A 57,671-nucleotide genomic window follows, 5' to 3' on the forward strand; every position below is an offset into this window, starting at 1 on the left:
CAGTGGCGAAAACCACGGACTAAGGTGCAAAACCTACTTAAACGTGGCGTCAAAATTCAAGTGGCCGTTGGTTGTGGGATCACAAGTAAAGGCCCTTGGCGTAGCTCTAAAACACCAGGGATACAGCAAGCTCTGAGTAATGAGTATCTGAAGAAAGCAGGATTATATTCACTAAGAGATGGATGGATCGCAGTTCATTATTGTAATAAATAGGCTAACCAGAAAGTAAGTTAGGTGTTCTAAATGAACCGCCCTGTGCGGAGCCGCATGCAGGGTGGTGTGGGGGCTGGAGGTTAGATACCTCCGGCTACCCGATTATACAACGTGCTTATTCGCACACTGTTTTTCTATATACCTAATAACTTCTATGCTTTTATCTAAATATTCTCTAACTCGATGAACGGAGATGCTTGTAGCCTTTCCATGGGCAACTAAATGTCGATTAGTCATGATTGAATCAATTGCCTCTTTTTTATCTGGATTATTTTTAAAGTACTCTTCCAGCTCTGTACCCCACTCTTTTTTGAATTGGTTCGCTACATTAACAAACCTTTGAGCTTTGGGGTTTGCAATCCCCTCAAGATGTTTTAATGTATATCGAGAAACATGGGGGGATGAAGCTTTTGATACAAAGTCAATATATACAGCACTGATAGCATTTTCTAAAAAACCCGAAGTTAAAACGCATAAGTATTTCCCCCAATGCCCCTGCAACTCTAAATTTCCTAAAGTCGACTTCTCTGTATCATCGATAAGTTTTGTTAACTTTGCGTACTGCCTCTTAAGCTCAGTGTTATCCATCACTTAACCTCTCAGAAAGATATCTTTCGCAATATCTATTCTTTTGAGAACACCTGCTTTATTACCTGTTGATTGCGATATTGCTTCTAAAAATTCTTCATTTTCAGTTAATTCTTTATATTTATCTGCTACGAATTGAGGACTTGGGGAACCGTCTCGTTTTATTTTTTCTGTTAATCCAACCATAGCTGCTTCGTATAATGCAACATTAATAGCTAAGGTTTTTCTAAATGGTCTTGTTGCAATTGATTCCAAAAATATATCGCAACATTGTATGAAATAGTTGGAATATTCTTCTAATCTTGAATTTTTATCTTCTTTATGGCGTTTTACAAATCGGTTTAAGAAATCTTTCATTGGTGCTTCATATGAAGAATATCCCTCTAACATTGCAAAATAACGAATAATTAACTCTTGATCCTTCATTCTCTCATTCACTTTTCCGTATATTTCTCTCCATGACGGGTGATCATTTAAGTGATTTATAGCATCAATGAAGCAACCGTGGTAAACAGCGGTTCTTATTTCTTGAGGTTGTAACTTTCTCCCGCCAGAATTTAGGCGCTCAAAAATATGATATATACTAGTGTCGTTGTCAGCAGGGGCATCCTGTTTCACTACAGTTGCATGAATAACACAATTCTCTAAATTAATTCGGTCCTTAGAGTCAAGCTCTTCATAGGATTTTCCATCATATTGTGGTTGAACCTTAGAAAGCCTAAAAACTCTCTGCCTTTTTTCACCTTCTATAGGATTAAAAACTCCTTTAAAAAAATACAATAAAGATAACAATCTTTGCTGACCATCGATCACTAACATTTTGCCTGTATCTGGCTCTTGAGCTAAGAAAATACCAGGAACAGGTAAACCCAGTAATAATGATTCAATTAAGCGCGAAGATTCTGGTAATTTCCATACAAAGTTTCTTTGAAATGGAGGGATAAATATATCACCACGGTTAACTCTTTTAACCAACCCTTCTACATCAAAATCAATCCCATAGGAAGTAATGTCATATCTAGTTATAGCCTCTTCTTCCTCTTCAACAGCTTCATCTTCGATATTTAACTCTTCATCCAACTCACATTGAAGTTCTTCTACGTATTTACTCATTTGTATTCCTAAATATAAAGTTATATATCGCCTTGCTCACTGGCGAGTAAAAAGTTGTATAACAGCTTATTCAATAGCAGCACAATAATGTTCCAGGCTGCTCAATTCAAACTTCAAAGGTACCATCGCTAAGTCCTTGTTGTAAATCGAATATTTTCGCGAATACGTAAATAATGCTCAAAATACTGCCGGAAAAAGAATACATCTTTGTTTACGAGGTCTATACAACACTTTAAAAAATTTCGCAGTAGACTGATATGTATGGGTTTTCTAGAATGTTACAAAATTATCGATGCGTAAAAAGCTCATTTTACGCATCCTTTGGCGCCAGAATTATCTCAATTTGGAGAAAATCAGTTATACCTGTATAGGCAACCAGTCATTTGGACGACAAGTAAGGCGGTCATAATCGATTAGAAAAAGTAAGGTTATGCTGATTATCCCATTGCTAGCACCAACTCATTTTGGGGCAAAATGTTTTACGACCACCAACTTTATACTTCATTTATATTGGATCCGTTACGGTAGTCCATTACTTCAATTTAATCCATTGCCTGCCGCAGGTGATGTATAGGATATACAAATGTCGCGATCACATGGTCAATGATGTTCCCGACATCATCATGACATTTCCCAAATCCCTATGGGTCAGATGTGAAAGAGCGACCTTTTGTGCAGATACAACTGCGAGACGCTGCACTCTTTATATAAATCAAAAGGTCCATGTAAGCTCTGCCAAAACAAATAACATCCATGTTAAACGGCCAGTTCGGCATCCTTGCCTCTCGCTCAGAGCGTTTCACACTGTGAAACTTCGCCATGTTTTGGTCAAATTTGTTCCAGACAAATAATGACATTCCCACCATCCTTGGCGGTCAGAAGCTCGCTGCTGCATCTACACCGGGATTATTATCTCTTCGATTTAACTTTATTCGTGGGAATAAAAAAGCTAAAAAGCAGAAAATCTATTTGCCTCCGACTCAATATGAATTGAGGTCATCGAGAAAAGACCGTGAGCTTGGCATGGATGTCAAGCTAGCTTTCGTTAGGCCACGGACGGCCTATCGGAAGCGTGAGGGCTTTTCGACAATGACCGAAGCGGTCTACAAACGAAGTCCAAAGCTGGATCAATCCCCATCGAAAATTATGCGCTTTTCAGCATTTTTCGTTAGGGGCGCTGAGGGATATCCAAAAGGGGAACAAGCGCTTTTCCCCTTTTGGTCTGGTGTGGGCGAAGCACCACGACTTTGATTTTTCACATGCAAAATAAATTGAGGGCAAGCGTGAGTGTGGAAAGACACAATGTTAATCCAAACGGAGTTTGGAAATACACAAAGGAAACTGACGGTTTAAATCTGATCTGGGCGAAGCACCATGACCTTGATTTGTTCAAAATGGCAGTCTAGATTTGGGCATAAAAAAAGAGAGCCTATTGGCTCTCTTGATAATCCTGAAGGGGAGTAACAGGATTATTTCCAGCTTTTCATCTTATGGCCTTTAACGGCATAAAATAAAATGAATAGATAACATGGGATCATCACTAAGTAGCCGCCTTGCATGCCAAGGGAGGTTGCTGAGCTGGTTAAGCCCCAGAATACTGGGCCAAATGCGCCACCAGCAATACCCATGATGAGTAGTGCTGAACCTGTGCTGGTTAGTTTACCCATACCAGATAAGGCTAACGGCCAAACTGCTGGCCAAACAATTGCGTTAGCCAAGCCTAAAAAGGCAATTAACAGTAAGGTATCTGGCAGTTGTGCGCCGCCAAATGGCACCAATACAGTGTCAGAAATAGCCGTTGAGCTGCTATCACCAAATACAATACCAAAGGACAACACCACCCCAAGTATGGCGCTAATAAGTAGCGCATTAGGCTGAGATATAAACCGTGGAATACAAATAATCCCTAAGGTGTAACCCACTACCATGCATATCATGGTGTATGAGGTCATCACCCCATAGTTTTCAACCCCTAAGGTGAGTGCATACGTACCAATAGTATCACCAGCGATTACCTCAACAGCCACATAAACAAACAAGGCCACCACCCCAAGGGCTAAGTTGGGTTTTGCTAGTGCCTGTTTAATTTGACCTTTACTGGTGCCCTCTTCTGCTTCGTCTTGTTCAAGCTCTGGTAGCGGTGATTTCTTAACAGCATAGGCTAAAATACCAATGAAGATTGCCATGCCTAAATACGGCAGAATTAAGCTGTTAGCCATTTCATCAATTTGAACCTGACTTAGGGTGGTGCCGACGCGATCTTTAAAGCTATCAAGGATTAATGCGGTAAACACCATAGGAGCAATAACACCCGCGCCTTTATTCAAAATCCCCATAACACTAACGCGTGCTGCAGCAGACTCTTCAGGGCCTAAGCGAACCACATAAGGGTTAACAGCGGTTTGTAATAATGTTTGTCCGGTGCCCATAACCAGTTGCGCGAGTAAGAACAAAGCAAACACTTGGGTTTTAGCGGCTGGAATAAAGAGTAAACCCGCCACCATCATCACGCCCATACCCAGCGCCATACCGTTTTTATAGCCCACTTTACGGATGACCCAAGCTGAAGGTAGTGCGGTAAAAGTTACTGCAATATAAAAAGAGAATAGAATTAGTGACGCTTGAAAAGGGCTTAACTGAAGGATTTGCTTTAGATATGGCATTAACGAACCATTAAGCCAAGTCGCAAACCCTAATACGAAAAAGAGTATTGCCACAATGGCCATGGGCACTATGCTGCTTTTTTGCTGACTATTATTCATTGTTGTTTCCATAAACCCTGCTTCTTATTATCATTGATATTTCAGCACTGACTTCCTACTAGTGCCCCATATGAGTCTTATTATTATTGAGTTTTTATCAACAATTTGACCTAGCAATGTTGCTGCAGATCATAATCGTTGTGCATTTCATGTTAAAACATAAACACAGCAAAGACAACGCTGTCATTTCATTAGCAACTAAACATCATTGATCACACCACAAGCCCCAAAATAAATCTTGCATGCAGTTCTTAGTGACAGTCCATAGTGACAGTTCTAATAAACAGCTCTCAGAGGCCGCTCTTAGAAACAGCTCAATAAACAATCATTAGATGCGAATAAAAATTTTACGTTGATAAAGCCACAATAAAATTAGCCATTGCACTGTCAGTAAGCTCAGTACAAAGAGTAATGGTTGCCAGTCTGCTGGGGTGGCGCGAATAAAGCCGCCCAATAAACTATTGGCTAAGTATTGCCAATTAACCACACTAGATGCGATATAGATGATGATGGCATTAGTGCCAATCACCACAAAAACAAAGGCCCATTTGTGCCATTTAAGTACATCGATAATGGCGTAAAAAATGGCGAGTAAGATAATACTCCAACCACTGGTTACCAACACAAAACTGCTGGTCCATAAGTCTTTATTGACCGGAATAATCAAGTCTAATAGCCAGCCTAATGACAATAACGCCGCACCAATAATCACCATACTCAAGACTTTTAGCCATTCACCCCTAAGCCCCCATAAGGGCGGCTTGGCTTTAACAATATAGTGACCGACAAACACACCGATTAAGCCATTTACCACCGCAGGCAGTGTGGATAGCACCCCTTCAGGATCTACGGCTCTATTTTGATATGCGCTACCAGGTAGCAGTATTGAATCCACGTAAGCGTTAATACTATTTTCGGCGCTAAAGCGGGCAAAGGTTTGGCTTGTTTGATTAACAGCTGCTTGAGCTAATTCTGGGTTTTGAACTAGCCCAGAATATAGCGTGAGATCGGGATAAGGAAGATATAACTGAATAAGCCCATAGCCAATTAATAGACTAATGGCGACAATAATTTGGGTTCTAAGGCTGGTATGCCACACCAACATCGCGCCTATAAACCATGCAAAACCAATACGTGCCAACACACTGGCATAACGCACACTGTCGGGATCTGCAGGCATACCAACGCCCCAACCATGATTATAAAGTACCCCTAAAAAAATCAGTAAACCAAGGCGCTTTATAGCATGACGATACAAGGGCAGCCGCTGCTGCATTGGTAGTTTATCTAAGCGTTTTGGTGACAGGCCTAAAGCCACACCGGAGAGGAAAATAAACAGCGGGAATATAACATCATAAAAGGTAAATCCATGCCATTGACTGTGATGCATTTGGCCGTCAAACCAATTCCACCCAGCCCAGCCGGTTAATATAAATAATCCAGCAAATAGGCCCTCACCGCCAAGGATCCAAAACATGTCAAAACCGCGCAGGGCGTCCAATGACATTAATCTTGGCTTCAAAGCGGTTTTAGTCGACATACATTAGCCTTTATCGCATCGGCTAAAAACCACATCGCCATTAATATAGGTTTGGTTAACTTGATAACGCGAGTTATCGTTTGCATTAGCAGCTAACAACACTAAGTCTGCGCGCTGACCTACGGCTATGGTGCCAAGCTTAGCTTGCTGTAGATACTGCGCTGGATATAACGATGCCATTCTAAGGGCTTCTTCATAACTGAGGCCAAGCATGCTAACCGTATTGTTAACTGCGCCAACCATATCAAGTACGCAACCTGCTAGCTCACCTGATTTGGCATTGAGCCTATCACCTTGACGTATGACCTCGGTGCCAAACAGTTCAAAGCTGGCATCATCATCCAGTCCCACCGGTGGCATAGCATCGGTTACTAACATGATTTTGCCTTGGGGCTTAGCTTTAAGGGCAACTTTTGCAGTCGCACTGTGAACATGGTGGCCATCGACAATCAATCCGCACCATGCTGCATCACTTTCTAGCGCTGCGCCCACCATGCCCGGCTCACGAGAGCCAAAGCCTGACATGGCATTAAACAAATGTGTAAAACCGTTAGCGCCAGCATTTAACGCCGCCAGCACAGTGTCATAATCGGCATTTGAGTGACCTAAGCACACCTTTACGTCGTTAGCGATTAAGGTTTTTATCACCTCAACTGAGACATTTTCAGGGGCTAAAGTGACCACTTTTATACCAAGATCTTGTCGTGAAAATATCGCCAGTTCTTCATCTGAAATACTGCGAATAAACGATTGTGGATGCACGCCTTTTTTAGGCACACTTAAATGTGGCCCTTCAAAGTGAATCCCTAACACGCCTGCAGATTGCAGCTTAATAGCCTCGGCAACGGCATCAGCGGCTTGCGCCATCACCTCAACTTTATCGGTAATGAGCGTCGGCAGAAAACCGGTCGTACCAAATTGAGCATGTGCTCGACCTATGGTCTCAATACAATCAAGGGTTGGTGCGCTATTAAACAGTGCCCCGCCGCCGCCATTGACTTGAACATCAACAAACCCTGGCACTAACGTGCCTTGTAAACGCACTTCTTTCGCATTCGATACTGAATCTAAGGCGATGATGTGGCCGTCTTCAATAGAGATCACCGCGTCTTGATGAAATTGCTGTCCATCAAAAAAACCGTCTGCTATTAGGGTTTGTCTCATAATGTTCTCTTTATATTGCGTTAATCTTTAACTGCTTACTTCTTAATGCTCACAGTCGAGTCAAACTTATAGTGTTTGGGTGACTTTTTTCAAACCTTCTGGCTGATCTGGGTCAATACCACGGGCAACAGCGACGGCGGCTACATCGATATAAAAACGTTGTAGCAATGCTAATGGCGCAACACGCGGGTGTATTTCAGATGATGTTTGATTTAAATGCACCAAGTCTGCGCCACGTTGTTTTACGTTTTCTATTTGCTCGATATGGCTGTCATAAGACTCATCATTAATGCAGGCATCGACAATAGCCAGTTTCTTTTCAACTAAAGTCACCGGCCCATGTAAAAACTCAGCGCTACTGAATGACTCGGCATGAATAGAGCAAACCTCTTTCATTTTAAGGGCAATTTCTTTGGTTACCGCATAACCTAAACCACGACCTAAAACCACAAGGTTATTAACCCCTGCTAAAGACTCGGCGGTTAATTGCGGCGCTGCGTCAACGGCTGTTTGTAATGCAGCAGGCATTGAATCAACGGCTGCAGCTAACGACTCACTTTGGGTCCACTCAGCAGTTAACTGCACAATGGCTGATAAAGTCGCTAAGTAGCTTTTGGTCGCTGCGACGGCTTTTTCTTCACCCGCTCTAAGCGGTAATACCACATCGACAATATCTTTAATTGGTGCTGTTTCATCGTTGACTAATGCGACACAAAAAGCGCCTGCTTCTTTAGCCATTCTCGCTTGAGCCAATATATCTGGGCTACGGCCTGATTGTGAAATAACAATCACTAATCCGCCTTCAAGTTGTAAGCTTTTACCATAAACACTGGCAACTGATGGCGCTGCAGCAAAAGTTGGAATGCCCACTTCAATTTCAAATAAGTATTTAGCAAATACCCCTGCGTGATCTGATGAGCCACGACCAACAATCATCACAAACTTTGGCTTAAAACTACGTAGTTTTTCACCAAGCTCTTTGGTTAAGCCAGCATTAGCAGCCAGTTGCTCAGCGATTTTCTGCGGTGCTGAACGCGCTTCACGTTCCATAATTGTATTTGTCATCGAGTTAACCTTAATTTATGTTCAAGTTGATCCATTGAGGTATCAAGTTACTGAGCAGTGCATGGCGATGAATTTATCGTTGACACTGAAAATTTTAAGCGAGTTCAAGATAATTTGGCGAGTTACAGACTCTTGCCGTTATCTGCGGCAAACTGTTGCTGCGCAAACAAGATAGCGCCGATTTCTGGTGGTGATAGCGCTTCAGCCACTTTGCTAGCCACATCAATGTCTAACCAATGTAATAATGGCTCTGCTAGGCCGCCAATCATCGAAAAACGACTAGGATGAATGACAAATAACTTTCTGGCCATTTCACTAATATAACCCGCTCCCTGTTGCACAATATCAATGGCAACCTCATCACCATTGTCGGCGCATAACAGCACAATACGGGCTAATTTGGCGTAGGTGCTTGAAGACTGTCCGGCAAGATGCTCGACAATGCCCATGGCATCATCAACATTAAAGTGTGCTAGTAATAATTGTGTTAGTGCGGTGTCGGCGGCAAAGCCGTCTAAATTCAGTAATACATGCTCAGCGGCTTTTTGGCCTAACCATGCGCCACTGCCTTTGTCACCTAATGCAAAGCCATGGCCGCCAATTAATAAACTTTGCTCGCCTACATGGGCAAAGCCACAAGAGCCAGTACCGGTAATAATCACGGCACCATCATCGCCGTTGTGGGCGCCAATACAGGCAGTATGTAAGTCTGTGGTGAGGTACATTTTGGCAAACGGGTGCTGCCAGTTGTTCACTTGGTCAAACAAACGCGGCACATTCACGCCAGCGAGGCCGACACCGGCGATTAACTGCTGAGCGTAGCTTGGTGCTAAGTTTGCATCTGCCAAGGCAAGCTTGGTTGATTCGATAATTGAATTAAAAGTTTGTTCTAGTCCGTGAAGAGGATTAGCTCTACCTGCTACACCAGTGCCAATTACACCTTTTTGTGGGCAAAATATGCTGGCGCGGCACTTACTGCCACCACCGTCAATTCCGATATAAAGCTGTGATTCATTTTGCTGATTAACGCTCATGACATCCCTCTTGTCTCTATTACCCAAGCCTTTTATAACTGATTTTTATAGGCTCTTTTGTAAGTTAACTTTATGTTACACCACAAATGACAGCGTTGTCATTTACTTTTTGTGGTGTTTATAAAACAAACAGCGAAGTAACTATTAAAGCTCTGATTTATATTGATTTTAGCTAGGTAATTAAATTGAAAGTTTTGGATGTTTTGCTGATTTGCTTTTAAAAAAGGACGTTAACCATTCGATTAACGTCCTTTGTATTTAGTTAACTGCACAGCAATAAAAGCCAGCTATAAAAACAACGAGCGCCCTTTGCGTTTTCCTGATGCGGAAATAGCTCTTATCTCAATATTACCTGATACCTTTACCGGAGCTTGGTATTCAAGCCATGATGCTGTTTCAGCAGCGTTATTGTCACTCTCTTCACTGAGTTGACGATACTCAATCTTAAGCCCTGGAAAGGCAATATTGGCATAAAGCAGTCCAGCTTCAATTTTTGCCCCAACGGTTGGCACCCGATATTCAATGTTAGCCACATCTAACTTAGCCAGCTCTTTATGGCCTAAGGTATTAGCGATGTCATTCCATTGCTGTTGCTGCTGCTTACGCATATCAGCAGTAAAGTAACCTGAGTTTTGATGATAAACCGCGCCTTGATACTGATATGGCACTTCCCACTTTGCTTTATGCCAAGCTTTTTCAGCTAGCATTAGCAGCCGTGGAAACATCATATATTCAGCGACTTCATCACTGCGAATAGTTTCACTCCAGATTTGACCTTGAATACCACTAAAGCCTTTACCTTGTTGTAATGGCGCTGAGGTCACCTTACCTTGCTCATCTTTTTTAACGCTATCGTCGGCGGTAAAGGGGTTATTTTCGATATCATTCCATTGTTCCGCATTCGCAGGTAAGTTATCTGGCATAAAACTAAACAATTTTTGGCTGTTTAGCGCTCGGGTCGCCCAGTAGTAACCATGCTCTTTAGGATCAGCCTCATAGGGGAAATCAAAGTACAACACTTCAGGGTTTGAAAGCACAGTATCCCAACCTAAATTGGCTTGGCTGTGGGCTCTTTGATAACCATGGTGTGAAATCACATCCCAAATGTTGGTTTGTGATTTAGCCGGCATATTGTCTGCATTAGTATGGCTCATACCATCGCTCCAACCTGCAGGTTCAATACCTTTAGCGCTGACCATATTGGCGACGCGCTCAATAAAATAAGCACCTAAATCATCGATCGATTTAACCCCTTTGTCATTGTTAGCAACAAAGTCTACGCATTGTGGTGATTGCTTCCACGCCCCTGCCGTTTCATCAGCGCCAATGTGGTAGCGTTTTAGCGGATGGCCTGCTTGTTGGTGCAATTTAGCAATTTCATCAATGACTTTATCGACAAAGTGATAGGTCGACTCCAAGCACACATTTAGGGTGTTATCGTTATAATACTGCACCGATGAATACACTGTGGTGTCGTTAGCATCTGTCAGTAAGTACTCATTAGCAGCATTATTTTCGCCACTTGCCATAAACTTACGGTAGCGGGCATCCATAGATTTTATCGCAGCACGTGAGTGACCAGGCATATCCATTGACGGGATAACCTCTACTTGGCGGGCGCTGGCATACTGCAAAATGTCTATATAATCGGCTTTGCTATAAAAACCATTTACACTGGCATCAGCAAAAGGGCCACTGCCCAGCTGGGGAATTAAGCAGGTGCTTTCGGTTAAATCATGGCAACGCTTACTACCAATATCAGTAAGCTCAGGTAAGCCATCAATTTCTAAGCGCCATGCTTCATCATCGGCCATATGTAGGTGTAATTTATTGAGCTTATAAGCTGCCATTTGATCGATTAAATCAAATATCAGTTGTTTACTATGAAAGTTACGGGCGACATCAATGTGCATACCACGAAAATCATAACGCGGTGCATCATCAACAACCATAGTATTTATACTGAGTTCTCGAGTATCGATTAACGCTGCAAGTGACGAAAGACCATATGAAAAACCACTGTCGGTGGCGGCGGTAATGGTAATGCCGTCAATGGCCACCTTGAGCTGATAAGCGCCATCAATCCCTTGCTCGTCTGCTGTAACCTTGCTGTTTTTAACAAACGCTAACGACAAGCCTGTATCTGATTGCTTAACCCCAAGTCTCGCTAATCTCGACAAAGCTGCGGCAACTGCTGCTGAGTCAACTTGCTGGTAATTAACCTCAATACCTTGAGACAAATCTACCGGTGTATTACTTGATGTAACGCTAGCACTGAGCGGCGTTGGAATAATGCGATTAATGGCAGCCTCGCGATTAACTACAAGGGCATTATTGGCTTCAAATAACACCTCAGCACGGCTCCACGCTAAGTTATCGGTTGCGGTTCTGCGATATTGCCTTTTTTCATCCGTAAAGGCTTCAACATAGGGTCTAACTTCCATGCCGGTTTCTGCATCAATACTTAATTGAGTGCTAGCTATCACGACAGGCTCTAAACCATCCACCACAATGTAATAGTTTGGCATTGGGTCAGTTTCAGATAATTGCCATAACTCGCCTCTAAAACCAATGCGTTGGGTTACGCCAGCGCTAAAGCCAGTGAATTGCTCGGTGGGGGCAATTTTATGTAAATCACCTTGTACTCGAGTGATACTATACTGCGGATTTAACACCGCTTGTACTGGGCGCATTTGACTGAAATAAATTGCCCAGTCGGCATGGGGAATATTAACTGAACTGGTTAAATCAATTTCAGCGATAAAACATTGCTCATCAGGCTGTGTTGCTGAGCAACTTTCTTCAGGGACATTGGTCACCATGCGATAAGTGACTTTTAGATCTGCGGCAAATTGTTTTAGGCTTGCTTGAGTCCAAGCGCTATCAGCGGCTTGATTAGCCTTATGTTGCAGATCTGAACCATTAGCTGATTGAGCATCATCAGACGTAGAAGGAGCTGAAGAATACTGGCAACCCACTACGCCTATTGATAGTAATAATGCTGATGCAAGGATGGTCTTTTTCATATATTCCTCAATTTATCCCTAAATGATCATCTGATGAGATGCCGCGCGTTGACTGACTACTGACGTTAGCCTATTTTAGCGAAATTACTGCAGCTAATTTTTAGCGGCAACAGTATTTAATTAATTAAATTTATTAGTGTATTTAGCCTGTTCAATATCTATGTCTCGTTAACTGCTAGGTTTTATCCTTACTAAGAAACCGGCAAAAAAATAGCTGGGAACAAAAATTGTACCCAGCTTATACTCGTTTCTGGGGAGAGACTAAAAGTATAAATTAATGCTATTTCGCCCGACCGAAATAGCATTAAGGCATGGATAATAGGGACCTATAAATTATCCATGTCGACCTTAAAACAACGACTCACACACAAGCAATGACAACGCTGTCATTCAATAATCTACCGAATATAGAACGAGATTTCTACATTTTTTTTATGTTTTGACACAGGTTTGCAACAATAGACATTAAAAACAAATAATAACAGTGGCTTAATTGCTTAAATTAAGCTTAATTGGCTTAGTAATAACCAAGAATATTGGCATCTAGTGGTAAAGAAAGGATTGAATGAAGTAAAAAGCTTTAAGCAAAAGAATCTTATGCTAAATATGCTACTAATAAAAAAGGCATTATTTCAATATATGAAATAATGCCTTAATACGCGCGATACAATAAGATTAAGCTTTAGCCATGATCTCAGTGCGTGCTAGACGGTTAACTTGGTTTAACGATGCTAAATGACCATAGATAGGACCTAGTAAGCCGCGCTTTCTAAGTTCTAAGTAATCTTCATCTGACAATTCATTTAATTTAGCTTCATCAATTAAGTATAAGCCATTGATGTTGCGCTTCTCACCCGCTACATCAACCGTTAATGTTTGGGTTGTTAGTAACTCTTTTTCAGCCAAGAAACCAAGAATGTTGCGGCTTGCTTGATCTTGCTCAAAATGCGCGATTAAGGCTTTTTTGCGGTTTTCTAAGTAAGCAGACTCTTGCTCACCTTCAAATAATGCTTGGCCTTCAGTCTTGCTGACTTCAGCAGCAGATTCGCGAATACCAATCCATACTTTGTCTTTTACTTCTGGGTTAAGTACTAATCCAAGTGGATAGTCACGGACAACAGCAGGGATATATAGTCCTTGCCACTTGCCGTCTTTAATACTCAGGTTTTGACCAGGCTTAAGACCTAACATAGCAACAGCTTGGAATTCACCGCTATCAGTGTTTTTAACGAATACAATTGGGTATTCTGTAGCTGCACGAGCAATCTCATGCAAAGTTACTGGAACAATATGTTGATCTGCAACGTGTGCAAAATTAGTTGCGGTAATTTTTAAATCACCGTGCTTTGCGTGTTCAAGTAACGTAATTTGGTTAGACATCTTGGCTCCTTCAGGCGCTTCTAATCAATAATGATATACATAAAAATAGGGATTCAAATCCCTTTTGTTTTAAACTTTTGCTAGTAGATTAAAATAAAAAATCCCAAAATCTTTAGCTGATGACTTATTATAAAGCCCACTATCATTTAATCTGCAGCTTACGTTACCGTATCAAGCAATAAAGTACCACTAGCTATTCGCTGATATTTCACCTAAATCGTGCCAACTTTCATCTATAAGTATAAATTTCACTCAACTGGGTTCTAAGTTTATTAATCCTGTAGCTAAACCTTTTGTAAACCGTAACGGTTAATTTTATCAAGCAGTGCTCGATGCTCTGGTAAGTCTAGCGCCAGCTTGTGGCCTATTTGCTGTATTTTATTGGCCTGCTGCTGGGCACTTTTAAGGTACTGCGCCTCGAGCGACACGTTTTTTGTTTGATAATGCATCCCGTATAAGACATACAGGTAATTATCAATATTAAACACTTCGTAGCGTGAGAATAGATCATCGGTTATCGGGCTAAAGCTCTGCCATAATTGCAATTTTTGTTGCAAGGATTCAGGTATCGTTTCAGGCTTTTGATTATCTAACCAAAAATCACTGTCAGTTCTATCTGAAATGCAATAATGCAACTTAGCAAACTCCACTACTCGCTCCCACGCGTAACCTATAGTGTGATTAAAGCGCTCAGACAATGCTGGCATTTGCGCCAGTGTCTGCGGTAGTCGCTTAGCTAAGTAACCGGCGGCAAAATCAGTTAATAGTATTGAGGTTGCCTCGATTGGCTCTAAAAAGCCTTGTGCTAGGCCTAATGCTACACAGTTTTTTGCCCAAAACTGTTCGCGGTAGCCCACTTTCATGGGGATTTCACGATGGTGTAACTGGTTTAGTTTTCCGCCCAAATAACGGTTAAACTTTTGCTCAGCTTGTGCGCTTGTCATGTGGTTATCAGAATACACAAAACCAGTACCGCGGCGCTCTGGCAAAGCGATATCCCAAATCCAGCCTGCTTGATGCGCTGTGGCAATGGTAAAAGGGGCAATCGCTTCAGTAATGTCTGTCGGCACTTGGGCAACAATGGCTTTATTCACCAATAACTGATGGGATTTATCCACAAAGCCGACGTTAAGCTTTTTGGCTAACAAAATGGACTCAAAGCCACTGCAGTCGATATAAAAATCAAAAGCTAACTCGCCGAGCTTATCAGTTTTTAAGCGGCTGATATTGCCTACATCATCTATTGCGGCATCTAACACATTGGCTTTGATATGCTCAACGGCATATTTACTTGTGGCGTTAGTGGCTAATAATTGGGCAAATTTTGCCGCATTTAAATGATAAGCATAACTCACCGAGCCAGCGTATTCGGGGGTGGTGATGGATTTAGGTGCCTTTAATGCCTCACAAATATAATGCTGAGGTGAAACCATTGCACTATAAGCCATATCCTCAGTGGCGGTTTGGTTCCAAAAGGCGCTTAAGTCATCGCCTAATGGGCTTGGTACATCAAATAAGTGATGGTAGCGATTATCTGCGCCATGTTTGGTTTTATCGAGCCAGTTTCGAAATTGGATAGACTGCTTGAAGCTCACATCACACTGCTGAATAAACTCGGTTTCGCTTATTCCAAAGCTTTGTAATGACTGCCTAATAGCAGGTACAGTGCCTTCACCAACACCAATGGGCGGAATATCAGGAGACTCGATTAACGTAACGGACACATCAGCCAATGATTGCACCGCTTTACCAATATGATTTGCAGCAAGCCAACCAGCTGTGCCACCACCGATAATAACAATCTTCTGCACTTTCATATTACGCCTCTTAACTGTTAACTGTAGATAAGTCGCTAATTGGATTTTAACCGTATTTACCAGTGGAAAGTTAAAATCAAAAAGCCTAGCAAGTGCTAGGCTTTTTATGCTTCTAAATCAGATTAAAAACGTAAGTTTAAACCTAACTTATAACGAGCTTCACCTTCAAAGCTCCATGCTGGGTAACCACCTTTTAGCTCAGGCTTAACGTCAGCATCATCAGGTGCAACACCTAATTGAACACTGTCTTCTTCAAGTAAGTTAACTACTTCAAATGTGATACCTAAGTAATCAGTGATATTGTAGTTAGCACTTAAATCAAGTGTACCGAAGTCTTGATGTTCACGGTTACCGTAGAAACCTGGTAACTCACGCATCATGTATTCACTACGCCAGTTATAAGCAACACGTGCTGAGAAGTCATCCATCTCGTAGTAACCAACTAAGTTAACAGTGTGCTTAGAAGAGTCAGAAAATACGCTAACTTGATCAGGGTAGTTCTCAGCTGCAGCATCAGAATCAGCAAAGGTATAGTTAGCAGAGTAACCAAAGCCGTTGTCAAAACCATCTTGGATTTGCAGCTCTATACCTTGGATTTGACCGCCAGTACCATTTTTCTTCGTTGAAACAGTCCAGTTATCTTCACCTGAATTAGGATCAACAATACCAATACTTTGATCTAGCTTCTGCTCTGAGGTGATAAAAGAGCTGATATCTTTGATAAAGTAAGAAGCACTCATTAACCCGTCAGGACTGAAATACCATTCCACACCTAAATCAGCTTGAGTCGCTTTAAATGGCTCAAGGGCGATATTACCGGTACTAACCACTTGGTTACCTGCAACGTCATCGTTGTAACCTTGCAGTGCCGAAGCTGCAAACATATCAGCATAATTAGGACGTGAAATCACTTGTGATGCTGAAGTACGGATAATGACATCTGGCGCCACATCAAATGCAACGTTGATACTTGGCAATACGTCATTATAACTTGCATCTTTAGTGCTTAAGTTATCGGCATAAGTACCATCAGCTTGCAGCGCGAAATAATCAGATGATGCATCTGTTGATATATAACGTAAGCCGAAGTTACCGCGCATACCGTCTGACTCAAAATTAGCCATTAAATATAACGATAGGTTTTCTTCGTTAATGGTGCCGTAGCCAGCCTTATATACGGTCCCTTCTGTCGAGAAACCATTAATTGCAGCCTTAGCATCACGTAACATGGCATCCATATCTGGCTTAGGTAAGGTATAACCTGCACCCGATGAAATTTGACCACTGTAATATGCTGATGCATCTTTTGCTGCTATATCAGCATTAACGATTGCAGGTAAAGTTAACATGCTAACATCATGATCTGCATAACGAACACCTGTTTTGAATGAGGTAATCGCACCTAAATCAGTCGGGATAGTAAAGTCTAATTGTGCGTAAGTTTCTTCATCTGAGTTTGGCTGCTTTTTAAGTGCCCAACCTGCAGGGGACAATTGACCACCAAAGTCATCTGCGGTGAAGTTTTTATTAGCAACATCTATTTTGATGATTTCACCAGTCGCATCATAAGTACCAGCATAATCAGCAGCGGTACCTAACCAGAAACCATAGTTAGAAGTTAAATCAGTACCACCTTCAGACTTGGTGTTACCCACACGACCTTCTACTTTAAACATGTCATTTTCGTAATCGAAATTGAAATCGTAAGTATTTGAGTCCATGCTAGCTTGGCGCGCCCAAGTTTGTGCCCAACCTGGGTTTTCACCATTACCATCACGGCGATAGAAAGTACAAGTGCCTAAAGAGTTACGCTGTTCACACGCTTCGTCTTTATCATCTGGGAACATCACGAATAATGAGGTATTTGCGTTGTTCGCTTTCATGTCCAGACTCATAATGTCTAAACCGAAATTTAAATTATCTGTTGGACTGTATTGGAATGAACCGTTAATAGCAGTACGTTCACGCTCTTGTTCAAAAGTCGTCGGAACAATATCACCCCAACCAATTAATGACTCAATACCATTGCGTTGATAAGTTGTTTCTGAGCCAGCTGCAGAAATTAAGAAACCAAAGTTCTCATCTTCATTTTTCCAGCTGTATAGGCCTGATAATTCAGGATCTGTTTCTTCAGAAATTGTACCGTAGTCGCCTTTAGCACTAAGGAATACAGTATTGGCATCTAAATCTAATGGCTTGCGGGTTTTAACGATAACGGTACCGCCAACACCACCTTCAGGTAAATCAGCCTGAGACGATTTATATACTTCAATTCCACCGACCATTTCTGATGGTAGTAAACTGTAGTTAAAGCTTCTGTCAATTGACTGTTGATCGTACCAACCGGTAGATGCAACTGAATGGCCGTTTAATAATGTACGAGTCAAGCTGCTAGAAGCACCACGAATCGAAACACCTTGGCCTTGACCAAATTGACGGCTCACAGCCACACCTGGTATACGCCCTAATGACTCACCCACGTCACCATCAGGAAATTTACCGATATCTTCAGCCGTTACCGCATCAACAACAGAGTTAGAAAAACGTTTATCATTAACTGAAGCCTTCATCGAGGCACGCATGCCTTTTACTTCAATTTTTTCGATATTTTCTTCTGTAGTTTCAGCATCTGCTGCAAACGCAGCAACTGAAACCATACTGCCAAGTAGGATAGCAATGTTAGTTGCTAAAACATTTTTCTTAAAATTAATAGGTCGCATCTTCATTTCCCTTCCATAACTTTATTATCGTTTTTGGATACATAACCATTCCAATCGGAATGACAACGCTGTCATGTCTAGAGCAAACATTACACAATATTTAACAGTCTTGCCACAACAAAATAACTTTATTGCAGACAAAATGTGCAAAGCCAGCTTATATAAAACAGATGTAAACACAATTAATAACTAAAAATCAGACGCTTAAATGTTGACGATGTTTGTATCAAATTAAGAACAAATAGACTTTAAAGTGAACTCATCCAACCAGAAAAGTAATTCGAGATTGCCTAATTCGATAAAAATCCGCACTATTAGAGTTAAATCGGCTTAGCTTTTGTTTTTACCTACAATATTGATAACCTTCATTTGGGGATGATTGTTATCAATATAAATACAATGCTAAGTTCATCGCCTGAGTTTAAGAGTTAACAAATAATGAAAGTAACCATAAATGATGTTGCCAAACATGCTGGCGTATCAATTAAAACCGTTTCACGGGTCACCAATAACGAATCGTCAGTCAGACAAACCACGGTCGACAAGGTCAATGCAGCAATTAATGAGCTAAATTATCAACCTAACTTAGCAGCAAGAAATCTAGCAAGCACAAAATCCTATGTTATTGGTTTTATTTATGATAACCCCAATGCTTATTATATTATTGATATGCAGAACGGTATTCTTTCTGCCTGCCAAGATAAAGGCTACGAGTTGTTGATCCACCCTTGTAATGCTACCTCTGACACAATTTGTGATGAACTAACCAAAATGGTCAAACACTCTCGGCTATCGGGTTTAGTGCTCACCCCGCCAATGTCAGAAGACCCGAAGATACTTGCAGCACTTGATGAAATAGATGCTAATTATGTAAGAATTATTGCAGGCGAAAGCACTGATGCAGAAAATGGGCTTACTGTACTTGTCAATGATAAACATGGCGCTTTAGAAATCACCCAACACTTAATTGATATGGGTCATAGTGATATTGGATTTTTAAGTGGCGATCAGCAGCATGAATCAACCAAAGAGCGTTTAGCAGGGTTTAAAGATGCCCTTGAGCACAATAATCTTAACGTGAATAACACCTGGGTTTTGGATGGTAAATACTCTTTCGAATCTGGGGTAGAAGGTGCCAATAAATTGATTAACTTAACCAAACGGCCTACGGCAATCGTCGCCTGTAACGATGAAATAGCTGCAGGGGCTTTATTTGCTGCGCGTTTAGCTGGGCTTGATATACCAAAAGATTTATCCATTGTAGGATTTGAGGATAGCCCCTTCTCCCGACAGACGTGGCCCAAATTAACCACAGTGCATCAACCAAACGTGAAAATTGCCAAAGTCGCCACTGAACTGTTAATCGCCAATAGCAAAGAAACGACTGAGAAAAAATCGATGGTATTTACGCCTGAGCCGGTTATTCGGGACTCATCAAGCAAACCATGATGGCAATAGTGAGCTTATAATTTATCCCCAATAAAAAAGCCTCAATAAATTATTTATTGAGGCTTTTTTAATTTAATCTATTGTAGATTAAACAGCATCTTCGTTTTCTTCGCCAGTACGGATACGAATAACACGTTCAATATCGGTTACAAATATTTTTCCATCGCCGATTTTACCCGTACGAGCAGTATCAACAATAACCTCAATGGCTTGGTCTAATTGCTCATCTTGAATAACAAGCTCGATTTTTACTTTCGGTAAAAAATCGACCATATACTCAGCACCACGATATAATTCAGTGTGACCTTTTTGACGCCCAAAGCCTTTCACTTCAGAAACCGTCATGCCTGTTATACCTATTTCCGCAAGTGACTCTCGCACATCATCAAGTTTAAATGGTTTAATAATGGCTTCTACTTTTTTCATCAACACACTCCTAATCACTTGGGAAAATATAGATTTAAATTTTCATTCTCAAATTTAAATCTATTTATTAATAGTTTGGATACTTGAACTATCTTACTTTAAGCCAGAATAATTTGCTCATTATTTTATAAAGTAGGTATTAATCAGTTTAAAACTAGCAGAGTCAGCAAAAGCTTCTATACTTTTTCGACTACTCAGATAATGAACCTTAAAAATCAAGGATGATTTTTATGAATACCCAGTTAAAGGGATTTAACCTAATTGAAGTTATGGTCGCTGTTTCCATTGCTTCAATTATTTCGACCATGGCAGCTCCATCACTTAATAATCTGATTAACCATGCTCGCAGTAAAAGCAATATCAGATCTATACAACAACTTATCCAGTTGGCCCGTAATCATGCCATTAGCCTAAATGCTCGGGTAACTGTTTGTCCTATCGAAAATAACCAATGTACTAACAACTGGCAACAAGGTTTCACTATATTCATTGATGGAGGAGAGTCAAATATCATCAATACTGGCGACCACATTTTACATATTGCACCAGCCTTTAATCCAAACGATATTGTTTACTACAATAGAAAAGCCATTAGGTTTCAACCTGACGGTCTAGCCTCAGGTACGAATGGTACATTCAGGTATTGCCCAGAAAGTTTTGATAGTCCATATTCAAAAGCTGTCATTGTAAATCAATCCGGTCGGATAAGGTTTTCACGAAAAAATAAGATTGAGTGTAAACAAAACTAGAAAATTCATATGTGTTCCAAGTGAACTTTAGGCTTACAAAAACACTGATTTCAAAGTCATATTGCCTTATACTGAATTAAGTATTGCAGAGGAAAATATGCATGAATCAAATGAAAAACGGATTTGAAAACGGATTCACTTTAGTTGAACTAATGGTCACTCTTGTAGTTGCAGGAGTTTTGATAGGTGTTGCTGTACCTTCATTATCAAGTCTTTATGAAAGTAGCAGAAGCAGCTCAGCCACAAGCTCTATCGAGTCAGCCTTAGTGTTCGCACGAAATCAAGCGGTAAGCTTTGGTAGAAGAGTAACAGTTTGCCCTGGAGATGGCAGTGCTTGCTCAACTGATTGGATTGATGGTATTGCCATCTTTATTGATGACGATCAAAACGGCGTTAAAGATAATAACACAGATGTTTTACGTTATATCGATGGTTTTAATAGCGACGATTTTATAAAGACATCATCATCAGCAATGATAACTTTTAATTCGGATGGCTTGGTAAGCGGTTCTAACGCTCAAACAATTACCTATTGTCCAGGTGCAACAGACAGTGACTATTCAAAACAAGTCTCTTTAAGCGCCTCTGGCAGAGTTCAGATTATTTCAGACAATGTAAACTGTATTTGAATCCTTTTGAGTTAATCAACAGTACGTTAGTTATTGTTATCAAAGGCCGTAAGTAACGCAAAAAACACATAATAAAAAAGAGTTTATGGTTAACCATAAACTCTTTTTTTATTTAATGAAGAATATACTTAATTCCCCCAGCACTCCGTAGGAGTCTTAACGCCGTCTGAAGTTATTTGGATAACAGGACAAGCTGTATCACGTGTTGCTTGAGTGCCTATCGCAGTTGCTTGCAAAGTATATCTAGTAGCATTCCCAACAGAGGCATCAATTTCGTAAAAACCATTATCGACAATATAAGGATCTGCATCCATTCCCAATTGTTTCATATTTTTGGTAAATTTCTTATGATCCAAATAGAATTGCTCCTGTCTGTTAGTTAAATTCATTAAACCAGAAAGAGCATCAGCTCTTGCTCCCTTTGCAGCGAACTTGGTGTAACTCGGATAGGCAATTGAAGCTAAAATTCCAATTATAACTACTGTAATCATGACTTCTATTAGTGTAAAACCTTTATTTTTATTATGTAAGTACATTCTAATTCTCATTCTGATGGTAGTAAATTCGGTTAACACCTAAACCACCGCCGATACATTTATCATCACCTTCAGCGCAGCCATCAGGATCACTTCCATCCACTTTTTCCATAGGCAAATCAGGAGTTATAAAATACGTCGATGAGTCTCCATCTTCGTCTGGGCTAGAAATGAAGATTTGAGGTGTGTCAGGTACTTGTTCACCCATTGAAAAATAATCTTCAGAATGTGAATAAATTCTCGCACCTTTATGCAAATCAAGTCCACGTAGCCTACCTTGCCCAGGAACTAAACAAGCCTCATCTGAGGCCCCTGTAGCTTCTGGAACATAAGAAGTGAAAAAGACTTTACCATAAACAATTGTCGCAGCTGACAATGACTTTTCACCAATATCAGTAAAATTGTAATACCACCCTCTTTTAGCTCCAAAGGCAATTGCTTCACTGTCAGTTGAGGGTGACTGAGTGGTAACGTTATAAAGGTTTGTTAGTTCTAACGCAGTCGGTTCAGTATTGCCACTGGCAAAGCTATAGGATTTTGTTATGATATTTCGGTCTTGTAGGGTAAAGAACCGGTCATTTCTCTCTTTATCAAGTGGATGAGCTCTATGACCACTACCAATCACAACTGCATCATATGGAATGTTTTGATAAGTATTTGTCGTCGTTGAATTACCATTAGCATCTGTGTGAGTATGTTCCGCAATATTACTAAACGAGGTTTGCGCGACTACTGGTGCAGAAAAGAAACGAAGATCTGAAGTTGTTGTATTACCACCTAAATTAGCAAATTTAAAAGCACTCCAAGGAGCTGAAGTATCAGTAGGTAAACCCGGTAAGTCTATCCTCCAAACATTTGCACCAGTATCTGTTGCATAGAATCTGTCAGTGAGCTGATCGCTATTACTATCTAAAATAGCAACTTTGTTTGGGATGCTGTCCTTTAAGCCAGGTATAACAGTATTACTACCCGAACGGCCAAAACTATGGACTTTAGCGCCAGTGTCAGCGTCGATAATATAAATTCCAGCACCAGTCGTATCATCAGAGCCTACACCAGAACCATCCTTTGTAGCAGGAGTGTAACCTGCTCCAACTATAATCACAGGACTAGCAGTATTAGCTGATACAGCCCCTGCTGGCCAACCAGGGACTTTTGTTACGACAGGTTCAGCCCAAGATTGCCCCATGAAAGTAAAAGTATTTGTAGATGAAATCCACTTAAGACTAGGAAAATCAGGCGTTGTGATATCCAGAGCATAATAAGATGACCCACCACGCCTCATACCCACAAATAGCCATGCTTTTGTTACTTTTCCGTCACCATCCCTTTCTATATAGGGCACTGGTGTACTGTCCATTCCATAAATGGAATGGACACCAGTTTTAGGATTATCCCTTAACCCCTTAATATTCGGAAGTAACTCCGTTGGCATAAATGCCCATGACTCTGAAACAGAACTTACGCCACCAGTTTCTTCATCTTTAAACATATGAAGAAAACCATGATTTGTCCCCATTAAAATACGTATATCAGGCGTAGTAGAGTTACCGTAATTTATAACTAGAGGCCTCGAATGTAATGGATCACCGATAATATCTTTTCTTAAGTAAGGTGCTGCGTTACTGCTATTCGTTTCATCATATTTTTCATCATCAACGTTTTCGCCCATTGCCCATTTAAAAGAATCCTCAAGTGCACTTTCCTCAACTCCCATGTATAAAGCTAATTTTGAATCAGTATTTAAATGACTATTTTGCTGTGCATTTGCTTTAGTGAAAGAAATGAGTTCACCAGATGTACCTTTATTAATTAGCACGTTCCGTGTAGTTACATCAGTTTTATGAAGCTCTCTTAAAACTTCGGCCACGCCACCATCAGAAACATCATATCCTTCGTAGTTTGCTCCACTACATACAGCTGCAGTAGTCCAAAGTGGACAGGCACCTTGTGCGATGTAGCCGGTATCATCGAGGGCTGCATTATCGTTTTGGTCTAATAACGCTCCATTACTACTGACTTTAAATTTCTTTAAATTACCTGACCACCTAGGGCCTTCATCAGGTAAGAACATTGCAAAGTAAGCATCATCACCGGTTTGAGTTTTATCTAAGGCAACAGAAGGAGACGAAAAGCTTGCACTGTCTTCTTTAATTGCTGCTAAAGCTTTTAATAATGATGCTTGAAGAGCTGATGCTGTCAACGCTGAATAATATTTACCTTTACCTAATTCAGCTGTTTTCTCTAAAATTTCTTTTGCAGCTGCTGCTCCACTACTGAAACCAATTGTATAAGTCGTCACAGCTTGTAAACCAGGTACATTAGGATTGACATCATTATTTGCCATCCAACCAGCTAATGGCGGCATCAAATTGCCATCTACATGGCCTGTAACAGATGTATTTCCCGTTGCAGTATCTAACCCTAATAAGGTTTTGATAGCACTGTTGGCTGCTGTATCTTTGTTAGGGACGCCATCAGTTACATAAATGATTGATGCATTTGATTGACATTGCTTGTCAATAAAAGGGGATATATATGCAGTACCAGCTGTATTTTCAACGGTACTGTCATATGTTGGATTTTTACCTTCACCGATGGAGTTACCAGTATCGTGACCAAAAGTAACCGATTTACCATACATATAACTATAAGCTTCAAATAGCGTTTCACACAAAGGGGTATGATTAAGATTAATTGAAACTAAATCTTCAATCGTTGAATTCAATGCATTTTTACTCGCAACTGATGATGGACTAATACCCGCAATAATTCGCCCTCCATCTCTTGGGTCACTAGTCGAACCGCCAGTGTTATAATTAAAAATTTCAATACCAAAGTCCACACCAGGAGTATTGGCAATAACTTCTTGTAATACCCTCTTAGCAACATCCATTCGCTTATAAGGTTTAGTATCGGTTTCACCATTTGGCTTACTGCTATTGTGATACCAAGATATATATTCTGCAGTATAAATATTCAGTGGGCTTCCTAATCCAAATTCCGTCAATTTTGCTTTTTCAATATCAACGTCATAAGGAGATGCAAGACCATCGACTGGATAACCTGAACCACTTGCATTATTTGTATTGGAATCCGCTATATCTTCATAACAATCTACAGTAGTAATTGATGAACCATTTTCAGCAGGAAACTCAACCCACTTCCCACTCTGATACTCTCTAAAATACCCAGTATAAACACCGTAATCATCCAGAAATCCAGAAGAAGAGTCACATCCATTGATACCATTTAGAAAATACTGTTCACTACTCGCTGTTGGTACAACTTCTGGGTCTGAAGAAAAGTAGAGTTTTGTAGAATTCCCTAGTGATGACTGCACATGAAACCTTGGTGCGGTAAAATCACTAGAAGTATTACCATCTCCTCCCATGCTACCCGATGTATCAAAAATGATTAGAACTTGTGGATTAGAATTACTCCTAGCTGAAGTTTCTAATACATACAATTCGGTATCATCAGCAAAACTTCCGGCTGCTAATCCAATACTCATAAACCCGATAGCAAAACTGGTTATTTTCTTAATCATGATTAACTCCCCGTAAGCACTTCTTGTTCAACGCCAGTAGTGACGGTGAGCTGTCCAACACCACTGCGGCCGAAAGTAGCAGAGCTAGAAACTTCTAACCTCCTACAACTAATTAAATTCGCAGCACTAGCTTTCTCAGTACGCTGACAATTAACATCAATACCCGGATTATCTTCAGGCATTAATTTTATACTTTGATTGCCATTCATTTCAGTCGCGCTTCCATTTACAGTCATTGTACTAAAACTGTGAACTAAATTATCCTTAATCACTGTGTTTAAGCCGCCCTGTGCTTGAGCAAGAGCAGAGACTCGATCGCTCCCAGCGCCTGCCATTCTTAAAGATTGACTAGAGTTAACAGCTAAAGCGACTCCGATAATTGTCATAACAATCAGGACGATTAATGAAAAAAATAGCACCATCCCATTTTGTTTTTTTATTTTTGTGTTCATATTTAAGCCTTTATATCTAATTTCGAATTAACACCGGGTTATCTAAAACTACAGTTGTAGACATAACCTTCCGGCGATAATGGTCATTCGTAGCAGCAATAGGCTTATCCCCAAGTTGATATACAATTTCGTTTTCATAATTTTTGTCCTCTTGGATAGATCGAACTAGAACATAAATTTTGATAGAAACTAATCTTTGAAAACCTTGGTTATCCCACATAATAGAGCTTACATCTTGAGCGGGCATGAATGAATCAGGAGTTGAATCACCATCATCATCGAAACCATAAAGAAATCTGATATTTTCAATACCTTCAACTAATTGGTCTTCATTACTCATGCCCCCAGTGAGACTGAGTGTACGTCTAGTTAGAATTGGGATGCCTGAATCATCTTTTATAAAATAAACACGATGCTGAAACTCCCAGATTCGACTATTCAATTTATTTGGGGCTGCAGTGGTATTACCATTAAAAAATTCAATTTCATTTGAAGCTACTGATGCATAATATCGATTGTCATCTAAGTCAGCTTCAAGAGTGGCTGGGCCAATTAAGCGTTTGATTTGAATAACATCAGTGCCACTATTCGGAGAAATTGCAGAATTGCAGTTTAATGTATTCAAACTGCTGCCCTGTTCATATCCCCATAAACGTCTAAAATGTGCAGGTACATTAATTGGAAATGTTTCATTATTGAACCCATCTCCAACACAATCACTGGTTGGCCCAGTTGCAGAAACTGATGTATTTACTCCCAGTAATAAATCTGTTCCTGTAATATCACCGAAAAAACCTAATTGACTGATGTCACGCTCCATTATGGCAAGTGCGATGCGTCCATTTTCTTGTAATTGAGTAAATTGGCTGGTTGTAGTGACATTACTGGAAGACATACTGAACATTGAAAACAATCCAGCAGAAATAAATAAACTAATGAGCATAGCGATCATTAGTTCTACCAGTGACATACCTTGTTGTTTATATTGAATAATCATTTAAAAACCTAAAAGATTGCTGTTTCTATTTCAAAGATGCGTTTTTTATTATTTTTATCGCCGCAGTTGATAACATAATCAGAATAACCTGTTTCAGTTCCTGAAGATTTACGTATTCCAGTCCAACTCATTACTACCACGACTTTACTTGGCTCAACATAAATACACCCGTTTGGAGCTGGTAAACCACCAACATTGTTACCACCGTCATTTTCGGCTTCACCAATAAAAGCTGACTGCCATTCATATACATCCCAAAGTTGTAGCTCAGCAGGCGTGCAAATTGCAGCCCCCGTGCATGCTTTGGAGGGCGCTGTTAAAGAATCACCTGTATATGTGACACCAGTTTCAGAGCCATAGGAATTTAATACCGATGGGTTTAGTCGCATTCGGTTTATAATATCGTTTGCATAGTAAGAAGCTTGAGTTTGCTGAAAAGCTTCAAAACTGCCTCGTTTCGATACGATATGCAGGTTGAAAATGCCAATTAACCCTACAGTTAAAATGACTAATGAAACCATGACTTCAATTAAGGAAAATCCATTCCTTTTAGCTGACATATGTGTCAAACCTCCATTATTTGCCAATACATTGACGAATGTTAAATCACTATCTTTTTATAAATCCATCACTTAGCGGTTAATAATATCTGTTTACCTACACTTGAGCAAGATGTAACCGAAAGGTGTCTAGTTGTTTACCAAATATAAGTAAATCGTTAACTTAGACTGTTTCAAGAGTATAGTCTATTAGTTGCAGATATAAAAAAACCGTAAATCTTTACAGACTTACGGTTTTTAATTTTTTAGTGAGTTTGTGCGTTTATTAAGTGCTATCGTAATTCCGCGGGAACAGCGAAGACAGTATCTTCTTTGCGCCCTTCAACCTCAGTTATTACCGATGGTTCGAATTTAGCTATCGCATCAACAACTTGTTGAACCAGCACTTCAGGCGCTGAAGCGCCAGCAGTCACTGCTACTTTTTTTACATCTTTAAACCAAGCTTCATCAACATCGGCAGCGGTATCAACTAAATAGGCTTCTGTACCAGTTTTCTCAGCGAGTTCACGCAGTCGATTGGAGTTAGAGCTATTTTTTGAGCCTACAACAATCATTAAGTCTGCATCTGATGACATATTGCGCACTGCATCTTGACGATTTTGAGTGGCATAACAAATATCATCTTTACGCGGCCCTTCAATGGAAGGAAAACGTTGTTGCAAGGCCGCAATAATATCTAGCGTGTCATCAACTGATAATGTGGTCTGCGTGACGAAACATAGGTTATCTGGGTTATTAACCTTTAAAGACGCTACATCTTCCGGGGATTCAATCAAATAAACCCCACCTTCAGTGTTGTCGTATTGACCCATAGTGCCTTCAACCTCTGGATGGCCTTCATGGCCAATCAGAATACACTCCACGCCTTTACGGCTTGCACGAGTAACTTGAAGATGCACTTTAGTGACCAAAGGACACGTGGCATCAAATACTTTTAAACCACGCACTTTTGCTTCTTTGCGAACAGCCTGAGAAACACCATGAGCACTAAAAATCACAATACTGTTATCAGGCACTTGCTCTAACTCATCAACAAATATAGCGCCGCGGTCTTTTAGGTTTTGTACCACGTAACGGTTATGTACGACTTCATGGCGGACATAAATCGGTGGTTCAAATAACTCTAAAGCACGTTCGACAATGCTAATCGCCCGATCAACACCAGCACAAAAACCGCGCGGATTTGCCAGTAAGATGTTCAGTTCTGGCGATGTAGGATCAACTTTAAGCATTTTAAAGTACCTCTACCACTTCAAGTTCGAAAGTTAATTTCTGACCAGCTAGAGGATGATTCAAGTCTATAGTCACTGAATCACCAGCAACTTCACGAACCATACCTGGGATTTCACTGCCGCCTGGACCACCGAAACTAACAATGACACCAGGTTCTAATGCCATATCAGCAGGGAATTTACTTCTGTCCATATGATGCACAGCATCAGGATTAGACTCACCAAAAGTATCAATCGCATCTAAGGTAAAGCTGTGCTTATCACCTTTATTCAGGCTTGAAATTTCTGATTCAAATGCAGGGCTTAAGCTCTCATCACCAACATTAAAACGCGCTGGTTTTCCTGATGCTTTGGTGCTTTCTGCCGTTGAGCCATCTTCTAAAATGATATTCATATGACACACTATGGAACGTGCAAGTTGTTGCTCAGACAAAATAGACTCCCTAACTTTCTGCCGCTTGGGTTTCGGGTTTAAACGCTTCCCAAATAATCAATGCTGCACCGATAAAAATAGCTGAATCAGCAATATTAAATGCTGGATAGTGGCTGGTTTTCCAATAGAAATCGATAAAGTCCACTACGTAACCATGCATTAAACGATCAACTAAATTACCAATGGCGCCACCAATAATGAGCGTATACGCAAGGTTGGTGCGCCACAGCGACGCTGACTGTTTACGCAGCCATATCGTCAGCAGTGTGCTAAAACCAACGGCTATGATGGTAAAAAACCACCTCTGCCAGCCACCGGCTTCACTTAAAAAGCTAAACGCGGCGCCGTAATTACGCACATAGGTGAAATTAAAAATAGGTAACAGCTGTATTGATTCAGACAGCTCAAAATTGGCTAACACCCATTGCTTAGATAGCTGATCGGCAATAAATACCAATACAGCTACCCAATACCAACGAATGCCGCTTTCTTTCCATGTTAGTGGCATCAAGCAAGTCCTTTATGCAAAGTCGCGATGTTCGCCATCGCCTTCGATGTTAGTTACGCAGCGGCCACATAATGTCGCATGAGACTCGACAGTGCCAACATCTTCGCTGTAGTGCCAGCAACGCTCACACTTCTGGGCTTCACTTGCTGCAACAACAAGCTTTAATGCAGCAAGCTCTGTTTCAATTGCATCAGCTGGCGCATCACTTAATGGGGCAACAATCGCTTTAGATGTTAACAATACAAAACGTAGCTCATCATTCACTTGAGCCAGTTTTGCCGCTAACTCTTCATCAGCATATAAAGTCGCTTCAGCTTGCAGTGAGCCACCAATACGCTTATCACGACGGGCTTGCTCTAATACTTTATTGACTTCGTTACGAACAGCTAAAAGTTGCTGCCAGTATTCATCATTTAAATCGTCAGCTAAGGTCACTGACTCTAGGCCTTGGTACCATTCTTGAGTAAACACGTATTGCTCACGTTCACCAGGAAGTAGCTGCCAGATTTCATCAGCGGTAAAGCTTAAGATTGGTGCAATCCAACGTACCATTGCTTCAGCAATATGGTATAAAGCAGTTTGGCAACTACGACGAGCGTGACCATCTGATTTAGCAGTATACTGGCGATCTTTAATGATATCTAAGTAGAAGCTACCAAGCTCAACAGAACAGAACTGCATTAGTTTTTGGGTCACTAAGTGGAAATTATATTGCTCGTAAGCTTCAATGATTTCTTCTTGTAGTGCTGCAGCGCGGCGTACTGCCCAGCGATCCAGTGACACCATATCTTCAGTAGCAATCATATCCGTTTCTGGATTAAAGCCACTTAAGTTAGCAAGTAAAAAGCGCGCGGTGTTACGAATACGGCGATATGAATCAGCGCTGCGATTTAAGATTTCATCAGAAACCGTCATCTCACCACTGTAATCAGTTGCTGCAACCCATAAGCGTAAGATGTCAGCGCCAAGCTTATTAATAACTTGTAGCGGTGCAATCACGTTACCTACTGATTTAGACATCTTACGGCCTTTACCATCAACGGTGAAACCGTGTGTTAGTACTTGCTTGTAAGGTGCTTTACCATTCATTGCCGTTGAAATCATCAATGAAGACATGAACCAGCCGCGATGCTGATCGCTACCTTCAAGGTATAAGTCAATCTCGTGGCCTTGGAATTCAGGGCGTGATGCAACAACTGATGAGAAAGTAGAACCTGAGTCATACCAAACATCTAAAGTATCAGTCACTTTACGGTATTGATCGGCTTCATCGCCAATCAGTTCACTGATCTCAAGATCCCACCAAGCTTGAATACCTTGTTGCTCGATACGGTGCGCAACGCGCTCCATGATAGAAACGCTATCAGGGTGTAATTCTTCAGTTTCACGGTTAACTAATAACGTGATTGGTACGCCCCAGGTACGTTGGCGTGAAATACACCAGTCAGGACGGTTCTCAACCATTTTTTCAATACGGCTTTGGCCCCAGTCAGGGATCCACTGCGTTTGTTCAATTTCAGATAACGCCTGCTTACGCAAGCCATGGTTATCCATTGAGATAAACCATTGTGGCGTTGCACGGAAGATAATGGGCGTTTTGTGTCTCCAGCAATGTGGGTAGCTGTGACGATATGCCACATGACACAACAGCTGGCCTTTCTCTTCTAATAAATCAACAACACTCTTATTGGCTTTGAATACGTGTTGACCAGCAAAAAACTCAGTGTCAGCTTTATAGACACCATTGTCACCAACAGGGTTTGCGACTTCTAAGCCGTACTTTTGACCAACCACGAAATCGTCTTGACCATGACCTGGTGCAGTATGAACTACGCCAGTACCAGCTTCAGTTGTTACGTGGTCACCAAGAATGGCAGGCACATCAAATGCAGAAAGAGGATGCTTGAAACGCATTAACTCAAGCTCAGCACCTTTGGTTGTGCCGATAACCGTATGTGACTCAGCCTCATAACGAGTTAAACAACTTTCAACTAGCACTTCAGCTAGAATAAGTGTTTTAGTTACGCCTTCTTTTACAAACTCAACTAGGCTGTAATCAAGCTCTGGGCTTAATGATAATGCACGGTTAGCAGGGATAGTCCAAGGCGTCGTGGTCCAAATAACCGCTGAAACCGTGTTTGTGTAACCTTCAACGCCAAATTTCGCTGCAACCGCTGCGCTATCAACGGCATTAAATGCCACATCAATAGCGGGTGAGGTTTTATCTTCGTATTCAACTTCTGCTTCTGCTAACGCTGAACCACAGTCAGTACACCAATGAACAGGTTTAACACCTTTGTGCAGGTGACCGCTTTCAATCACTTTAGATAAAGAACGCACGATGTTAGCTTCAGTGCTGTAATCCATGGTTAAGTAAGGATTATGCCAATCACCAAATACACCTAAACGAATAAAGTCTTCACGTTGACCGTCAACTTGCTTAGCGGCGTATTTACGGCATTCTTCGCGAAAATCAGCAGCTGAAATCTTTTGACCTGGTTTGCCAACTTTTTTCTCTACCATTAATTCAATTGGTAAGCCGTGACAATCCCATCCAGGAATATAAGGCGCATCAAAACCTGCCATTGTTTTAGACTTAACAATGATATCTTTTAATATTTTGTTTACCGAGTGACCAATATGGATATTGCCATTCGCATACGGGGGGCCGTCATGCAAAATAAACGGTTTGCGACCAATTCGACTGTCACGAATTTTTTGATAAAGTTCGTCTTGAGTCCAACGGTCTAACATAGCTGGCTCACGATTAGCCAGATTACCGCGCATCGGAAAATCGGTTTCCGGCAAATTCAAAGTAGATTTATAGTCGGTCATTGATCCTATACCATTATTTGGGCTGATTAATCTCAACCTGCATCATTGCTAAATAAAGCTTTTGCTTCATTTACATCATTCAAAATTTGTTTTTTTAACGCATCCAGTGACTCGAACGGATGTTCATCACGGATTTTTGCCACTAATTCAACTTCCACTCTTTTACCGTATAAGTCACCAGAGTAGTCGAATAAGTGCACTTCTAATTGACAGACTTGCCCTTCAACAGTTGGCCTAAAACCAACATTGGCAACGCCTTCATAAATATCACTACCATCCCAGTACATTTTTACCGCAAAAACACCTCTTACTGGTGACACTTTACGTTTTAATGCAATGTTAGCAGTTGGAAAACCAATGGTTCGCCCAATTTTTTGGCCGTGGGCCACTTTACCTGACAGTAACACTGGGTGCCCGAGTAAACGCCTTGCTTGCTCTAAGTTCCCTAATGCTAACTGCTCACGAACCGCAGTGGAGCTCACTCTGGTCGAACCTAAGATAAAGCTTTGGGTACTGACCACAGTAAAACCGAACTTTTTACCCGCTTCAAGTAACATATCAAAGGTGCCAGTTCTGTTTTTACCAAAACAAAAATCATCACCAACCACTAGATACTTCACCCCTAATTTATTGACTAATAAATCTTCAATAAATTGCTCTGCCGGTTGATTAGCAAAACGAGTATTAAAATTAGCACACAGAAGACGATCAATATTGAGCTCTTCTAGCAAACTAATTTTATCTCTTAATAAGCTAATTCTTGCAGGGGCATCTTGTTGGCGAAATAACTCTTGCGGTTGTGGCTCAAAGGTCATTACTACAGCAGGTAGCTGAAAGTGTTTAGCTTTATTAACTAAATTATTAATCACTTGCGCATGACCACGATGCACACCATCAAAGTTACCAATAGTGAGCACGCATCCATTATGCGAAGGTAAAATATTATGTATACCGCGAATTAGTTCCATTACGCCAAACAACTGCTACTGTAAATCGGCTGATTATATACTAGATAGAATGGATAATCAGCATTCATGATCGACGTTTCATTGTCCAAGGTTTTAGCCCCATTAGCACTAAGCTGAATAAATAGGCTAATGCACCTAATATGATGAGTTTTAACAGGCTGTAAACCTTAACTTGCATTGCCATATCTAACCACATTTGCTGCTCTGGTAATAAGTAAACTAATAGCGCTGCCATCACGAGTGTCGCAATGACCACTTTAGCGAAAAATACCATGGTTGAACGATTGACTTTATAGACACCAGCTAGGTGTAAGCCTCGATATAACAGGCCGGCATTAAGAAAGGCTGACATAGAAGTGGCAATTGCAAGTCCTACGTAGCCAAATGGAATGGCAAAAATGATATTGAACACCATATTGCTTACCATGGCGATAATACCGAATTTAACTGGGGTTTTAGTATCTTGGCGTGAGTAATAGCCCGGCGCCAATACTTTAATCATCATAAAACTCAGTAAGCCACAACCATAAGCCACTAAACTGTACGATGCCATCTCAACATCAGATACTGTAAATGCGCCGCGCATAAAAAGCACCATTAACATCGGCTGAGCAAGAATGATTAATCCCAGCATGGCTGGCATGCCCAATAATAAAATGGCTCTTACTCCCCAGTCCATAGTGTCACTAAAACCACTGCCTTTATCATCAATATGCTTTCTAGATAAAGCTGGCAAAATAACCGTCGCAATGGCAATACCAAACAATCCTAAAGGGAACTCAAGTAAGCGGTCTGAGTAGTAAAGCCAACTAATAGAGCCTGTCATTAAAAAACTGGCAATAAAGGTATCGAACAGTAAATTGATTTGCGAAACAGAAACGCCAAATAATGCAGGGATCATTAAGGTTCTGATTTTCACGACCCCACTGTGGTTCCAGCCCCATGACGGTTTTACTAAGGCATTTTCACGTAGTAAAAACGGAATTTGAAACAAAAACTGCACTAAACCACCAAAAAACACCCCTAAAGCTAAAGCGATTTCAGGTTGTTCCATCTTGGGGGCAAACACTAAAGCGGCAATAATAATGGTAATATTCAAAAATACCGGCGTAAAGGCAGAAACTGCAAACTTACCGCGGGTATTTAATATTGAGCCAGCCAGTGCGGTTAAGGTAATAAACCATAAATAAGGGAAGGTAATTTTGAGCATCATAGAGGCAAGTTCAAACTTTGCCGCATCCGGCCCATCGTTCATCCAATCATAAAACCAGCCACCAGCAAATAATGCAGCAAGTATCGGTGATCCGATAACACCAATTAAGGTTACAACGCTCACTATGCCGCCCAAAGTACCGGCCACTTTACCTATAAGCTCACGGGTTTCAGCTGGGGTTTTGTTTTGTTGGTATTCTGTCAACACCGGCACGAATGCCTGTGCGAAAGCACCTTCAGCAAATAATCGACGTAAAAAATTGGGAATTTTATTGGCAAAGATAAACACATCGGCACTACTACCTGCACCCATTAAGTTGGCAATGACTACATCTCTAACCAAGCCAAGCACCCGAGATATCAAGGTCATAACACTGACGATAGCACCTGATTTTAATAACGATTTACTCAAGCATCACTCCAAAGCCGCACACAAGCGTTTAAATTAAGTCTGATATATCTCAAATTTTCGATTCTAATGCTGTCTATGGGGTATAAGAACTGATAGAATTGCGCCACATCTTACACGAGTTGGGTTGAAGATAACCGAGCCAGGTAGTTTTATTTGTCTTTTCGACGTTATTTCTATCATATTCATTGACAAAATGAATAAAAGCAGGCATATTCCTCGCCCTCAAAGTATTAAACCCAGTTTTAGGAGTTGCACCTTGGCTAATAGCAAGTCTGCAAAGAAGCGCGCGCTTCAGTCTGAAAAACGTCGTCAGCATAACGCTAGTCGTCGTTCAATGTTACGTACATACGTTAAAAGAGTTATCGCTGCTATCCAGAGCGGTGACCACAAAGCGGCTACCGAAGCATTCGCAGCAGCACAACCAATTGTTGACCGTATGGCGACTAAAGGCCTTATTCACAAGAATAAAGCTGCTCGTCAAAAGGCACGTATAAACGCAAAAATCAAAGCACTAGCTGCTTAATTTTAGCGATTTATATTACAAAAACCGACTTAGGTCGGTTTTTTTATACCTGCAATAAAATAACTCACAAAAAATACTCTCTCCACTTGCCCTGCCTTCAAGCTTTTACGGACATTTTTGCGCTAAATATCAAATCCATATTTAAGACATAAAAAAACGCCTTAACTCGATCTTACTGTCATCAGTAGCAAGATATTGTTAAGACGTTATAGGTATCAAAATTATTGCCATTAATGGCAGTATAAATTATCCAATACTTTTATTAGCTCACGAACTTCATCACTTTTAAGTGAATAAAACACAGTTTGCGCTTCTTTACGTGTACAAACGAGATTGTCTTTTCTCAGCCAAGCTAAATGCTGCGATAACGCAGATTGGCTTAGACCTAGTTTTTTATTCATCTCACCGACACACATTTCGCCTTCATTCAGCAAATGGCACAAAATAAATAAACGGCGTTCATTTGCCAGTGCCTTTAGCATTACCACAGCATGATCTGCTCGCTGCTGCATCATTTCTATATTCATCACGCGTTAGCTCTCCTTAATCATCACTGAGACTAATATAGCCTTCCCTAACAAATCGGGCAGCGACATGAAGCACACTTTTTGGTAGATTGTTTTTAAAAATGAGACTTAGCTAATAAAAATGAAGGAAACTCATGAAAAACTATAAGAAATCAATTTTTACAGGGATAGTTTTAGCCGCTATATCAGGCTGTCAAAGCCAGACAAATGATACCCAAGTAACACAATTACCACAGTCTGCTAACGATGTAATTAGCCAGCAACTAGCCACAAAGGCGTTATCTTCTACTTTAGGTTATGACATTGTTGAATCATTGACAGTGGAAGTCGGCCCTCGACTCGCCGGTTCCGAGAAAGATCTCATCGCAGTCGAATGGGCGATGAATAAACTCAAAAGCTTAGGTTTTGATAAGGTCTATAAGGAATCTGTCCAAGTCCCAGCTTGGTCACGAGGCCATGCTCAGGCATCAATCGTCTCACCGTTTGAGCAACCGCTGGTCATTAGCGCTCTAGGTGGCAGCGTGGCAACGCCTGAGTCAGGTTTACAAGCCCAGATAGTGCGCTTTGACACCCTTGCTGCACTACAAGTCGCCGATCCAGCATTAGTCGAAGGCAAAATTGTCTTTATTGATCATAAAACCGAGCGCCATATTAGTGGTAAAGGCTATGGTCAGTCTGTTGGCGGCCGCTCAAGAGGCGCGGTTGCTGCAGCAGAAAAAGGCGCTGTCGCTGTGGTCATTCGCTCAATAGGTACCGATCATGACCGCATGGCCCATACCGGCATGATGCGTTACAAAGATGGAGTGGCAAAAATTCCAGCTGCTGCATTGTCTGCACCAGATGCTGATATGATTAATGCCATGTTAAAAAGAGATAAGAACATCAGCTTATCACTTAACCTATCTTCAAAGAATTTAGGGGTCGCAACATCCTACAATGTTATTGCCGAGGTAACTGGCAGTAGTAAGGCTGAAGAAGTGGTGCTGATTGGCGCTCACCTTGACTCTTGGGATGAAGGCACGGGTGCAATTGATGATGGTGCAGGCGTTGCGATTGTGACTGCAGCGGCGAAATTGATTCAAGATTTACCTCAAAAACCAGCGAGAACCATTCGAGTGGTATTATATGCCGCAGAAGAAGTGGGATTAGTTGGCGGTAAGGCTTATGCAAAGCAACATGCTGACGAGCTGGTTAATCATTATATTGCCGCAGAATCTGATTTTGGCGCAGGCAAGATTTACCAAATTGATTTCAACGTTAATCCACACGTATTTGAGCAAGTTAAAACTGAGCACAGTTCAATGACCATCAACGGGGTTAAGTTAGGGAACAATAACGCTTCTGGTGGCCCTGACGTGTCTATGATGCCCTCTCTAGGTGTCCCTGTGGCGTCCCTTCGACAAGATGGTACTGATTACTTTGATTATCACCACACCCCTAACGACACTTTAGATAAAATCGACCCTACCGCATTAGCGCAAAATGTCGCTGCTTATGCGCAATTTGCTTATATCATGGCGCAATCAGAACTTAACTTACGCCCATTAGCTAAAAAGGCCGATAAGAAATAATCTATCAGCCTTTTATCGCAAAAAAGCAGTTAAGGAGTTCAAACCTTAGCTGCTTTTTTATTAAGTATTTTTTTACCCGTTACATTACACTGAAACTTGTAGTGGTTACTTAATTTGCTCTTCTCTTAAAAACACTGGCGCTGCAGGTGTCGATAAGTCTTCACTGTAATAATAGCCATCTAAGTCAAATTGCTGCAATTGTGCCAATGACGTCACATCGTTTTGGATAATGTAACGCGCCATCAAGCCGCGGGCTCTTTTGGCATAAAAACTGATCACCTTGTATTGACCATTTTTGCAGTCTTTAAATACCGGGGTGATTAAAGTGGCCTTAAGTAGTTTGGGTTTAACCGCTTTAAAATACTCATTTGAGGCTAAATTAATGACGATATCATCGCTTTGATTAGCAACAGCTGCGTTAACTTCATTGGTGATTGTCTCGCCCCAAAATGCATAAAGACTTTTACCTGCGGGGTTTACCAAGCTGGTGCCCATTTCTAAACGGTAGGCTTGCATCAAATCCAGCGGCTTCAGTAAGCCATACAAACCAGATAAAATTCGTAGGTGCTTTTGAGCCTTATCGATTTCCATATCAGACAGTGAGTCAGCATCAAGGCCGGTATATACATCGCCCCTAAAGGCAAACATAGCTTGCTTGGCATTATCTAGAGTAAAACGTGGTTGCCACTGTGCAAATCGAGCCGCATTCAAACCTGCTATTTTATCGCTCACTTTCATTAAAGAGGCAATATCCATGGGCGTCAATTCACGACATACGTCAATCAATTGTTGGCTGTAATCTAGCAAAGTCGGTTGAGTAAACTTCTTGGTTGATGCAGGCGTTTCAAAATCAAGTGTTTTGGCAGGAGAAACTAATACTAGCATTGCTGATAATCCTATTTTATAAAATGGACTCTAATTCATGCTATCTATCATACTGAGCTTCATAAAAAAAACCATGCAATTACTGCATGGTTTTTTAGATTGTGCTAAATGCTTTTTTCAGATTTGATTAATCTGCAATTAACATTCGCGATTAAGTAAAGTGAGTTACTTGGACACTTCAACTTCTTTATTGATCCAAATCCCATCTTCTATCTGACCTTCAAGCTCTGGGAACTTAGTCGTATCAAATACAGGATCTTCACCCTTATTAACTTGTTGGCGGTAATCATTAATAATTCTCACCGCTAAACCTGACAATAACAGCAGGGCAATCATATTAACTAACGCCATCAAGCCCATAGAAACGTCGGCTAAATCCCAAACGATGCCAATCTTAGCCACTGCGCCAAACATAACCATACCTAATACTGCGATACGGAAGATTGGTAGTGCACCTTTTTTATTGCCAGATAGAAACATCACGTTAGTTTCTGCATACGAATAGTTAGCAATAATTGACGTGAAACAGAAAAGTAAAATAGCAAAGGCAATAAATGCCCCACCCCAGTCACCCACATGATGCGTTAATGCATTAATGGTTCTTGCAATACCATCACCAGAGCCGCCACCATCACCAGACAATAAGATAATTGCCGCAGTAGCAGTACAGATAACAATAGTGTCCACAAACACACCCATCATTTGCACAAAACCTTGTGACGCTGGGTGATTAGGATTCGGTGAAGCACTTGCTGCAATATTGGCGGCACTACCCATACCTGCTTCATTAGAGAACAAGCCGCGAGCAATACCCGCCTGCATTGCTTGAGCAACACTGTATGCTACACCACCAGCAGCGGCCTCTTGCCAGCCAAATGCACTGTTAATCACCAACATAAATACGGCAGGCAATTGCTCAACATTCATTAAAACAACAACCAAGGCAATCGCAATGTAGGCTAATGCCATAATCGGAACGATAATTTCTGACACTCTAGCGACCTTTTTAAGACCGCCCATAATCACGAGGCCACTCAATAGCGCAATCCCAAGACCGACATAAATTGGATTTAAATCAAATACGGCAGTCATTGCACCAGAGATAGTATTTGCTTGAACAGCATTAAACACTAAGCCAAAACAAATAATCAGTAGGATTGAAAATAGAATCCCCATCCAGCGTTGGCCAAGGCCTTTTTCCATATAATATGAAGGGCCACCACGATACTGCCCGTCAACGTCTTTAACTTTATAAACTTGCGCTAACGTTGACTCGATCATTGCCGTCGCCATACCGAGCATGGCAATGGCCCACATCCAAAATACTGCCCCAGGACCTGCGGCACCGATTGCAACCGCAACACCAGCCATATTTCCGGCTCCGACACGGGCAGCCATACTGGTACAAAAAACTTGAAATGAAGATAAGCCATGCTTACCAGGGCGGCGGCTAATCGCTAATACTTTAACGCCGTGTACGAAATGAGTAATTTGAATACAGCCAAGACGAACAGTAAAAAAGATACCTGCGCCTACCAGCCCATAAACTAACAATTTACCCCAGAGTAAATTGTTCATGAAACCAACAATTGTTTCTAACATTGCCATTTGCTTAATCTATTCCTTGGAATAACTTTATTTTGTAAAAATATGCTTAAACCGAGCAACACCTTCAGACAAAATAAAATTATCGAATTATTATAATGAGCTCATCAAAATCTAAGTTCGCAGCCTCAGCATGTATTCGTAAATAGCCAAGCTGTTACTGTTTATTAAATTCAGTGAGCGAATATATTAGTTAATTATTATTTAGCATTATTCAAGTTAACTTTACTGACTTTAACCAGTAAAGCCCAGCAAACATTACCACTCTTTACCACTTATCGCTTAGTTATAGGTGTTCTCAAAAAAATGCGAGAAAAAACTAGCATAGAAAAACTTCAAACATAGGTGACAGTGATCACATTTATTTAAATAGCCGCCTAAAGCCCCATCTAGAATAACAATTGCAAATCGCCTAACACCAAGTGACTCAACAATTTCTTAACCTAACATCATTTTATTAATGATTTTTTTTAATACAAAGTTAGATCAATAACACATTATTGGTTCAATTTAGGGAATACAGTGTTCTCATTAAAAGCTAAATCAATCTTATCTTTCATAATGAGGTCACTATGACACAGCAAAATGAAATCACTGCTCTTAAAAAATATGTTAGAGCAACTAACTTCCTCGCTACCTCACAAATCTATCTTAAGCAAAATGTGCTTTTTAAAAGAGAGCTACAACATACAGACATTAAACCTCGACTTTTAGGTCATTGGGGTACCTGTCCAGGTATCAATTTTGTGTATGCAAACGTTAATCGCTTAATCGTTAAGCATGAAAGAGAATTCATTTATTTAGTCGGTCCTGGTCACGGCTTCCCAGCAGTTCAAGCTAACCTGTTTGTTGAAGGTTCTTTAAGCCATTTTTATCCAGAAACCATCCCCTATAACGAATCAGGTATTGAAGATATCTGTAAAAAGTTCTCAGCAGCATATGGCTACCCTTCTCATGCAAACCCTGAAGCCCCCGGCCAAATTTTAGAAGGTGGCGAATTAGGTTATTCATTATCCGTTGCTTGGGGCGCCGTTCTTGATAATCCAAACTTAATCGCAGCTTGTTTAGTTGGTGATGGTGAGTCTGAAACAGGGCCATTAGCTGCATCATGGTATGCCAACCGGTTAGTCGACCCTGCAACCAATGGTGCGGTACTGCCCATTGTGCATATTAATGGCTATAAAATCTCAGGCCCGACTCGTATGGGACGCATGAGTCATGAAGAGTTAGATCTTGAATTTCGTGGTTTAGGTTATCATCCCATTATTGTTGATGATCAACTTGAAGAGGATGTGTTTGTTCAAATGAAAGAGGCTATGGACTTAGCTTACGAGATGATCAATGATATCCAAACTCGTGCCCGTCGCGGCGAAGATGTTTGTAAGCCTCGCTGGCCGGTTATTCTTATGCGAACAGCTAAAGGCTGGACAGGTACATCTGAGTTTGGCGGTAAGAAGCTAGCTGGCAACTGCGAATCTCATCAAGTCATCGTCAATAAGTGTGCAACAGATGCAGGTCACCTAAAAGCGCTTAATGACTGGTTAGCAAGTTACAAATTTGATGAACTGTGCAGTATCAATGCGCAAGGTGAAATTACCTTTGATGAAGAAATTCAATCTTTGATTCCACCTAAGCAGTTATGTTGTGGTCGCCAACACTTAAGTTATGGCGGTGAAGTAGTCCGTGCACTTGCTCAACCAGATCTTAAAAAACTAAGTTATGGTCCAGAAACCCCACGTGGTACTCGCGGCGTATCAATGTACAAAATGGGCGAGTGGATGCGTGACGCATTCAAATTAAATCGAGATCAACGTAACTTACGTATCTTCAGCCCAGATGAAACATACTCAAATCAACTGCAAGCGGTATTTGAAGAAACAGATCGTGCATGGCAATGGCCGATTGAAAGCTGGGATCAAGATATGGCGCGTGATGGCCGTGTTATTGAACTGCTATCGGAAAACTTACTTTTCGGTATGATGCACGGTTACACAGTAACAGGTCGGCATGCCATGTTCCCAACCTATGAAGCCTTCTCTCAAGTAGTTTCATCAATGGCTGATCAGTACTGTAAATATGTGTATGCCAGTCAAGGGGTTCACTTCCGTAAACCTGTACCTTCTTGTAATGTTGTTTTGTCTTCTTTATTAGAGCGTCAAGATCATAATGGTTATTCGCATCAAAACCCTTCATTTCTAGGTGCTATGTTAGAAAAGCATCCAGATATTATTTCTGCATATTTACCTGCTGATGGTAACAGTACACTCACTTATACAGAGCGTGCATATGAAGACCGCGACAAACTCAACATTTTAGTTGCAGGTAAAAAAGAGTTACCTCAATGGCTATCACTAGATGAAGCCCGTAAGCAAACTAAAGATGGCGTGATGGTATGGGATTTTGCATCAGATGATAATCCTGATGTAGTACTTGCAGGTTGTGGTGATTATGTCACTCAAGAATGTATGGCGTCATTAGTACTCATTAGAGAACTACTGCCAAGAGTGCGTATTCGTTATGTCAGTGTAACTGAACTTAATAGTAACGGTTTAGGTAGTCGTAAATTCCAAAATAAGCCTTGGTTAATGGATGAAATATTTACTGAAGATAAAGGCGTGGTATTTAACTACCATGGTTATCCAAATACCATCAAGAAATTGGTATTTGATTATAAAGGCAGTAAACGTTTCCGCATTAAAGGCTATGAAGAAGAAGGTTCAACTACAACACCATTTGATATGGGCGTTCGTAATGGCACATCACGTTATCACCTTGTGATTGATATGGCATACAAACTATTCCAACAAGGTGTTATTGATGAAACTCAGCATGTTCAAATCACAACGGATATGCTCCAAAGATTAGTAGAACACCGTAACTACATTAAGGCCAACGGTGTTGACCCAGTAGACATTGAAAATTGGGTTTGGACTCGGTAATTAGATTAGAGTTCAAAAAACAAACTACAATCGTTTATAACGAGTTAAAGCGCCTTTGGGCGCTTTTTCTTTATACCACGGACAACAAAGCCCATCGTCAATTCATTAGAAAAAACCAACACTGCAACATCTTGCGGGGATTCGTTAGGTATTTGTTGATAATACTTTAAAAATATTCGTAACTACTATGGAAAACCATTGAATTTAAGACGATAATTAGCTTGCCAGCTAAATCATAATAGGAACGCCAAATAAGTGCTGGTGACACTTAAGGTAAACAATCGGTTTACATGTGTTTTGGTGACATAAAATAACAATGGACTATATATGATGAAAAACACCTTAAAAGTAGTATTACTCACCTCAATGTTGCCTTTTGCCGCTGTCGCAGAACAAGAGTTAACGCCATGGTATGTCGGTGGTGGTTTAGGGATTAATAATTACGAACCACATTGCGACCTTAAAACAATGACCCAATGTGAAGATGATGACCCTTATGCTTGGGATGTCTTCGGTGGTTACTTATTTAATGACTATTTTGGTATTGAACTCGGTTATAGAGACTTAGGTCGTATTCAATGGACAGATTTCAGTAATAAACGTAATGATGTCGGCGCTAGAGGCATGGCATTAGGTTTAGTCGGTTTTTATCCTTTCGCTGACAAGTGGAGTTTGTCTGCTGAGGCTGGCGGAATGAACTACCTTTTAAAGAACATAAAAAATTATGGCACTGAGTATTACAGTGACAGCGGTATTGCGCCCTATATCGGTGCTGGTATCGGTTATAATTTTACCGAAAACTTAAAGCTGCAGGCTAAATATCGTCGCTACGAAAACTTAGACGATGATAAATATAATACCCTTGAAATGGAAAGTAACTATTGGGGCTTAGAATTAAGCTACCGCTTTGGTAAAGCTAAAGCAGCAGCCCCTGTTGTTGCAGCTGCTGTTGCACCAATTGATTCCGACAACGATGGCGTAATGGATGATCAAGATAGCTGTCCAGATACACCAGCAACTCACAAAGTTGATGCCAATGGTTGTACTGTCTACGAATTTGTAACAGACAATCATGACTTAGGTGGTATTTTATTTGATAACAACTCTTCTGTTATTAAGTCAGCTTCTTATGCTGACATTGAAAAATTAGCTAATTACTTGAAGAAAAATCCTGAGCATACCGTATCAATCGAAGGTCACGCTTCTAATGTTGGCAAGCCTGCATATAATATGACCCTTTCTGAGAGTCGTGCTAAATCAGTCGCTGAAGCTTTAGCAGCTAAATATGATATTGAAGCAAGTCGTATTCAAGCTATTGGCTATGGTATTACTAAACCTATTATGGAAGGCAATACCGCTGAAGCCCATAAGCAAAATCGTCGTATTGAAGCTATCGTAACCGGCACAGAAAAACGTGCGGTTCTAAAATAATCAACTAATTAAGCTGGTAATAAAAAGTCGCTGCTTGCAGCGACTTTTTTGTTTTTGTAGCCATCAGCTAAAAAATAAAAACCCTTACCAATAAAGAGATGTTATCGGTAACACTTTTATTTCAACGATAAAAACAACTTAAACAACTAATAAATCAGGCATTAAATTACACAATTAGTTGCTTATGAGCTCATTTCACGTTTATTTGCGTTATTTTTTTACAAATGTTGTTGGAAAATACAGTAAGATCGCATTTAATAACTGTATTGAACAAAATAACTTTGTTACTTGAGAGGGAAATTTCCATGGCGAACACGTTAGCTCAACTAAAAGCACTAACCACAATCGTTGCTGATACCGGCGACATTGAAGCAATTAAACGCTACCAACCAGAAGACGCAACCACCAACCCTTCTCTAATTTTAAAAGCGGCGCAAATTCCTGAATATGCCCCATTAATTGATGATGCTATTGCTTGGGCAAAACAGCAGTCAAATGACACAGCTCAGCAAGTTGAAGACGCAGGTGATAAATTAGCCGTCAACATCGGTGTAGAAATTCTTAAGATTGTTCCAGGCCGCATCTCAACAGAAGTCGATGCCAGACTTTCTTTTGATAAAGCAGGCTCTATCGAAAAAGCCCATAAGCTAATTAACCTATATCAAGCAGCCGGTATTGATAAATCTCGCATTCTGATCAAGTTAGCATCTACTTGGGAAGGGATCTGCGCAGCAAAAGAGCTTGAGCAACAAGGCATCAACTGTAACCTAACGCTATTATTTAGCTTTGCTCAAGCCCGAGCTTGTGCTGAAGCAGGTGTTTACCTTATTTCGCCATTTGTTGGTCGTATTTTAGATTGGTATAAGAAAGACACAGGTCTTGATTACACCGCTGAAACCGATCCTGGTGTGGTATCAGTAACCGATATCTATAACTACTATAAGCTTCACGGCTATAACACTGTGGTAATGGGTGCAAGTTTCCGTAACACTGGCGAAATTATCGAGCTTGCGGGCTGTGACCGCCTAACGATAGGCCCTGCGCTATTAGAAGAGTTAGCCAATAGCGATACTGTTATTAGCCAAAAGCTAAAACCTGCAACAACAACGGTTGCCGCGCCAGCACCATTAACCGAAGCACAGTTCCGTTGGGAATATAACCAAGACCCTATGGCTGTTGATAAACTTGCTGAAGGCATTCGCAACTTTGCCATCGACCAAGGTAAACTTGAGGTTATGCTAAACGCAAAACTTAGCTAATCAACGGAGTGATTTGCATGACTAATTTAACTCAGAGTAATACTTGGCAGCAGCTAAAGAAAAATACAGCAGCGCTTCCCCATATGCGGGAGCTATTTGCTAATGACCCTAAACGTTTTGAGAAGATGAGCCTCAAAAGCTGCGGTTTATTATTAGATTATTCTAAAAACCGTATCGATAAGGAAGGCTTAGGATTATTGTTTGCATTAGCTGAAGAAACCCAGTTATCAGCTAAAATTTCTGCCATGTTTAATGGCGATATTATCAATAACACCGAAGGCCGTGCAGTATTACACACAGCGCTGAGGAGTAATCCTGAGCAAGTAATTATGGCTGAAGGGGCGAATATCGTCCCTGAAGTGCAGCAAACACTAGCAAAGATGACTCAGTTTGTGGCGTCTGTATCTCAAGGTGAATGGAAAGGTTACACCGGCAAAACCATTACTGATATTGTCAGTATTGGCATTGGTGGCTCTTTCCTTGGCCCTAAAATTGTCTCTCAAGCATTAAGGCCTTATTGGCAAAAAGGCCTTAATTGCCATTTTGTGGCTAACGTTGACGCAAGCTCTATCTGTGAGAAGCTTAAAAACTTAGATGCTGAAACAACCTTATTTGTCATGTCATCGAAGTCATTTGGTACCCAAGAAACACTGACCAATACCCTAAGCGCTAAAGACTGGTTCCTCGAGCAAGGTGGTAGCCAAGCCGATGTCGCCAAGCACTTTGTCGCAGTAACATCAAACGTTGCTAAAGCGACTGAGTTTGGTATTGATGCTGACAATATTTTCCCGATGTGGGATTGGGTGGGTGGACGTTATTCATTATGGTCAGCCATTGGCTTACCCATAGCGTTATTAGTGGGTATGGATAACTTCAAGCAACTGCTTGATGGTGCCAACCAAATGGATCAACATTTTGCCCAAGCGCCACTTGAACAAAATATGCCTGTGATTATGGGCATGTTGTCAGTGCTTTATAGCAATTTTCATGATGCACAATCCCATGTAGTTTTGACCTATGATCATTATTTACGTGGTTTACCCGCTTACTTCCAGCAACTTGATATGGAAAGTAATGGTAAGTCGGTCATGCTTGATGGAACTCAGGTAGATTTCAATACCGGCCCAGTGATCTGGGGTGGTGAAGGCACCAATGGTCAGCATGCATATCACCAGTTGTTACATCAAGGTACAGCACTTATCCCAGCTGACTTTATTATGCCACTGCAAAGTCACAATCCATTAGGTGAACATCATAACCAGCTTGCTTCAAACTGCTTTGGCCAAACCCAAGCGTTAATGCAAGGTCGCACTTATGAAGAAGCTTTAGCGGAATTGGCAGGCAAAGATACGCCTGATGCTGATAAAGCCCTTATTGCTAAGCACAAGACAATGGCAGGTAATAAGCCAAGTAATACCTTATTAATGGATAAGCTAACTCCAACGACCTTAGGTTCGTTAATTGCCTTATATGAACACCGCACGTTTGTTCAAGGCGCTATTTGGCAAATTAACTCTTTTGATCAATGGGGTGTGGAATTAGGTAAAGTCCTTGGCAACGATGTCCTAGACCGCATCGGCGCCAAAAATGATGCCACAGAGCTTGATAGCTCCAGTAATTCATTAATTAATTTATACCGTCAAGGTCAGATTTAAACACTAAAAAAGCCAGCTAAAGCTGGCTTTTTTATATACACTTTCATTTCCTCATAGCACAAGCCTCTAAATACGCCAGCAAAACACCACTTGAACATCACTTAAACATCACCTCCCATTAACAATATTGAAACATAACTATTGCACTATAGTGACGGAATATGATATTTATTTGAATAGAGACATCATAATAACAAGGGAGGTTTACCATGGATCGTTTAGACTATGGTGGTGCGCTAGACCAAGTTGTTGAAAGACCAACTCGCTCAAAAAGCTCAAATAAAAAACGTAAATGGCGAGAAATAGAAGCGTTAAAGGATAAACAGCGCTTACTTAAGGAACTTCAAGACATTGACACAAGTTTCGATTTTGATTTCGATGCGATGCCATTGTAAGCAAGATAACTAACTGAATAGTTATTCAAAGGTCTATATATAAAAAGAGCGCTTATAGCGCTCTTTTTAATTGCAATGCTTTTAACTGTAACTCGTTATCATTAATCCTTTAGGGGAGATAACACAGAGTCAGCTACTGTGGTTCAACTTCAGCAATATGCTCTTTAAGCTCTTCAAAGATATTATCATCACTATCGTTAAATAACGGATCATCAACTAAACGCTGCTCACATTGTTGCCATATTTTATCCCAATCACTGCCCTGCATGTGCTTAGCAAACAGAGGAAATAGCTCTTTTTCTTCATATTGCATATGAGCCGTTTGGATTTCAACATACGCTTTTAAGTCGGAAACCAACTTTTCTCGGGAAATCACCACATCTGAAAGTATCAAATTCAGACTATACATCAATGCACCAGATGACTCTGCTAGACTGCTATGTTCATCATGAAGCCTGGTCGTACTAGGGCTAGGAAAGTGCTTAATAAAGTAATCAAAAGTAATATCTTCTACCGGATGGTGACTATGCTCAGCATAAACCTGCATATATTCGACGACATCACGAATAAGCGCAAAATTAACTGATTCACCCTGAGAAAGTTTGTGATTTTTCTTGGCTAGAATATTCAATAATATGGCTATGTGTTTGTGATCATTCATTAGCCTTTTAAGTATCATCTTCTCCATTACCACAATTCCTTCATGTCTAAAAAGTTTAAACCTCTAGTATTATTAATCTACACTATGGATTGCGCAGATGTTATGACCGAGATCATAAAATACAAATCTGAAACATTCAGATGAGTTTAAATAACAAAAAAGCACCCTAAGGTGCTTTAGTAAGCTGATATTAAAGCTTTATTATTTAAGAATGTTAAATAAGTGCTCTTTCAGCTTGGTAAAATCAGCGCTCAGTTCTGCAGATAAAATCGGCTTATTCACTACAGCTTCAAGCTCTTGGGGTAATGGTAAATCGATTTGTAATTGCACATCGACCACATCTTTAAATTTCGCTGGATGCGCCGTTCCTAAGAAAATACCGGTTTCACCACTTTTAAGCTCATCAGATAAAGCTTGTGCGGCAATTGCGGCATGAGGCTCAGATTGATAACCCAGCTGATATAACTCTTTTAACGCCGCAGTGGTTTGCGCTTCATTAAGCGCCACCCCTGTAATAGACGATAACGGCCAATTTAACGCCTCACAAATGGCTTCGACTCTTGGCCAGTTTGATGGCTCGGACACATCCATCGCATTAGACATAGTCGCAACGGTAGTATTTGGCGCCCAATCACCTGCAGCAAGGTAACGTGGCACAGTATCGTTTGAGTTAGTCGCCGCAATAAAGCGCTTAATAGGTAAGCCCATCGCCTTGGCAAATAAACCTGCGGTTAAATTACCAAAGTTACCGCTAGGCACTGACAGCACAATCTCGGCATTGCTGGTTTGCTTCATTTGAGCTACCGCTTCAAAGTAGTAACAAATTTGCGCCAATAACCGACTAATATTGATTGAATTAGCCGAGTTTAAGTGCAGCCCATCACGAACATCACTATCATCAAATGCCTGCTTAACCAGTGTTTGGCAAGCATCAAAATCTGACGCAACAGCGACAGTATGAATATTCTTACCTAGAGTCGTGAACATCTTCTCTTGCAGCTCACTGATTTTTCCTTTGGGGTACATCACCACCACTTGTACAGCGTCAAGGCCAAAGAAAGCATCTGCCACCGCCGCGCCAGTATCCCCTGAGGTCGCCGTCAAAATAGTCAGCTTTTCATTACCCGCTAATAAATTAACGCATTGCGCCATAAAGCGCGCGCCAAAGTCTTTAAATGCCAATGTAGGCCCATGAAATAACTCTAAACACGCACGTTTATCATCAGCTTTCACTAAAGGCACATCAAAAGTGAATGCTGCATTAACTAACTCATTAACTTTATCTTGACCAATTTCATCAGCAAGCCAAGCCCCTAAAATACGCTGACTTCTTGCAACAAAAGGTAACGCGAGTAGCTCATCGATATTATCAAGCACAGGAATAGATTTTGGAAAAAAAAGCCCTCTATCTTTACCTAAACCTAATTTTACCGCTTCACTAAAACTGACCACTTGTGATGGGTGCTTTAAATTATATAATTCCATTTCTAAACGCCTTTAAAATTAAAATGTGGTGACTAAACTCGACGCGTACCTTGCTCATCAAGTTGACAGACATGGGCAAACCCACCAGCCTGTGATAAATAATGCTGCTCTAACCATGCTTTAGCAGCTTTAGCAGTTTCTAGATTATCGGTTACAGAAAACAGCGTTGGGCCACTTCCTGATATGCCGGTGGTTAACATGCCTAACGTTTCAAGTTCTGCGCGCGCATGGCTATAACCCGGAATCGCATCGGCTCGATAAGGCTCAGCCATCACATCCTTTAAAACGCTAATAGCAAGCTTTGGATCTTGCTGATAGCTTGCATGCACAAATGCACTTAAATGACGGCCAAAATCGATGGCTACCGCTTTATCGTATTGCTGTGGTAATAAGTCGCGCATCTTGGCCGTTGACAGTGAGATCCCCGGATAGGCCACCACCCAATACCATTGCTTAAACGTAGGAATACCAGCGCACACCTTATTGGGAGTATTTAGCATCAACTGCATGCCGCCTAAATAACAAGGGGCAACATTATCAAAATGAACACTGCCTGAAATCATTCCTTCAAACTCGCCCATTAAAAGCAATAATGCTTGTTCATCAAAAGGCTGCTCAAAATGCTCATTTAATGCATAAAGTGCTGCAACCACAGAGCTTGCACTAGAACCAAGCCCACTGCCAACTGGTAAATTTTTCTCTAAACAAATAGCCACACCTTGTTTAGCATTAAGTTTTTCAAGAAAAAACACAGCACATTGATAGACGATATTCTGTTTACCATCTTCTGGTAACTTATGCACCCATGGACCCGTTTGAGAATAATGAACACCAGCATCAGCCGCTTCAATCATCACTCTGTCACCCAGTAAACTGCCATCAATTGGCGCAAGCGCAGCGCCGAGTAGATCAAATCCAACACCGACATTACCCATTGAAGCAGGAGCATAAACAGTTATCGCTTTATCCGAAGTGACTTGTTTGCTCATAGCCCCACCTCACGAGTCCAGTTTAAAGTTCTTAATACATCCGCAAACGCGCCAGCTGCAGTCACATCAGTACCCGCACCATAACCGCGTAATACAAATGGAATAGGCTGATAATAACGGCTGTAAAATGCCAGTGCATTCTCGCCGCCTTTTACGCTATATAACGGATCTGATGAATCAACCTCTACAATACGTACATGACACTTACCTGCTTCAATCTGACCCACATAACGCAGTACTTTACCTTGCGCTTTTGCCGATTCAACTCGCGCACTGACTTGCGCATCAAGTTGTGGTAAACGATTCATAAAGGTGTCTACATCGCCTGAATCATCAAACGAGCTTGGCAGAACTGATTCAACATTAATATCATCAAGTTCTAATGGCATGCCCACTTCACGAGCAAGAATTAGTACTTTTCGCGCCACATCCAAACCACTTAAATCTTCACGAGGATCCGGCTCTGTAAAACACTTATCACGAGCGATTGAGGTGGCCTCTGATAAGCTCATGCCTTCATCTAACATGCCGAATATATAAGATAATGAACCAGATAAGATCCCATTAAATCGCTGTAACTTATCACCGGCATATAGCAGTTTCTTTAAGTTATCAATCACTGGCAGGCCAGCACCTACGGTTGTTTCATACAAGAATTGTCTGCGCTGCAATAACGCCGTTGTGCGCAATTGTTGGTAGTAAGCATAATCACGAGTGTTGGCTTTCTTATTCGGGGTGACGACATGGTAGCCAGCATTCATCACATCAAGATAACGATCTGAAACCAACTCACTTGAAGTGCAATCAACTAAAACAGGGTTTAGCAGTTGCTGTTCTTTACCCCAGGCCAGCATCTCTGCGAGATCATAGCTTGTATCGCTATCAGCCAATAAAGCCTGCCAATTATTTAAATCTAGCCCAGCACTGCTCAGAAGCATTTTACGAGAATTGGCAATACCACATACTCGCATGGTTATATGCTGCTCTTTAAGCATCGAGGCTTGTTGTTTGATTTGCTCTAATAGCCCTGCCCCCACATTACCACTGCCTACTAAAAACACATCTAAATACTGCTGAACATCAAAGAAGGCTTGATGACAGGCGGCAATGGCATGCTTAGTTTTACGTTGCTCAATTACAGTAGAAATCGAACGTTCTGACGAGCCTTGGGCGATGGCGATAATATTAACGCTGGCTTTAGCCAGGGCGCTGAAAAACTTAGCAGCGGCGCCTTTATGGGTTTTCATGCCATCACCAATAAGCGACACAATCGCTAAATCTTGTCTTAATTCGATAGGCTCGAGTAACTCAGACTGGATTTCTAACTCAAATTCAACTTCTAATGCTTGTTTTGCTTTATAAGCTTCATTAGAGCTAACACAAAAGCTAATACTGTATTCAGACGAGCTTTGAGTGATTAATGAAACTGAAATACCACTGCGAGAAATCGCTTCAAGGGTACGACTGGCCATGCCCACCATGCCTTTCATGCCAGGACCTGAAATGTTAAACATGGTTTGTTCATCAAGGTTAGAAATGGCCTTGACCTGCAAGCCTGTTTTGTCAGGCTGATTAGACACTAATGTGCCAGGCGCTGATGGGTTAAAACTATTTTTGATATAGCAAGGAATGTGATACTGAGCAATCGGTGCAATGGTTTTAGGGTGCAACACCTTAGCACCAAAATAAGAAAGCTCCATAGCTTCTTGATAGCTAAGTTGTTCAAGTAATTTAGCGTCTAATACCACGCGTGGATCCGTGTTATAAACCCCATCGACATCAGTCCAAATTTCACAGCTTGAGGCATCAAGACAAGCTGCTAAAACCGCTGCAGAGTAATCTGAGCCATTTCGCCCTAAAGTCACTGTTTTACCTTGCTCATTAGCAGCAGTAAAACCTGGCATAATCCATACCCGTGCTTCATTTAATGAAAGCGCAGCAAAACGCGGTTTGCTTTCATTGATATCAACAATAGATTCAAGTGGCTTACCATGGGCTAAGAATAATTTTCTTGGGTCAAATTGCGCTGCGGTAAGTGATTTTGCTAGCATCACTTGTTCCATTAAGGCTGCCGATAAACGCTCGCCAGAGACGATAACCTGCGCTTGAACATGATCGGGGCATTCGTTAAGCAGCTTTATTCCAGTGACTTTGTCATTCCAGTCAGTTAATTGCAGCGCCAGCTTTTCATCCAGTAGCGCTTTTTGCTGCGGTGAAATTAACGCTTGTTCAGCGTCACTAAAAAGGCCACTAAAAACCGACTCAATATGGGCTAATACCGCTGCATAGTCTTGATTGGTTTGTGCGAGACTTACTAACTCTAACAAGGCATTGGTAACAGTTGCAGGCGCTGATAACACAGTCGCAATAGCCTCTTCAGCTGCAGCTTGTTCAATAATGTCTGCTGCCATCAAAAAACGTTGCCAATTGGCTAACGAGGTTCCACCAAACTTCATCACTTTCATATTCTTCTCCCTTAACTCGCTAGCACTAAATATTAATTTTAAATCTGAAAACAAAAAGCCCGCTTCTTTGTGGGAAGCGGGCTTTTCGTTATAAATCTTTAGGGTGTAATCAGCCCGCCCCCACAATGTTAATTGTGGTGGTTGTAATAATGGTAACTACAACATGGTTAACGGATTTCATCATTACACTCGATTTAATATGTGTTTGTTTTGAATTGATAACAGAATTGCTTTTTTTAAGGTAGGTTGTCAACCCCTAATTAGTGGTTTATTTTTAAGTACTCTATTGATAACAAGCTAAATCACTGCTGAAATCACAATAATCGCAGCTATCACACTAAAAAACGCCTCCAAAACAAGTTTTTAGTATGTTTACGTAAACGTAATCCAAAAAGATATATAAGAATAAATACTTACAAGTCAGAGGCTTACTATTATTATGATTTTTATATGGTTATTCAAAAGCGCCAAAAGTCATCTTGCATTAAATTTCAGTGCCTAAGCACTAAAATTAGCATTTTCATAAACATGGCAGCGCAAATCACCATGAAAATGATTCATCTAATCTATTTAAAAACAGTGACCTGTGTACTGCGCGTAAATTTAGTCACAGCAACAATGGTAAAAACATCCATTGTCAAAGGATAAGTAACCGGATGCGCCACGATTTAAAGCAAATGTCAGCCAGCGAGATACTTGATTTAAAAACATGTGATTGAATAAGCAAAAGCTGATACAAATTATCGCGACTTTGTAAAAACAATAGTATTATGCCGCCACATTCAGAATTGGAGTCGTTATGAAAATCACAAAACATGCAGCAGTAACTATTCACTACAGTTTAACCGATCAAGAAGGTCGTTTAATCGAAAGCTCATTTGAAGCTGAACCTATGGTTTATCTACACGGAACTGAAGGCTTAATTCCAGGCTTAGAAACTGAGCTAGAAGGTAAAGTTATTGGTGACAAATTTGACGCGAATATTCCAACTGAACAAGCATATGGTGAATACCATGACGGCCTAAAACAAGAAGTCCCTCTTGAAGCATTCGGCGATATCGAAGACATCGTGCCAGGTATGCGTTTTATTGCTGAAACTGAAATGGGTCAACGCCCAGTTCAAGTTACTGAAGTAAAAGATACTGTAGTCGTTGTTGATGGCAACCACCCTTTAGCTGGTCAAGCATTAAACTTCAGCGTTGAAGTGATGGATGTACGTGAAGCAACTGCCGAAGAAATTGCCCATGGTCATATTCATGCTGCTGGTGGTTGTGGCAGCGAGCACGCCCATGAAGCTTGTGGTACTGACAAACCGGGTTGTGATGGCAATGGCGGTTGTGGCTGCCACTAAAGTCTAATAAACAATTTTTGTCCTAGACATTGATTCAATAACTTAGACTGGATTAACTCAGCCTAAAGTTTGAATTATTAAATACGTTAGCCTTTTTTAGGTTGACGTATTTTTTTTACGTTATTATTAATCATAGATAGATTGTCTGTGAAACTTAACCACAAGCATTGCTGGGCACAGGTTTTGTTTCTTTCTCTGTGCTTTGGTAACTAGAAAGCAGCTGGGTTTGAAGGTTATAGAGTTAACCTTTGTTGCTGTTTGAAAATTAATTTAAAGCGAAGGAGTGCTTATGTTAATTAAACCGCTATACGAAATCTTACCTTACGCCTATATGATTGTCGGCGCAGCTAGCGTACCTTTCATTGAACAACCCTATATTGTCGTTGCTTCAATATTAGTCTTTTTTTACGGCGCTCATGTCTGGAACCTACGCTCTAGAAACCGCCGAACGGATAAGAAAAGAAAACGAGTCGAGGGTTACCTACCCGATTCAATATATGGCTTTATGCCATTCATTTACATTATTTCGGCCGTAATCACCTTTCGTTTTTTCCCTCAAGATTCAGCACAGTTACTGTCGATAGGGCTTTTTACATACGGAGGCTATATATTACTGCGCCGTATCAGCTATCGATGCCATAAGCATCCCTCAACGAACATTAAAGCTAAATTTAGATAGCTAGCGCGACATAAGTAACTAGTCCAGTATCAGCTGCTGGACTTTGTCTTTTTGCGCCTGAGGCATATTTTTTAAATAGTTTGAACAGCGAGTAATGGTCGCAATGCTCACTTGATATTCTGCAGATATTTGACGCTGACTTAGCTCACCTTGCAATAAAAGTTGAAAAACCTTTAACCTACCAGCAACTGCACTACGCTCTTCTTCTGTCATTAATAACTGAAATAAAATGCCTAATTCGTCAGAATTTGGATAGCTTAGTACCTTTTCTACAACTGAATCCCAATTAGCTCGCATAACGCTCTCTTTTAGTAATGCCTCGACAGTACAAAGTGTAGCAACAATTCAGCTTTTACAGAAATCATATATGCAAAATATGCCTGATAATTATTGTAAAAATCAAATTTACAATTAAACACAAAACTAGACTCGCACTTGGTTCAAATTTATGCTTAAAATGTGACAAACACCTATAAATCAATAAATAAAAAGAGATCTGTCATGAAAAATAAAATATTGGCCTTAGCTGTCAGCGCATTGCTTATTCCAACTGTCAACGCACATAACTTTGAAGATGCCAATGACGCTATCGATTATCGTAAAGCAGGTTTTAGTTTAATCCGCTACCAATTTGGCGATATGGCTGCAATGATGAAAGGCAAAAAAGAGTTTGAATTAACTGTATTTCAAACTCGCGCTGCTAATTTAGCGGCACTAGCTAAAATCCCTCATGAAGGTTTTATTGCAGGCTCTGATAACGGCGATACAGAAGCTTTAGCAAAGATCTGGTCAAATAAAGCAGACTTTGATACTAAGATGACCGAATTCCAAGAAAATGCGGTTAAGTTAGACTTGGCAGCCCAAACAGGTGATAAAAAGCAAATCAAGCAAGCATTTGGTAATACAGGCAAAAGCTGTAAAGGCTGCCATGACATGTACAAGAAAGACTAACCATAAAACATTGTTAAAAATTCAGCGCCTTAAATATGCTATTCATATTTAAGCTCGCTAATAAAAAGCCCACTGAAGTGGGCTTTTTTCTGACAGTCTCTTGAATTAATTCAATCACATAAACGCAATGATAGGTGCAATAAGCCATACCCAGACACCTGAACCAAGTATCATGACAATCCCAAAAGCAAGTAACGGTGATTTCATTTTAGGCTCAGCGCTCAGTAATTTATGTTCCTCATGGGTTAAGGTTTTTTTACCCGAAATCATCGCACCTACTAACTTGTGTCCTTTAATGGCATAAATCGTAATCGCGCAAAGATGCAATGCGATGCACCCAAGGATAAAATTGAAGTTCATTTTGTGTAACCATGTCATAAATGAAGCAGTATCAGAAGACACCATGGCGTAAAGCGGTCCTTCGGTAAAGATATCATCTGTAGCGAATAGGCCCGTTAGCAACTGCAATGTGAGCACAAATAGCATTAGCATCACCATATAACCACCCATAGGGTTATGGCCAACAACAGGCTCTTTTAACGGCTCACGTAAATAACCAATAACTTTTTTAGGTCCAGCGACAAAGTCTTTGAATTTTGCGGTATCACTACCTACAACCCCCCACAGTAACCTAAAGACAATCAGCACTAAAAAGCTATAAGCACAAACTTGGTGCCACTCCATCTCTCCTGCATCTGCTGTCCACCACAAACAAATCAGCAACGCCACCGTAAACCAGTGGAATAATCGAGTGGGTATATCCCATACCTTAATTTTTTTTTGTTCTATACTCATAGATGTGCCTTAAGCTTAGTTCTTTTAATATGCTTGATTATAAAGAGCAAATTCTTGCACTCATAGACCCTTAAGGTAAAGAAAAGTAATTAAGTATTACAGCGTTTCATCAAACAAGTGCAAACTCTAGCACTT

At 40.8% G+C, this 57,671-nt stretch carries 46 protein-coding genes, 1 pseudogene and 1 other annotated feature; of the genes and pseudogenes, 15 read left to right on the forward strand and 32 right to left on the reverse strand.

The genetic code is table 11. The features are described 5' to 3' along the window. Positions 1-213: pseudogene (locus Q4591_RS00005) on the forward strand (group II intron reverse transcriptase/maturase); the annotation flags it as partial. Between the two features lie 102 nt (positions 214-315). Here the strand turns inward: Q4591_RS00005 and Q4591_RS00010 are convergent. After that, the gene (locus Q4591_RS00010) at positions 316-801 is read right to left on the reverse strand and encodes a HEPN domain-containing protein (protein ID WP_303458758.1); all 486 of its coding nucleotides are present in this window, start codon (positions 799-801) and stop codon (positions 316-318) included. 3 nt (positions 802-804) lie between these two features. Further along, the gene (locus Q4591_RS00015) at positions 805-1,914 is read right to left on the reverse strand and encodes a DUF262 domain-containing protein (RefSeq protein WP_303458761.1); all 1,110 of its coding nucleotides are present in this window, start codon (positions 1,912-1,914) and stop codon (positions 805-807) included. Positions 1,915-2,733: 819 nt separating this feature from the next. Here Q4591_RS00015 and Q4591_RS00020 point away from each other — a divergent pair. Beyond that, positions 2,734-3,165 carry a hypothetical protein gene (locus Q4591_RS00020; RefSeq protein ID WP_303458764.1) on the forward strand — a complete coding sequence of 144 codons (432 nt, stop codon included), beginning with the start codon at positions 2,734-2,736 and terminating at the stop codon, positions 3,163-3,165. A gap of 218 nt (positions 3,166-3,383) precedes the next feature. Here the strand turns inward: Q4591_RS00020 and nagP are convergent, their stop codons facing one another. From nagP to Q4591_RS00065, 9 genes are all read right to left on the reverse strand, one after another. Next, positions 3,384-4,688, reverse strand: coding sequence for an N-acetylglucosamine MFS transporter NagP (gene nagP / locus Q4591_RS00025; RefSeq protein ID WP_102439184.1), 1,305 nt, complete (start codon positions 4,686-4,688; stop codon positions 3,384-3,386). A gap of 316 nt (positions 4,689-5,004) precedes the next feature. Continuing rightward, positions 5,005-6,216, reverse strand: a complete 1,212-nt coding sequence (locus Q4591_RS00030; RefSeq protein ID WP_303458766.1) for an acyltransferase family protein — start codon at positions 6,214-6,216, stop codon at positions 5,005-5,007. Between the two features lie 3 nt (positions 6,217-6,219). Next, positions 6,220-7,380, reverse strand: coding sequence for an N-acetylglucosamine-6-phosphate deacetylase (nagA, locus tag Q4591_RS00035; RefSeq protein WP_102532169.1), 1,161 nt, complete (start codon positions 7,378-7,380; stop codon positions 6,220-6,222). A 66-nt stretch (positions 7,381-7,446) separates the two neighbouring features. Next, the gene (nagB-II, locus tag Q4591_RS00040; RefSeq protein ID WP_303458769.1) at positions 7,447-8,445 is read right to left on the reverse strand and encodes a glucosamine-6-phosphate deaminase NagB-II; all 999 of its coding nucleotides are present in this window, start codon (positions 8,443-8,445) and stop codon (positions 7,447-7,449) included. A 122-nt stretch (positions 8,446-8,567) separates the two neighbouring features. Further along, positions 8,568-9,479, reverse strand: coding sequence for an N-acetylglucosamine kinase (gene nagK, locus Q4591_RS00045; RefSeq protein WP_303458771.1), 912 nt, complete (start codon positions 9,477-9,479; stop codon positions 8,568-8,570). Between the two features lie 287 nt (positions 9,480-9,766). Further along, positions 9,767-12,505, reverse strand: coding sequence for a family 20 glycosylhydrolase (locus Q4591_RS00050; protein WP_303458773.1), 2,739 nt, complete (start codon positions 12,503-12,505; stop codon positions 9,767-9,769). A 675-nt stretch (positions 12,506-13,180) separates the two neighbouring features. Next, entirely contained in the window at positions 13,181-13,885 is a 705-nt protein-coding gene (locus Q4591_RS00055; protein ID WP_102439190.1) for a SapC family protein, read from the reverse strand. A gap of 284 nt (positions 13,886-14,169) precedes the next feature. Next, a complete protein-coding gene (locus Q4591_RS00060; RefSeq protein ID WP_102439191.1) occupies positions 14,170-15,702 on the reverse strand; it encodes a tryptophan halogenase family protein in 1,533 nt (510 codons plus the stop codon). 122 nt (positions 15,703-15,824) lie between these two features. Next, on the reverse strand, positions 15,825-18,422 hold the full coding sequence (locus Q4591_RS00065) for a TonB-dependent receptor (protein ID WP_102439280.1): 2,598 nt from the start codon (positions 18,420-18,422) through the stop codon (positions 15,825-15,827). 438 nt (positions 18,423-18,860) lie between these two features. On the opposite strand from Q4591_RS00065, the gene Q4591_RS00070 reads away from it, so the two are divergent. Continuing rightward, on the forward strand, positions 18,861-19,871 hold the full coding sequence (locus Q4591_RS00070) for a LacI family DNA-binding transcriptional regulator (protein ID WP_102475634.1): 1,011 nt from the start codon (positions 18,861-18,863) through the stop codon (positions 19,869-19,871). A gap of 87 nt (positions 19,872-19,958) precedes the next feature. Here Q4591_RS00070 and Q4591_RS00075 read toward each other — a convergent pair whose 3' ends face one another. Continuing rightward, a complete protein-coding gene (locus tag Q4591_RS00075) occupies positions 19,959-20,297 on the reverse strand; it encodes a P-II family nitrogen regulator (protein WP_102475633.1) in 339 nt (112 codons plus the stop codon). A gap of 230 nt (positions 20,298-20,527) precedes the next feature. Here Q4591_RS00075 and Q4591_RS00080 point away from each other — a divergent pair, with 230 nt between their 5' ends. Both Q4591_RS00080 and Q4591_RS00085 read left to right on the forward strand, forming a co-directional pair. After that, on the forward strand, positions 20,528-21,046 hold the full coding sequence (locus Q4591_RS00080; protein ID WP_303458775.1) for a GspH/FimT family pseudopilin: 519 nt from the start codon (positions 20,528-20,530) through the stop codon (positions 21,044-21,046). Positions 21,047-21,147: 101 nt separating this feature from the next. Next, positions 21,148-21,675: a GspH/FimT family pseudopilin gene (locus tag Q4591_RS00085; RefSeq protein WP_229367725.1), complete on the forward strand. Its 528-nt coding sequence runs from the start codon at positions 21,148-21,150 to the stop codon at positions 21,673-21,675. A gap of 128 nt (positions 21,676-21,803) precedes the next feature. On the opposite strand, the gene Q4591_RS00090 is transcribed toward Q4591_RS00085, so the two are convergent. The 11 genes from Q4591_RS00090 to murJ form a co-directional block, all read right to left on the reverse strand. Beyond that, complete coding sequence (locus Q4591_RS00090) at positions 21,804-22,211, reverse strand: type IV pilin protein (RefSeq protein ID WP_303458779.1); 408 nt, start codon at positions 22,209-22,211, stop codon at positions 21,804-21,806. A 1-nt stretch (position 22,212) separates the two neighbouring features. Beyond that, the gene (locus tag Q4591_RS00095) at positions 22,213-25,761 is read right to left on the reverse strand and encodes a pilus assembly protein (RefSeq protein ID WP_303458782.1); all 3,549 of its coding nucleotides are present in this window, start codon (positions 25,759-25,761) and stop codon (positions 22,213-22,215) included. Between the two features lie 2 nt (positions 25,762-25,763). Then, complete coding sequence (locus Q4591_RS00100; RefSeq protein WP_303458941.1) at positions 25,764-26,201, reverse strand: pilus assembly PilX N-terminal domain-containing protein; 438 nt, start codon at positions 26,199-26,201, stop codon at positions 25,764-25,766. Positions 26,202-26,229: 28 nt separating this feature from the next. Next, positions 26,230-27,210 carry a PilW family protein gene (locus tag Q4591_RS00105; protein ID WP_303458784.1) on the reverse strand — a complete coding sequence of 327 codons (981 nt, stop codon included), beginning with the start codon at positions 27,208-27,210 and terminating at the stop codon, positions 26,230-26,232. A gap of 8 nt (positions 27,211-27,218) precedes the next feature. Beyond that, positions 27,219-27,770, reverse strand: coding sequence for a type IV pilus modification protein PilV (pilV, locus tag Q4591_RS00110; RefSeq protein ID WP_303458787.1), 552 nt, complete (start codon positions 27,768-27,770; stop codon positions 27,219-27,221). A 272-nt stretch (positions 27,771-28,042) separates the two neighbouring features. Then, positions 28,043-28,972 carry a 4-hydroxy-3-methylbut-2-enyl diphosphate reductase gene (gene ispH, locus Q4591_RS00115; RefSeq protein WP_198589266.1) on the reverse strand — a complete coding sequence of 310 codons (930 nt, stop codon included), beginning with the start codon at positions 28,970-28,972 and terminating at the stop codon, positions 28,043-28,045. Between the two features lie 31 nt (positions 28,973-29,003). Next, positions 29,004-29,435: an FKBP-type peptidyl-prolyl cis-trans isomerase gene (fkpB, locus tag Q4591_RS00120; protein ID WP_277869342.1), complete on the reverse strand. Its 432-nt coding sequence runs from the start codon at positions 29,433-29,435 to the stop codon at positions 29,004-29,006. A 10-nt stretch (positions 29,436-29,445) separates the two neighbouring features. After that, a complete protein-coding gene (gene lspA, locus Q4591_RS00125; RefSeq protein ID WP_102439203.1) occupies positions 29,446-29,943 on the reverse strand; it encodes a signal peptidase II in 498 nt (165 codons plus the stop codon). Positions 29,944-29,955: 12 nt separating this feature from the next. After that, on the reverse strand, positions 29,956-32,778 hold the full coding sequence (gene ileS, locus Q4591_RS00130; RefSeq protein ID WP_303458790.1) for an isoleucine--tRNA ligase: 2,823 nt from the start codon (positions 32,776-32,778) through the stop codon (positions 29,956-29,958). Positions 32,779-32,810: 32 nt separating this feature from the next. Beyond that, positions 32,811-33,746, reverse strand: a complete 936-nt coding sequence (gene ribF / locus Q4591_RS00135) for a bifunctional riboflavin kinase/FAD synthetase (protein ID WP_102439205.1) — start codon at positions 33,744-33,746, stop codon at positions 32,811-32,813. Between the two features lie 64 nt (positions 33,747-33,810). Further along, positions 33,811-35,370: a murein biosynthesis integral membrane protein MurJ gene (gene murJ / locus Q4591_RS00140; protein WP_102439206.1), complete on the reverse strand. Its 1,560-nt coding sequence runs from the start codon at positions 35,368-35,370 to the stop codon at positions 33,811-33,813. A gap of 256 nt (positions 35,371-35,626) precedes the next feature. On the opposite strand from murJ, the gene rpsT reads away from it, so the two are divergent. Then, positions 35,627-35,893: a 30S ribosomal protein S20 gene (gene rpsT / locus Q4591_RS00145; RefSeq protein ID WP_076542960.1), complete on the forward strand. Its 267-nt coding sequence runs from the start codon at positions 35,627-35,629 to the stop codon at positions 35,891-35,893. Between the two features lie 230 nt (positions 35,894-36,123). Here the strand turns inward: rpsT and Q4591_RS00150 are convergent, their stop codons facing one another. Beyond that, positions 36,124-36,420 (reverse strand): metalloregulator ArsR/SmtB family transcription factor, encoded by a 297-nt coding sequence (locus Q4591_RS00150; protein WP_076542961.1) that lies wholly within the window; start codon positions 36,418-36,420, stop codon positions 36,124-36,126. A 134-nt stretch (positions 36,421-36,554) separates the two neighbouring features. Between Q4591_RS00150 and Q4591_RS00155 the strand changes: the two genes are divergently transcribed. Beyond that, entirely contained in the window at positions 36,555-37,991 is a 1,437-nt protein-coding gene (locus Q4591_RS00155; RefSeq protein ID WP_102439207.1) for a M20/M25/M40 family metallo-hydrolase, read from the forward strand. Between the two features lie 105 nt (positions 37,992-38,096). Here Q4591_RS00155 and yaaA read toward each other — a convergent pair whose 3' ends face one another. Together yaaA and Q4591_RS00165 are read right to left on the reverse strand one after the other, a co-directional pair. Then, on the reverse strand, positions 38,097-38,876 hold the full coding sequence (yaaA, locus tag Q4591_RS00160; RefSeq protein ID WP_102475624.1) for a peroxide stress protein YaaA: 780 nt from the start codon (positions 38,874-38,876) through the stop codon (positions 38,097-38,099). Between the two features lie 165 nt (positions 38,877-39,041). Beyond that, positions 39,042-40,478: a sodium:alanine symporter family protein gene (locus Q4591_RS00165; protein ID WP_303458794.1), complete on the reverse strand. Its 1,437-nt coding sequence runs from the start codon at positions 40,476-40,478 to the stop codon at positions 39,042-39,044. A 575-nt stretch (positions 40,479-41,053) separates the two neighbouring features. Here Q4591_RS00165 and Q4591_RS00170 point away from each other — a divergent pair. The 5 genes from Q4591_RS00170 to Q4591_RS00190 all read left to right on the forward strand — a co-directional run bounded on the left by Q4591_RS00170 (position 41,054) and on the right by Q4591_RS00190 (position 48,160). After that, positions 41,054-43,420, forward strand: a complete 2,367-nt coding sequence (locus Q4591_RS00170; protein WP_102439209.1) for a phosphoketolase family protein — start codon at positions 41,054-41,056, stop codon at positions 43,418-43,420. A 327-nt stretch (positions 43,421-43,747) separates the two neighbouring features. After that, the gene (locus Q4591_RS00175; RefSeq protein ID WP_102475623.1) at positions 43,748-44,851 is read left to right on the forward strand and encodes an OmpA family protein; all 1,104 of its coding nucleotides are present in this window, start codon (positions 43,748-43,750) and stop codon (positions 44,849-44,851) included. A 305-nt stretch (positions 44,852-45,156) separates the two neighbouring features. Further along, positions 45,157-46,110 (forward strand): transaldolase, encoded by a 954-nt coding sequence (gene tal / locus Q4591_RS00180; RefSeq protein ID WP_102475622.1) that lies wholly within the window; start codon positions 45,157-45,159, stop codon positions 46,108-46,110. Positions 46,111-46,127: 17 nt separating this feature from the next. Continuing rightward, positions 46,128-47,765 (forward strand): glucose-6-phosphate isomerase, encoded by a 1,638-nt coding sequence (gene pgi, locus Q4591_RS00185; RefSeq protein WP_102475621.1) that lies wholly within the window; start codon positions 46,128-46,130, stop codon positions 47,763-47,765. Between the two features lie 209 nt (positions 47,766-47,974). Next, the gene (locus Q4591_RS00190; RefSeq protein WP_076542968.1) at positions 47,975-48,160 is read left to right on the forward strand and encodes a DUF3545 family protein; all 186 of its coding nucleotides are present in this window, start codon (positions 47,975-47,977) and stop codon (positions 48,158-48,160) included. Positions 48,161-48,293: 133 nt separating this feature from the next. Here Q4591_RS00190 and Q4591_RS00195 read toward each other — a convergent pair whose 3' ends face one another. The 4 genes from Q4591_RS00195 to thrA form a co-directional block, all read right to left on the reverse strand. Then, positions 48,294-48,836, reverse strand: a complete 543-nt coding sequence (locus Q4591_RS00195) for a hemerythrin domain-containing protein (RefSeq protein WP_102439282.1) — start codon at positions 48,834-48,836, stop codon at positions 48,294-48,296. Between the two features lie 186 nt (positions 48,837-49,022). Beyond that, complete coding sequence (gene thrC, locus Q4591_RS00200) at positions 49,023-50,306, reverse strand: threonine synthase (protein ID WP_102475620.1); 1,284 nt, start codon at positions 50,304-50,306, stop codon at positions 49,023-49,025. Positions 50,307-50,338: 32 nt separating this feature from the next. Continuing rightward, complete coding sequence (thrB, locus tag Q4591_RS00205) at positions 50,339-51,295, reverse strand: homoserine kinase (protein WP_303458799.1); 957 nt, start codon at positions 51,293-51,295, stop codon at positions 50,339-50,341. Next, a complete protein-coding gene (thrA, locus tag Q4591_RS00210; RefSeq protein ID WP_102439215.1) occupies positions 51,292-53,760 on the reverse strand; it encodes a bifunctional aspartate kinase/homoserine dehydrogenase I in 2,469 nt (822 codons plus the stop codon). Before thrA ends, thrB begins: the two co-directional genes overlap by 4 nt. 48 nt (positions 53,761-53,808) lie before the next feature. Next, positions 53,809-53,928 (reverse strand) — a sequence feature (Thr leader region). Between the two features lie 631 nt (positions 53,929-54,559). On the opposite strand from thrA, the gene Q4591_RS00215 reads away from it, so the two are divergent. After that, entirely contained in the window at positions 54,560-55,111 is a 552-nt protein-coding gene (locus Q4591_RS00215) for a peptidylprolyl isomerase (RefSeq protein ID WP_102475618.1), read from the forward strand. 289 nt (positions 55,112-55,400) lie between these two features. Beyond that, positions 55,401-55,790: a hypothetical protein gene (locus Q4591_RS00220; RefSeq protein ID WP_102439217.1), complete on the forward strand. Its 390-nt coding sequence runs from the start codon at positions 55,401-55,403 to the stop codon at positions 55,788-55,790. An 18-nt stretch (positions 55,791-55,808) separates the two neighbouring features. On the opposite strand, the gene trpR is transcribed toward Q4591_RS00220, so the two are convergent. Next, positions 55,809-56,087 carry a trp operon repressor gene (gene trpR / locus Q4591_RS00225; RefSeq protein WP_102439218.1) on the reverse strand — a complete coding sequence of 93 codons (279 nt, stop codon included), beginning with the start codon at positions 56,085-56,087 and terminating at the stop codon, positions 55,809-55,811. A 204-nt stretch (positions 56,088-56,291) separates the two neighbouring features. On the opposite strand from trpR, the gene Q4591_RS00230 reads away from it, so the two are divergent. Further along, positions 56,292-56,741, forward strand: coding sequence for a cytochrome c (locus Q4591_RS00230; protein WP_102439219.1), 450 nt, complete (start codon positions 56,292-56,294; stop codon positions 56,739-56,741). Positions 56,742-56,855: 114 nt separating this feature from the next. Here the strand turns inward: Q4591_RS00230 and Q4591_RS00235 are convergent, their stop codons facing one another. Continuing rightward, positions 56,856-57,536, reverse strand: a complete 681-nt coding sequence (locus Q4591_RS00235) for a cytochrome b/b6 domain-containing protein (protein WP_102439220.1) — start codon at positions 57,534-57,536, stop codon at positions 56,856-56,858. Between the last annotated feature and the right edge of the window lie 135 nt (positions 57,537-57,671).

The organism is Shewanella sp. 3_MG-2023, from assembly GCF_030548765.1.
Classification (GTDB): Bacteria; Pseudomonadota; Gammaproteobacteria; order Enterobacterales; family Shewanellaceae; genus Shewanella.

Coding starts and splice junctions, on each gene's coding strand:
- Q4591_RS00010 (WP_303458758.1), bottom strand. CDS start 801: ATGGATAACACTGAGCTTAAGAGGCAGTACGCAAAGTTAACAAAACTT.
- Q4591_RS00015 (WP_303458761.1), bottom strand. CDS start 1,914: ATGAGTAAATACGTAGAAGAACTTCAATGTGAGTTGGATGAAGAGTTA.
- Q4591_RS00020 (WP_303458764.1), top strand. CDS start 2,734: ATGTTTTGGTCAAATTTGTTCCAGACAAATAATGACATTCCCACCATC.
- nagP (WP_102439184.1), bottom strand. CDS start 4,688: ATGGAAACAACAATGAATAATAGTCAGCAAAAAAGCAGCATAGTGCCC.
- Q4591_RS00030 (WP_303458766.1), bottom strand. CDS start 6,216: ATGTCGACTAAAACCGCTTTGAAGCCAAGATTAATGTCATTGGACGCC.
- nagA (WP_102532169.1), bottom strand. CDS start 7,380: ATGAGACAAACCCTAATAGCAGACGGTTTTTTTGATGGACAGCAATTT.
- nagB-II (WP_303458769.1), bottom strand. CDS start 8,445: ATGACAAATACAATTATGGAACGTGAAGCGCGTTCAGCACCGCAGAAA.
- nagK (WP_303458771.1), bottom strand. CDS start 9,479: ATGAGCGTTAATCAGCAAAATGAATCACAGCTTTATATCGGAATTGAC.
- Q4591_RS00050 (WP_303458773.1), bottom strand. CDS start 12,505: ATGAAAAAGACCATCCTTGCATCAGCATTATTACTATCAATAGGCGTA.
- Q4591_RS00055 (WP_102439190.1), bottom strand. CDS start 13,885: ATGTCTAACCAAATTACGTTACTTGAACACGCAAAGCACGGTGATTTA.
- Q4591_RS00060 (WP_102439191.1), bottom strand. CDS start 15,702: ATGAAAGTGCAGAAGATTGTTATTATCGGTGGTGGCACAGCTGGTTGG.
- Q4591_RS00065 (WP_102439280.1), bottom strand. CDS start 18,422: ATGCGACCTATTAATTTTAAGAAAAATGTTTTAGCAACTAACATTGCT.
- Q4591_RS00070 (WP_102475634.1), top strand. CDS start 18,861: ATGAAAGTAACCATAAATGATGTTGCCAAACATGCTGGCGTATCAATT.
- Q4591_RS00075 (WP_102475633.1), bottom strand. CDS start 20,297: ATGAAAAAAGTAGAAGCCATTATTAAACCATTTAAACTTGATGATGTG.
- Q4591_RS00080 (WP_303458775.1), top strand. CDS start 20,528: ATGAATACCCAGTTAAAGGGATTTAACCTAATTGAAGTTATGGTCGCT.
- Q4591_RS00085 (WP_229367725.1), top strand. CDS start 21,148: ATGAATCAAATGAAAAACGGATTTGAAAACGGATTCACTTTAGTTGAA.
- Q4591_RS00090 (WP_303458779.1), bottom strand. CDS start 22,211: ATGTACTTACATAATAAAAATAAAGGTTTTACACTAATAGAAGTCATG.
- Q4591_RS00095 (WP_303458782.1), bottom strand. CDS start 25,761: ATGATTAAGAAAATAACCAGTTTTGCTATCGGGTTTATGAGTATTGGA.
- Q4591_RS00105 (WP_303458784.1), bottom strand. CDS start 27,210: ATGATTATTCAATATAAACAACAAGGTATGTCACTGGTAGAACTAATG.
- pilV (WP_303458787.1), bottom strand. CDS start 27,770: ATGTCAGCTAAAAGGAATGGATTTTCCTTAATTGAAGTCATGGTTTCA.
- lspA (WP_102439203.1), bottom strand. CDS start 29,943: ATGCCACTAACATGGAAAGAAAGCGGCATTCGTTGGTATTGGGTAGCT.
- ileS (WP_303458790.1), bottom strand. CDS start 32,778: ATGACCGACTATAAATCTACTTTGAATTTGCCGGAAACCGATTTTCCG.
- ribF (WP_102439205.1), bottom strand. CDS start 33,746: ATGGAACTAATTCGCGGTATACATAATATTTTACCTTCGCATAATGGA.
- Q4591_RS00150 (WP_076542961.1), bottom strand. CDS start 36,420: ATGAATATAGAAATGATGCAGCAGCGAGCAGATCATGCTGTGGTAATG.
- Q4591_RS00155 (WP_102439207.1), top strand. CDS start 36,555: ATGAAAAACTATAAGAAATCAATTTTTACAGGGATAGTTTTAGCCGCT.
- yaaA (WP_102475624.1), bottom strand. CDS start 38,876: ATGCTAGTATTAGTTTCTCCTGCCAAAACACTTGATTTTGAAACGCCT.
- Q4591_RS00165 (WP_303458794.1), bottom strand. CDS start 40,478: ATGTTAGAAACAATTGTTGGTTTCATGAACAATTTACTCTGGGGTAAA.
- Q4591_RS00170 (WP_102439209.1), top strand. CDS start 41,054: ATGACACAGCAAAATGAAATCACTGCTCTTAAAAAATATGTTAGAGCA.
- Q4591_RS00175 (WP_102475623.1), top strand. CDS start 43,748: ATGATGAAAAACACCTTAAAAGTAGTATTACTCACCTCAATGTTGCCT.
- tal (WP_102475622.1), top strand. CDS start 45,157: ATGGCGAACACGTTAGCTCAACTAAAAGCACTAACCACAATCGTTGCT.
- pgi (WP_102475621.1), top strand. CDS start 46,128: ATGACTAATTTAACTCAGAGTAATACTTGGCAGCAGCTAAAGAAAAAT.
- Q4591_RS00190 (WP_076542968.1), top strand. CDS start 47,975: ATGGATCGTTTAGACTATGGTGGTGCGCTAGACCAAGTTGTTGAAAGA.
- thrC (WP_102475620.1), bottom strand. CDS start 50,306: ATGGAATTATATAATTTAAAGCACCCATCACAAGTGGTCAGTTTTAGT.
- thrB (WP_303458799.1), bottom strand. CDS start 51,295: ATGAGCAAACAAGTCACTTCGGATAAAGCGATAACTGTTTATGCTCCT.
- thrA (WP_102439215.1), bottom strand. CDS start 53,760: ATGAAAGTGATGAAGTTTGGTGGAACCTCGTTAGCCAATTGGCAACGT.
- Q4591_RS00215 (WP_102475618.1), top strand. CDS start 54,560: ATGAAAATCACAAAACATGCAGCAGTAACTATTCACTACAGTTTAACC.
- Q4591_RS00220 (WP_102439217.1), top strand. CDS start 55,401: ATGTTAATTAAACCGCTATACGAAATCTTACCTTACGCCTATATGATT.
- trpR (WP_102439218.1), bottom strand. CDS start 56,087: ATGCGAGCTAATTGGGATTCAGTTGTAGAAAAGGTACTAAGCTATCCA.
- Q4591_RS00230 (WP_102439219.1), top strand. CDS start 56,292: ATGAAAAATAAAATATTGGCCTTAGCTGTCAGCGCATTGCTTATTCCA.
- Q4591_RS00235 (WP_102439220.1), bottom strand. CDS start 57,536: ATGAGTATAGAACAAAAAAAAATTAAGGTATGGGATATACCCACTCGA.